Source organism: Vibrio frigidus (genome assembly GCF_042465995.1).
Lineage (GTDB): Bacteria > Pseudomonadota > Gammaproteobacteria > Enterobacterales > Vibrionaceae > Vibrio.
The window spans coordinates 1-57671 of the sequence record NZ_JBCDMC010000015.1 but is presented as its reverse complement, the minus strand read 5'-3'; the positions used below and the strand labels follow the sequence as shown (position 1 = coordinate 57671).

At 42.1% G+C, this 57671-nt stretch carries 58 protein-coding genes, 1 pseudogene and 1 riboswitch (1 of these 60 running past the window's edge); of the genes and pseudogenes, 28 read left to right on the top strand and 31 right to left on the bottom strand.

All coding sequences use genetic code 11. From position 1 onward, the window contains the following. A protein-coding gene (locus AACW90_RS20465) for an MliC family protein (protein WP_390238282.1) crosses the window boundary here: on the bottom strand, positions 1 to 89 show its 5' end (the start). The gene continues 208 nt to the left of window position 1, outside the view; the window shows 89 of its 297 coding nt (coding positions 1–89); the start codon lies at positions 87 to 89; the stop codon falls past the left edge of the window. A 10-nt stretch (positions 90 to 99) separates the two neighbouring features. Then, entirely contained in the window at positions 100 to 654 is a 555-nt protein-coding gene (gmhB, locus tag AACW90_RS20460; RefSeq protein ID WP_390238280.1) for a D-glycero-beta-D-manno-heptose 1,7-bisphosphate 7-phosphatase, read from the bottom strand. A 268-nt stretch (positions 655 to 922) separates the two neighbouring features. Here gmhB and metN point away from each other — a divergent pair, with 268 nt between their 5' ends. The 3 genes from metN to AACW90_RS20445 are packed head-to-tail and all read left to right on the top strand — an operon-like array spanning position 923 to position 3465. Next, positions 923 to 1957, top strand: coding sequence for a methionine ABC transporter ATP-binding protein MetN (metN, locus tag AACW90_RS20455; protein ID WP_390238277.1), 1035 nt, complete (start codon positions 923 to 925; stop codon positions 1955 to 1957). Continuing rightward, positions 1947 to 2624 carry a methionine ABC transporter permease gene (locus tag AACW90_RS20450; RefSeq protein ID WP_275134589.1) on the top strand — a complete coding sequence of 226 codons (678 nt, stop codon included), beginning with the start codon at positions 1947 to 1949 and terminating at the stop codon, positions 2622 to 2624. Before metN ends, AACW90_RS20450 begins: the two co-directional genes overlap by 11 nt. 31 nt (positions 2625 to 2655) lie before the next feature. Beyond that, a complete protein-coding gene (locus tag AACW90_RS20445) occupies positions 2656 to 3465 on the top strand; it encodes a MetQ/NlpA family lipoprotein (protein ID WP_390238274.1) in 810 nt (269 codons plus the stop codon). An 81-nt stretch (positions 3466 to 3546) separates the two neighbouring features. On the opposite strand, the gene AACW90_RS20440 is transcribed toward AACW90_RS20445, so the two are convergent. Continuing rightward, positions 3547 to 5334 (bottom strand): bifunctional helix-turn-helix transcriptional regulator/alpha/beta hydrolase, encoded by a 1788-nt coding sequence (locus tag AACW90_RS20440; RefSeq protein WP_390238271.1) that lies wholly within the window; start codon positions 5332 to 5334, stop codon positions 3547 to 3549. Between the two features lie 144 nt (positions 5335 to 5478). Continuing rightward, positions 5479 to 5589, top strand: a riboswitch (TPP riboswitch). Between the two features lie 81 nt (positions 5590 to 5670). On the opposite strand from AACW90_RS20440, the gene thiD reads away from it, so the two are divergent. From thiD to AACW90_RS20385, 11 genes and pseudogenes are all read left to right on the top strand, one after another. Further along, positions 5671 to 6561 (top strand): bifunctional hydroxymethylpyrimidine kinase/phosphomethylpyrimidine kinase, encoded by an 891-nt coding sequence (gene thiD / locus AACW90_RS20435; RefSeq protein WP_390238268.1) that lies wholly within the window; start codon positions 5671 to 5673, stop codon positions 6559 to 6561. Next, positions 6554 to 7312, top strand: coding sequence for an ABC transporter ATP-binding protein (locus tag AACW90_RS20430; protein ID WP_390238266.1), 759 nt, complete (start codon positions 6554 to 6556; stop codon positions 7310 to 7312). The genes thiD and AACW90_RS20430 overlap by 8 nt, the downstream gene beginning before the upstream one ends. Positions 7313 to 7403: 91 nt before the next feature. Beyond that, positions 7404 to 8099, top strand: a pseudogene (locus tag AACW90_RS20425) (ABC transporter permease); the annotation flags it as partial. A gap of 30 nt (positions 8100 to 8129) precedes the next feature. Continuing rightward, on the top strand, positions 8130 to 9095 hold the full coding sequence (locus AACW90_RS20420) for an ABC transporter substrate-binding protein (protein ID WP_390238263.1): 966 nt from the start codon (positions 8130 to 8132) through the stop codon (positions 9093 to 9095). A 15-nt stretch (positions 9096 to 9110) separates the two neighbouring features. Continuing rightward, a complete protein-coding gene (gene tenA / locus AACW90_RS20415; RefSeq protein ID WP_390238260.1) occupies positions 9111 to 9776 on the top strand; it encodes a thiaminase II in 666 nt (221 codons plus the stop codon). A 15-nt stretch (positions 9777 to 9791) separates the two neighbouring features. After that, positions 9792 to 10592: a hydroxyethylthiazole kinase gene (gene thiM, locus AACW90_RS20410; RefSeq protein ID WP_390238256.1), complete on the top strand. Its 801-nt coding sequence runs from the start codon at positions 9792 to 9794 to the stop codon at positions 10590 to 10592. A gap of 153 nt (positions 10593 to 10745) precedes the next feature. After that, positions 10746 to 11387, top strand: a complete 642-nt coding sequence (gene thiE / locus AACW90_RS20405) for a thiamine phosphate synthase (RefSeq protein ID WP_390238253.1) — start codon at positions 10746 to 10748, stop codon at positions 11385 to 11387. Positions 11388 to 11512: 125 nt separating this feature from the next. Beyond that, positions 11513 to 12211, top strand: coding sequence for a tRNA (N6-threonylcarbamoyladenosine(37)-N6)-methyltransferase TrmO (gene tsaA / locus AACW90_RS20400; protein WP_390238250.1), 699 nt, complete (start codon positions 11513 to 11515; stop codon positions 12209 to 12211). A 65-nt stretch (positions 12212 to 12276) separates the two neighbouring features. Continuing rightward, positions 12277 to 13992 (top strand): proline--tRNA ligase, encoded by a 1716-nt coding sequence (gene proS, locus AACW90_RS20395; protein WP_390238248.1) that lies wholly within the window; start codon positions 12277 to 12279, stop codon positions 13990 to 13992. 216 nt (positions 13993 to 14208) lie between these two features. Continuing rightward, the gene (locus tag AACW90_RS20390) at positions 14209 to 14412 is read left to right on the top strand and encodes a YaeP family protein (protein WP_195704103.1); all 204 of its coding nucleotides are present in this window, start codon (positions 14209 to 14211) and stop codon (positions 14410 to 14412) included. 2 nt (positions 14413 to 14414) lie between these two features. Next, a complete protein-coding gene (locus AACW90_RS20385) occupies positions 14415 to 14606 on the top strand; it encodes a DUF4250 domain-containing protein (protein ID WP_390238245.1) in 192 nt (63 codons plus the stop codon). Positions 14607 to 14945: 339 nt separating this feature from the next. Here the strand turns inward: AACW90_RS20385 and AACW90_RS20380 are convergent, their stop codons facing one another. The 3 genes from AACW90_RS20380 to dinB form a co-directional block, all read right to left on the bottom strand. Continuing rightward, positions 14946 to 15692: a DUF2884 family protein gene (locus tag AACW90_RS20380; protein ID WP_390238243.1), complete on the bottom strand. Its 747-nt coding sequence runs from the start codon at positions 15690 to 15692 to the stop codon at positions 14946 to 14948. A gap of 69 nt (positions 15693 to 15761) precedes the next feature. Next, on the bottom strand, positions 15762 to 16244 hold the full coding sequence (locus tag AACW90_RS20375) for a GreA/GreB family elongation factor (protein WP_390238241.1): 483 nt from the start codon (positions 16242 to 16244) through the stop codon (positions 15762 to 15764). Continuing rightward, entirely contained in the window at positions 16244 to 17320 is a 1077-nt protein-coding gene (gene dinB, locus AACW90_RS20370) for a DNA polymerase IV (RefSeq protein WP_390238238.1), read from the bottom strand. Before dinB ends, AACW90_RS20375 begins: the two co-directional genes overlap by 1 nt. Before the next feature lie 214 nt (positions 17321 to 17534). On the opposite strand from dinB, the gene AACW90_RS20365 reads away from it, so the two are divergent. After that, complete coding sequence (locus AACW90_RS20365; RefSeq protein ID WP_390238235.1) at positions 17535 to 18758, top strand: diguanylate cyclase; 1224 nt, start codon at positions 17535 to 17537, stop codon at positions 18756 to 18758. Between the two features lie 40 nt (positions 18759 to 18798). Here the strand turns inward: AACW90_RS20365 and nqrM are convergent, their stop codons facing one another. The 9 genes from nqrM to AACW90_RS20320 form a co-directional block, all read right to left on the bottom strand. Continuing rightward, positions 18799 to 19032 carry a (Na+)-NQR maturation NqrM gene (gene nqrM, locus AACW90_RS20360; protein WP_275134606.1) on the bottom strand — a complete coding sequence of 78 codons (234 nt, stop codon included), beginning with the start codon at positions 19030 to 19032 and terminating at the stop codon, positions 18799 to 18801. 23 nt (positions 19033 to 19055) lie between these two features. Next, a complete protein-coding gene (locus tag AACW90_RS20355) occupies positions 19056 to 20060 on the bottom strand; it encodes an FAD:protein FMN transferase (protein ID WP_390238337.1) in 1005 nt (334 codons plus the stop codon). Between the two features lie 287 nt (positions 20061 to 20347). Then, entirely contained in the window at positions 20348 to 21574 is a 1227-nt protein-coding gene (gene nqrF, locus AACW90_RS20350) for an NADH:ubiquinone reductase (Na(+)-transporting) subunit F (RefSeq protein ID WP_390238232.1), read from the bottom strand. A gap of 35 nt (positions 21575 to 21609) precedes the next feature. Continuing rightward, positions 21610 to 22206 carry an NADH:ubiquinone reductase (Na(+)-transporting) subunit E gene (gene nqrE, locus AACW90_RS20345; protein WP_195704112.1) on the bottom strand — a complete coding sequence of 199 codons (597 nt, stop codon included), beginning with the start codon at positions 22204 to 22206 and terminating at the stop codon, positions 21610 to 21612. Positions 22207 to 22213: 7 nt separating this feature from the next. Beyond that, the gene (locus AACW90_RS20340; RefSeq protein WP_390238336.1) at positions 22214 to 22828 is read right to left on the bottom strand and encodes an NADH:ubiquinone reductase (Na(+)-transporting) subunit D; all 615 of its coding nucleotides are present in this window, start codon (positions 22826 to 22828) and stop codon (positions 22214 to 22216) included. 20 nt (positions 22829 to 22848) lie between these two features. After that, positions 22849 to 23619 carry a Na(+)-translocating NADH-quinone reductase subunit C gene (locus AACW90_RS20335; protein ID WP_275134608.1) on the bottom strand — a complete coding sequence of 257 codons (771 nt, stop codon included), beginning with the start codon at positions 23617 to 23619 and terminating at the stop codon, positions 22849 to 22851. Then, positions 23609 to 24850: an NADH:ubiquinone reductase (Na(+)-transporting) subunit B gene (locus tag AACW90_RS20330; RefSeq protein WP_275134609.1), complete on the bottom strand. Its 1242-nt coding sequence runs from the start codon at positions 24848 to 24850 to the stop codon at positions 23609 to 23611. The genes AACW90_RS20335 and AACW90_RS20330 overlap by 11 nt, the downstream gene beginning before the upstream one ends. Before the next feature lie 3 nt (positions 24851 to 24853). After that, positions 24854 to 26194, bottom strand: coding sequence for a Na(+)-translocating NADH-quinone reductase subunit A (locus AACW90_RS20325; RefSeq protein ID WP_390238225.1), 1341 nt, complete (start codon positions 26192 to 26194; stop codon positions 24854 to 24856). 439 nt (positions 26195 to 26633) lie between these two features. Continuing rightward, a complete protein-coding gene (locus AACW90_RS20320; protein WP_275134611.1) occupies positions 26634 to 26945 on the bottom strand; it encodes a BolA family protein in 312 nt (103 codons plus the stop codon). Positions 26946 to 27161: 216 nt separating this feature from the next. Between AACW90_RS20320 and AACW90_RS20315 the strand changes: the two genes are divergently transcribed. From AACW90_RS20315 to csdA, 8 genes are all read left to right on the top strand, one after another. Next, positions 27162 to 28301 carry a methyltransferase gene (locus AACW90_RS20315; RefSeq protein ID WP_390238222.1) on the top strand — a complete coding sequence of 380 codons (1140 nt, stop codon included), beginning with the start codon at positions 27162 to 27164 and terminating at the stop codon, positions 28299 to 28301. Between the two features lie 67 nt (positions 28302 to 28368). Beyond that, positions 28369 to 28941, top strand: a complete 573-nt coding sequence (locus AACW90_RS20310) for a YajG family lipoprotein (protein WP_390238220.1) — start codon at positions 28369 to 28371, stop codon at positions 28939 to 28941. Next, positions 28941 to 29486, top strand: a complete 546-nt coding sequence (locus AACW90_RS20305) for a peptidylprolyl isomerase (protein ID WP_390238218.1) — start codon at positions 28941 to 28943, stop codon at positions 29484 to 29486. Before AACW90_RS20310 ends, AACW90_RS20305 begins: the two co-directional genes overlap by 1 nt. A gap of 83 nt (positions 29487 to 29569) precedes the next feature. Then, entirely contained in the window at positions 29570 to 30919 is a 1350-nt protein-coding gene (locus AACW90_RS20300; RefSeq protein ID WP_390238216.1) for an AmpG family muropeptide MFS transporter, read from the top strand. A 610-nt stretch (positions 30920 to 31529) separates the two neighbouring features. Continuing rightward, positions 31530 to 32306 carry an outer membrane protein OmpK gene (locus AACW90_RS20295; protein ID WP_390238214.1) on the top strand — a complete coding sequence of 259 codons (777 nt, stop codon included), beginning with the start codon at positions 31530 to 31532 and terminating at the stop codon, positions 32304 to 32306. Between the two features lie 104 nt (positions 32307 to 32410). Further along, entirely contained in the window at positions 32411 to 33298 is an 888-nt protein-coding gene (panE, locus tag AACW90_RS20290) for a 2-dehydropantoate 2-reductase (RefSeq protein WP_390238212.1), read from the top strand. Position 33299: 1 nt separating this feature from the next. Then, positions 33300 to 33899, top strand: coding sequence for a DJ-1 family glyoxalase III (locus tag AACW90_RS20285; RefSeq protein ID WP_390238210.1), 600 nt, complete (start codon positions 33300 to 33302; stop codon positions 33897 to 33899). Then, on the top strand, positions 33899 to 35101 hold the full coding sequence (gene csdA / locus AACW90_RS20280) for a cysteine desulfurase CsdA (protein WP_390238208.1): 1203 nt from the start codon (positions 33899 to 33901) through the stop codon (positions 35099 to 35101). Before AACW90_RS20285 ends, csdA begins: the two co-directional genes overlap by 1 nt. 166 nt (positions 35102 to 35267) lie before the next feature. On the opposite strand, the gene AACW90_RS20275 is transcribed toward csdA, so the two are convergent. From AACW90_RS20275 to AACW90_RS20260, 4 genes are all read right to left on the bottom strand, one after another. After that, positions 35268 to 35714: a SufE family protein gene (locus AACW90_RS20275; protein WP_390238206.1), complete on the bottom strand. Its 447-nt coding sequence runs from the start codon at positions 35712 to 35714 to the stop codon at positions 35268 to 35270. Positions 35715 to 35748: 34 nt separating this feature from the next. Further along, positions 35749 to 36558: a tRNA cyclic N6-threonylcarbamoyladenosine(37) synthase TcdA gene (gene tcdA / locus AACW90_RS20270; protein ID WP_390238204.1), complete on the bottom strand. Its 810-nt coding sequence runs from the start codon at positions 36556 to 36558 to the stop codon at positions 35749 to 35751. Positions 36559 to 36662: 104 nt separating this feature from the next. Beyond that, positions 36663 to 37790 carry a murein transglycosylase A gene (gene mltA, locus AACW90_RS20265; protein WP_390238333.1) on the bottom strand — a complete coding sequence of 376 codons (1128 nt, stop codon included), beginning with the start codon at positions 37788 to 37790 and terminating at the stop codon, positions 36663 to 36665. A gap of 44 nt (positions 37791 to 37834) precedes the next feature. After that, positions 37835 to 38266 (bottom strand): DUF2850 domain-containing protein, encoded by a 432-nt coding sequence (locus tag AACW90_RS20260; RefSeq protein WP_275134623.1) that lies wholly within the window; start codon positions 38264 to 38266, stop codon positions 37835 to 37837. A gap of 159 nt (positions 38267 to 38425) precedes the next feature. Between AACW90_RS20260 and argA the strand changes: the two genes are divergently transcribed. Continuing rightward, positions 38426 to 39766 (top strand): amino-acid N-acetyltransferase, encoded by a 1341-nt coding sequence (gene argA / locus AACW90_RS20255; protein WP_390238201.1) that lies wholly within the window; start codon positions 38426 to 38428, stop codon positions 39764 to 39766. 172 nt (positions 39767 to 39938) lie between these two features. Next, positions 39939 to 40127 carry a hypothetical protein gene (locus tag AACW90_RS20250; RefSeq protein ID WP_275134625.1) on the top strand — a complete coding sequence of 63 codons (189 nt, stop codon included), beginning with the start codon at positions 39939 to 39941 and terminating at the stop codon, positions 40125 to 40127. Between the two features lie 58 nt (positions 40128 to 40185). Here the strand turns inward: AACW90_RS20250 and recD are convergent, their stop codons facing one another. From recD to recC, 3 genes are all read right to left on the bottom strand, one after another. After that, entirely contained in the window at positions 40186 to 42120 is a 1935-nt protein-coding gene (recD, locus tag AACW90_RS20245) for an exodeoxyribonuclease V subunit alpha (protein ID WP_390238198.1), read from the bottom strand. Then, positions 42110 to 45739 (bottom strand): exodeoxyribonuclease V subunit beta, encoded by a 3630-nt coding sequence (recB, locus tag AACW90_RS20240; protein WP_390238196.1) that lies wholly within the window; start codon positions 45737 to 45739, stop codon positions 42110 to 42112. Before recB ends, recD begins: the two co-directional genes overlap by 11 nt. Before the next feature lie 187 nt (positions 45740 to 45926). Beyond that, on the bottom strand, positions 45927 to 49379 hold the full coding sequence (recC, locus tag AACW90_RS20235; RefSeq protein WP_390238194.1) for an exodeoxyribonuclease V subunit gamma: 3453 nt from the start codon (positions 49377 to 49379) through the stop codon (positions 45927 to 45929). A 205-nt stretch (positions 49380 to 49584) separates the two neighbouring features. On the opposite strand from recC, the gene AACW90_RS20230 reads away from it, so the two are divergent. Beyond that, positions 49585 to 50481 carry a LysR substrate-binding domain-containing protein gene (locus tag AACW90_RS20230; protein WP_390238191.1) on the top strand — a complete coding sequence of 299 codons (897 nt, stop codon included), beginning with the start codon at positions 49585 to 49587 and terminating at the stop codon, positions 50479 to 50481. Here the strand turns inward: AACW90_RS20230 and AACW90_RS20225 are convergent. Both AACW90_RS20225 and AACW90_RS20220 read right to left on the bottom strand, forming a co-directional pair. Beyond that, positions 50478 to 51791, bottom strand: a complete 1314-nt coding sequence (locus tag AACW90_RS20225; protein WP_390238188.1) for a sensor domain-containing diguanylate cyclase — start codon at positions 51789 to 51791, stop codon at positions 50478 to 50480. The genes AACW90_RS20230 and AACW90_RS20225 overlap by 4 nt on opposite strands. A gap of 102 nt (positions 51792 to 51893) precedes the next feature. Continuing rightward, positions 51894 to 52892, bottom strand: coding sequence for a helix-turn-helix domain-containing protein (locus AACW90_RS20220; RefSeq protein ID WP_390238186.1), 999 nt, complete (start codon positions 52890 to 52892; stop codon positions 51894 to 51896). 130 nt (positions 52893 to 53022) lie between these two features. Between AACW90_RS20220 and AACW90_RS20215 the strand changes: the two genes are divergently transcribed. Beyond that, on the top strand, positions 53023 to 53349 hold the full coding sequence (locus AACW90_RS20215) for a DUF3302 domain-containing protein (protein WP_390238183.1): 327 nt from the start codon (positions 53023 to 53025) through the stop codon (positions 53347 to 53349). Next, positions 53346 to 54569 carry an HlyD family secretion protein gene (locus AACW90_RS20210; RefSeq protein WP_390238181.1) on the top strand — a complete coding sequence of 408 codons (1224 nt, stop codon included), beginning with the start codon at positions 53346 to 53348 and terminating at the stop codon, positions 54567 to 54569. The genes AACW90_RS20215 and AACW90_RS20210 overlap by 4 nt, the downstream gene beginning before the upstream one ends. On the opposite strand, the gene AACW90_RS20205 is transcribed toward AACW90_RS20210, so the two are convergent. The 7 genes from AACW90_RS20205 to AACW90_RS20175 all read right to left on the bottom strand — a co-directional run. Beyond that, positions 54566 to 54781 carry a hypothetical protein gene (locus AACW90_RS20205; protein ID WP_390238178.1) on the bottom strand — a complete coding sequence of 72 codons (216 nt, stop codon included), beginning with the start codon at positions 54779 to 54781 and terminating at the stop codon, positions 54566 to 54568. The genes AACW90_RS20210 and AACW90_RS20205 overlap by 4 nt on opposite strands. Positions 54782 to 54812: 31 nt before the next feature. After that, positions 54813 to 55154, bottom strand: coding sequence for a hypothetical protein (locus AACW90_RS20200; protein ID WP_390238175.1), 342 nt, complete (start codon positions 55152 to 55154; stop codon positions 54813 to 54815). After that, entirely contained in the window at positions 55154 to 55828 is a 675-nt protein-coding gene (locus tag AACW90_RS20195; protein WP_390238172.1) for an RHS repeat-associated core domain-containing protein, read from the bottom strand. The genes AACW90_RS20200 and AACW90_RS20195 overlap by 1 nt, the downstream gene beginning before the upstream one ends. A 372-nt stretch (positions 55829 to 56200) precedes the next feature. Continuing rightward, positions 56201 to 56500: a hypothetical protein gene (locus AACW90_RS20190; protein ID WP_390238170.1), complete on the bottom strand. Its 300-nt coding sequence runs from the start codon at positions 56498 to 56500 to the stop codon at positions 56201 to 56203. Beyond that, positions 56485 to 56922, bottom strand: a complete 438-nt coding sequence (locus AACW90_RS20185; protein WP_390238167.1) for an RHS repeat-associated core domain-containing protein — start codon at positions 56920 to 56922, stop codon at positions 56485 to 56487. Before AACW90_RS20185 ends, AACW90_RS20190 begins: the two co-directional genes overlap by 16 nt. Before the next feature lie 32 nt (positions 56923 to 56954). Then, the gene (locus AACW90_RS20180; protein WP_390238165.1) at positions 56955 to 57296 is read right to left on the bottom strand and encodes a hypothetical protein; all 342 of its coding nucleotides are present in this window, start codon (positions 57294 to 57296) and stop codon (positions 56955 to 56957) included. Continuing rightward, positions 57296 to 57671, bottom strand: a 376-nt coding sequence (locus AACW90_RS20175; protein ID WP_390238162.1) for a hypothetical protein, incomplete at its 5' end; no start/stop codon positions are given. The genes AACW90_RS20180 and AACW90_RS20175, both read right to left, overlap by 1 nt.

Genomic DNA, 57671 nt, shown 5'->3' with positions numbered 1-57671 from the left:
CCGTTATTACAAACATAAAACGGTTCTACGGTAGAACTACATCCAACCAACACCATAATTATTGAAATAAAAAGCCACTTTACATTCACACTAAAACCTTTATATCTGTTCAAGGTATGCTGGTACGTCTTTAATACTATTAAGTACCGTCGAGGCAATAGACGCTCCCTTGTCTGTCACTGGTTTTCCAGTTCTGACTAATATTTTAGTACCAACACCAGCCGCTTCTGCGGCCATCATGTCTTCCGCTTTATCCCCGACCATAACCGAGTTCATCATGTCGATCTTTAAAAAATCGCGCGCAGAATGAAACATGCCAGGCTTGGGTTTACGGCAATCACAATCTTGTTTATATTCACCAATGCCATGCTCTGGATGGTGCATGCAATAATAGATCCCATCGAACTCAACGCCGTTGTCGACAAAGTTCCAATCCATCCACTCAGTTAATGAGAGAAACCTATCTTCGCTAAACAAACCGCGAGCAACACCCGATTGGTTCGTGACCAAAACCAAAAGGTACCCCATTTGTTGTAGTTTTTTGGTCGCTTCAAAGACACCGTCGATGAATTCAAAATCATGCTCATCATGTACGTACCCATGATCGACATTAATCACACCGTCTCGGTCTAAAAACACAGCAGGTTTAGCCAAAGCGTTATCCTCATTAGATATTTAGATCGAAATTATTGCACGCTTTACAGCGCTAATCACCATTTATCCTCAAATAACAAGGTTTGTTTAATGTCGTTTTATCGCGTTTAGAACGTCGTAACATCCAAATAGCACGGTTAAAATAGAGCTATAGACGTCTAGACGTAAAAATATCTATTGACATGAAAACGTGATGGCCCTAGCATAATCTACAGTTTAGAAAGTTAACCAATACTTTATTCTAATTATCCTGATTAGGTTTTATTACATGATTAAAATCAGCAACGTTAACAAGGTGTTCTATCAAGGCGAAAAAGAAATTCATGCCTTGAAAGAGATAAACCTAACCGTTCCACAAGGCAACATATTTGGTGTTATAGGTTCCTCCGGTGCAGGAAAAAGTACACTTATCCGTTGTGTAAACATGTTAGAAGCCCCTACACAGGGTAACGTTGTTGTCGACGGAGTCGATTTGACTCAGTTATCTAAATCAGAGTTAAGCGAAGCTCGTCGCAATATTGGTATGATATTTCAACACTTTAACTTGCTCTCTTCTCGCACTGTTTTTAATAATATTGCCCTTCCTCTAGAGCTTGCAGGCATAAGCAACGATAAAATAAACACCAAAGTTTCCGAGTTATTATCTTTGGTGGGGCTAGAGGATAAGCGAGACACTTATCCAGCCAATCTAAGTGGAGGTCAAAAACAACGTGTCGCCATTGCAAGAGCGTTAGCTTCTGACCCTAAAGTCTTGTTATGTGACGAAGCCACCAGCGCATTAGACCCAGCAACGACACAATCAATCCTTGAATTGCTGAAAGAGATCAACCGTAAACTGAACATAACTATCCTACTCATTACTCACGAAATGGATGTTGTTAAAGGCATATGTCATCAAGTCGCCATCATAGGAGACGGTGAACTTGTTGAAAAAGGCACGGTTGGTGAAATTTTTGCTCACCCGAAAACAGAACTCGCGCACAGTTTTATTCGCTCAACGTTAGACCTCTCGATTCCAGAAGACTACCAATCTAGGCTACAACCAGATCGTATTGACGGAACGCATCCACTTGTCAGACTTGAATTTACTGGAGAGACAGTAGATACCCCGGTAATGAGCCAGATTTCTCGTCAGTTTAATATCGATGTCAGTATCTTAAGTTCCGACTTGGATTACGCAGGTGGTGTTAAGTTCGGAATGATGGTCGCAGAATTATTTGGCTCAGAAGAAGATGACAATGCAGCCATCAAATTTTTAGAAGAACACAAAGTTAAAGTAGAGGTGCTCGGTTATGTCCTTTGATTCTATTACTCAATGGTTAAGCTTCAATAGTGGTCTATTATTGGGCGCCACAGGTGAAACACTCTATATGGTTGCCGTGTCTGGTTTGGTCGGATTTGCAGTAGGTATTCCGCTCGGTGTTATCTTACACATCACCAAAAAAGGTGGGCTGGCAGAAAACACCAAATTAAATGGTGGCTTAGGTGCCGTTGTGAACATTGGCCGCTCAGTACCATTTCTAGTCCTAATGGTCGCTATCATCCCAGTAACAAAACTTTTAGTTGGTACGTTTATCGGCACAACAGCCGCAATAGTCCCTCTGACCATAGGTGCGATCCCTTTTGTTGCTCGCTTAATTGAAGGCGCGTTGCTTGAAGTCCCGGGGGGTCTTGTAGAAGCAGCACAATCTATGGGAGCAACACCCATGCAAATCATTACCAAGGTACTACTTCCTGAGGCTCTGCCAACCATAATCAACGCAGTCACTATCACTTTAGTCACACTAGTAAGCTACTCAGCCATGGCAGGTACGGTTGGTGGTGGAGGCCTCGGTGACGTCGCCATCCGTTACGGCTTTCATCGGTATGATGTTGTTATCATGGCGGTCACCGTAGTGATGTTGATAGTACTGGTTCAAATAATTCAATCGATAGGCGATACATTCGTCCGTCGTGTAGACCACAGATAATAATAATCACAATAAACTAAGGAGAGGTAACATGAAATTTAGTCTTAAAAATTTGCTCGTAACAGCGACAGCGGCATCAGCTTTAGTATTGGTAGGCTGCGGTGACAAAGAAGTGGATAGCAACAAAATAAAAATCGGTGTAATGGCAGGTGCAGAAGCTCAAGTAGCTGAAGTAGCGGCAAAAGTAGCAAAAGAGAAGTACAACTTAGATGTTGAGCTTGTAACCTTCACTGATTATGTTACGCCAAATGCAGCTCTTGATGATGGTTCTGTAGATATCAATGCCTTCCAGCACAAGCCTTATCTTGATCAACAGATTGCTGACCGTGGCTACAAGCTTGCTATCGCTGGTAACTCGTTTGTTTACCCTATTGCCGGTTACTCTAAGCAGGTGACATCCGTTGACCAGATTGCTGATGGCTCACGCATCGCGGTCCCTAACGACCCAACTAACTTAGGGCGTTCATTGCTACTTCTTGAACAACAAGGGTTGCTTAAACTACGCGCCGATACTGGTCTTTCTGGCACCATTCGCGATATCGTAGAGAACCCTAAAAACATCACTATCGTAGAGCTAGATGCCGCACAACTTCCTCGCTCACTTGACGATGTTGCACTATCAATCATTAACACGACCTATGCGAGCAGCATCGATCTAACACCAGAGAAAGATGGCATATTCGTAGAAGACAAAAAGTCTCCATACGTTAACCTGATTGTGGCTCGTACTGACAATGTCGATTCAGAAAAAGTACAAAACTTCGTAAAAGCCTACCAAACAGATGAAGTCTATAAAGCCGCATCTGAGATCTTTAAAGGTGGTGTCGTTAAGGGTTGGTAATAACCACTTTTCATTACCGTTTTAGACTCAATTAAAAAAGCCGAATGATGTATCACATCAGTTCGGCTTTTTATTTGTTCGTTATTTAACTCGTATTCTATCGCCATATTCCTCTGCCACAGATTTTAAAATGTCACTCCAGCGATGATAGACGAGTAAATGACCAAGGTTTTCAAATTCATGAAATTTTGAATTACTAAGGCTACGGTGAAACTTTCGTGCCAATTGAACGGGAACATGTTGGTCCAGACTGCCATGCCATATCGTTACTGGTGAAACGATAGTTTCAAAATCAATGTTCCATAGACGACTAAGAATGACCAGATCTTCGCAAAAGGCATTCGGTCCTTGCCGCATCGCTTCTCTGAACGCCAATAAAAAATTATCAGTGACTTCTGTTTCCGACAATGCTGCCGCGTCGCTCTTACACAAATGTTGATAAACCTGATCAAAATACAACTCGTGATCTTTCATCAAATTATTGGTGATAATCTTTAAAAGAGGATGCAGTATCGACGGAGCTCTCATCGCGATTTGCGCCAAAAACTTATTACTGGATTTTACGCCATGGAAAAGATTGATTGGTTGGTAAGGAGTCACAGTACTAACAATCGTCGTATGCACTATCCGTTCTTTTAATAGGGACGCCGCCGCCAAGGCATAAGGCCCTCCACCACAAAACCCCATAAGAGAATATCGATCCAAATTGAGACAGTCCGCCAACGTATCTACGTCACGTGCGATACTCGCCAAAGTACGATGTGGATCAGCCGTTGATAAGCCAAACCCTGGACGATCAATGGTAATTAAACGAATATTATGGTCAAAAAGAGTCCGATTGTTTGGATGTTGCTGCAGTCGTGAACCCGTACTCGGTGGAAACAAGATAACGGGAATACCGTTTTTTCTGCCTATATCACTGAATCCTAACTGCCTCTCATCACTGACTTTACAGACTTGATGATAGCACGCAGTTTCAAAAATAAGCTTGGATTTTAGCGAACTGACCGTGTCTCGAGTTTCCGCTGTAGGATTCATCAAAATCAGCTTCATTAACTCACTTTGCCGGTGGCAATCTGTTTTTTGAAAGACAGATTTTAACTGAGTCCGAATGGTATTAATCGAAACACTGTGACTATCGCTAATCTCATTCAACGTTTTATTATGCGCCAGTTTTTCGACCAGTCTCTGCTCGGCTTTCGTTAAGTTGTAGCGCTGACAGAACCCGGTTAGATTGGGTTTTACATCTACATTTTGATTTGCGAAAAGAACCAGTATATTACTACCAAGCTGATATTGATCATCAATCCGAGACAAACTAATACTCGCTGGATTCGTTTGGAAACTGTCACGCAAACGCATTGTCGCCTCGCGTTCTTCCCCTTTAAGATCAATCAGTTCAGACAGCAGTTTATTGAACCGCTGTTGTTGGGAGTTGAGCGAGAATACAACATGACCACCCTCTATTTTCACTAAATCTGTGGTCTTTAGAAAGTCGAGTGCCAGTTGGTTCTGTTGCACCAACGACCCACTACCAGTAATAACAAAGGCAGGCAAAGGTAAGAAGTCGAATAGGCTCAATTGCAGATGTTGGTGCTCATCATTATCTTTCATTCTATTACTGATGGCGGCACTTCGCTCTAGGTGTTCAACGATAGTAGAAACCTGAGAAAGGCCTCTATACCTTTCGACCTCCCGCATTGATAACCGTTGATTTACCTGCGCAGTTGCGCTCACCACACGTTCTGCTTCCAGTGGTGGAAGCGTTGATGCTATCTGTTCCAACAAAACAGGCCACTGGGTCGGATCCAATGCAGTATCATAGATTTGCGCAACCAATTCTGGCGAAATTTGACCATTAGCATCCATTCTAGAGTTCTCTATGCAATAGTGAGCTTATCGTTCCAGCAACCATAGTATCGACCTGTTCAGTTGCAAACATTGACGAGAGTCATTGCGTAGCGCTTTTCGTTACCCAATGAATTTGCTACACTCCTGTGGCAAACATATTTTAGATATTAGTCGGGGAGCGATGGGCCACAACCCAAAGCTGAGACCATTTCGATGGGACCCGTTGAACCTGATGCAGTTAACACTGACGTAGGGAACTGATAGCCATGCCAAAATAAGGTTGTCTACATCCCGTAGCATACCTCGCTTATCTGGCTGCTGTTATTCCTTTACGATTACGTTTAGGAACCAAACATGACAGCAAAGCACACAACACCAATTGTACTTACCATTGCCGGTTCAGATAGTGGCGGTGGCGCAGGCATTCAAGCGGATATCAAAGCCATCTCGGCAACAGGCAGTTATGCTTGCTCCGTAATCACAGCTCTTACTGCACAAAATACTCAAGGCGTCACCGGCATCCTTCCCATCTCGTCTGAATTTGTAGAGCAGCAGATGGACGCCGTTTTTTCCGACCTTAATATCCAAGCCGTAAAAATCGGTATGTTGACTGACGTCAGCATTATAAAGACCGTCGCCAGAAAACTTCGCCAATATAAACCGAAACATCTTGTCATCGATCCCGTAATGGTTGCGACAAGTGGCGACCTTCTGCTAGAAAGCTCTGCCATCAGCACCTTAAAATCCGTTCTTTTGCCTTTAGCCACGATGATTACGCCCAATCTTCCAGAAGCCGCCGCCTTAACCGGTGAATCGGTTCCTAACACTGAAGCTGAAATGAATGCACTCATTGTAAAGCTGAGACAATTAGATACGCGAGCTATCTTGCTCAAAGGTGGGCACCTAGAATCTTCCGATAACAGTACCGATCTATTTGTCACCAGAGAGCATGTCGAACGCCTATCGACAGCGAGAATTAAAACGCAAAACACCCACGGTACAGGCTGTACGCTCTCCTCAGCTATAGCCAGCTATCTTGCACAAGGCTATAGGCTAAAAGAAGCCGTTCAACTCGGTAAACTCTATATTACTCAAGCAATTTCTCACGCTGACAAATTAGAGATTGGTTACGGTCATGGCCCTGTTCACCACTTTTTTCCAGGACACCAATTAATTCAAGACCATTATTTGTTTCCAACTCAGGCCGAAAACACACAATCCAATAGTGATGTTGAGTATGACTAATCCTGTACTCATTGAATTGAGAAATGCCTCTTTAGGCTACAAAGGTAGCCGGCAACCCATCCTCTCTGACTTGAACATGCAGATATCAAAAAAGCGATGGACCTCTATTTTGGGTAGAAGTGGCTGTGGAAAAACCACCTTGCTTCGCTTTCTCGCTGGCCTCTTAAATGACGACCTTGATTGGCAAGGAGACATGAAAAGCAGCCTTAACGGTGAGCTACACCAAAATGTCGCCTATATGGCACAACAAGATTTACTCATGCCATGGCTCAACGTCATGGATAACGTTTGTTTAAGCTTTAAATTTGGCAACGACATCTTGTCAGAAAAAGATAAACAAAAAGCGATTCAACTTATCGATCAGGTTGGGCTGTCGAATCAACGCCTTCAATTTCCTAATCAGCTTTCTGGTGGAATGCGTCAACGAGTCGCTCTTGCCAGAACGTTAATGCAGGATAAACCTTTGGTATTGATGGATGAACCGTTCTCTGCTCTGGATGCAGTGACTCGTTACCAGCTACAAAATCTCTCTGCCGCACTTTTACAGAACAAAACCGTGGTGTTAATCACGCACGACCCTCAAGAAGCGCTGCGATTAGCTGACCACATCTATCTCATGCTGGGCAGTCCATCTCAAACGCACTCTTTTCCTGTTCCCAATGGCGATGCACCTCGACTCTTGAACGGGGAAATAGCAGCGTTGCAACAGAAACTAATTGAGCAATTGGAACGAGACCATGTCGGAAATTAACGTATTAAATACCGCTTCTGAAGCGAATATAGCGAAGAAAAAACACACAATACACCCTCTACTTCAAGGTATTCTGACCACTTGTCTACTGTTTGGATTATGGCAGTTGATTGTTGTTGTGTTTGCATTCCCTCCTTTCATCTTGCCGTCGCCTCACGCCGTCATGATGAAACTTATACAACGAATCGACGTGTTGCTCTTCCATACATGGGTAACCACACAAGAGATATTACTTGGGTTAATTTTAGGTCTCACTATGGGGTTGTTTTTTGCATTACAGATGCTTTTATTCGAACCTTTGAAACGCTGGCTATTGCCGGTCTTAATCGCCAGTCAAGCCATACCGGTATTTGCTATTGCTCCAATATTAATGCTGTGGCTCGGTTATGGAATCGCATCTAAAGTAGTCATGGCGGCACTCATTATTTTCTTCCCTGTAACGACATGTTGTTACGACGGACTGCGCTCTACTCCTAACGGTTATCTTGACCTCGCTAAAACCATGTCGGCATCTAAATGGCAAACGTTAAGACACATCCGCCTCCCAGCGGCATTACCGGCTCTTGCCTCGGGTATTCGAGTTGCCGTCGTCGTTGCCCCAATCGGCGCGGTAGTTGGTGAATGGGTAGGTTCCAGTGCTGGGCTAGGGTATTTAATGCTGCAAGCCAACGCACGAATGATGATCGATGAGATGTTTGCCGCATTGTTTATTTTAGCCCTATTTTCTATCGCCTTATATTTCATTACAGACAGATTACTCAAACGAGCTATCCATTGGCAGCTCTAACCTAAACCCATCAATATTTAAGGAAAAATGATGCATTCCCAAACCCGAACAGGTTCTATCGTAAAAAAAGGATGGCTGGCTCTTTTACTCTCTGGCCTTTCTCTCAATGCGAGCGCAGAACAAAAGAGTGTTACGTTAATGCTGGACTGGTTCGTAAATCCGAACCATGGGCCTATCGTCATAGCGCAAGAAAAAGGGTACTTCAATGACCAAGGACTTAACGTTGTGATTCAAGAGCCCGCCGACCCAAGTATGCCGGCTAAGCTTGTAGCTGCAAATAAAATCGATTTGGCTATCTCCTATCAAACCAGCTTAACCATTGATGTAGCGGAAAACCTTCCTCTCATTCGCGCTTCTACTCTCATCGCGACACCACTCAATACCTTGATGGTTTTAGACAACGGCAAGATACATTCTCTAGCTGATTTAAAAGGAAAAAAAATAGGCATTGCCATTGCGGGTAATGAAGAAGCAACCGTCGGCACCATGCTAGAATCAGCAGGAATTACGTTCAATGATGTGGAAATAATCAACGTTGGCTGGGCACTGTCTTCTTCTTTAGCGTCGGGGAAAGTTGATGCGATTTGGGGCGGTTTACGAAATTTTGAGTCGAATCAACTCGCGATTGAAGGCTATAAAGCGAAGGCTTTTTATCCAGAAGAGCATGGCGTCCCTGCCTACGATGAACTTGTCGTTGTAGCCAACGCGAATCATTATGATGCCGATGCTATCCGTCGATTTAATAAAGCGATAGAGAAAGCCACTATATACATTATTAACCACCCGCAAGAGGCATGGATAGAGTTTGCCGCATACTCACCTGACACATTAAATAACGAACTAAACAAACGAGCGTGGCGCGATACGCTGACACGATTTGACCTTAGGCCCGCAGCCGTTGATTTGGAACGTTACGACCAGTTCACTCAATTTCTATATAAAAACAAAATCATTCGCTCAAAACCTAAAGCATCTGATTTTGTACCAACGTTGTAATACTAAGGAAATAGGATGAAGCATCAAGATCTTATCAACGCATGCATAGATGAATGGCAAGCCTATACCTGCCATTCATTCGTTAAACAACTCGCGACTGGCAAGCTCAATGAACACGCTTACTTACATTATCTTAAGCAAGACTTTCTATTCTTAAAGCATTATGCGCGAGCCTATGCGATGGCGATCTACAAAGCTCGAACATTAGCAGAAATGCGTATGGCACTGCCAAGTGTGCAAGCACTACTGAACAGCGAGATCGCCCATCATGTTAGCTACTGCCAGAAATGGGGGCTTAGTGAAGCGGATATGGAAGCAGAACCAGAAGCATTCGGTACTGTCGCGTATACACGTTACGTTTTGGATACTGGCATGTCAGGGAATCTAATCGACCTCTATGTGGCCTTAGCCCCCTGTTCTTTAGGTTATTCCGAAATCGGGAAAAACCTTTTATACAGTGGCGATACTGAAACGAAGAACAACCCCTATCTGAACTGGATAGAACTTTATGGCGGCGATGAGTTTCAATCCGGAGTGAACACCAGCGCTGGTCAATTGGATGAATTACTCGCTGAAATAGCGATTGAGAGTGAGCGGGGCCAGCAGTTGTGTGAGGTATTTAGAACAGCAACTCGGATGGAAATTGCATTTTGGCAGCAAGGATTAGACGCTGCGATTTAAACAAAGGATATAGAGATGACAAATATGAACCAGAAAAAAGAATACATAATTAATCATTTAAAGTCTGTTCGGGAACAGAAGCCATTGGTCGTCAATATTACCAACTACGTGGTAATGAACAATACCGCCAATGCGCTTCTCGCCATAGGCGCCTCCCCTATCATGGCGCACAGCCAGCAAGAAATGGCAGAAATGATGAGCTTTTCCGGTGCATTGGTTATTAACATCGGCACACTAGACAGTGTGTGGACTCCCCGTATGGAATATGCCGTTGAGCAAGCCAATATTAATAGTAAAATAGTGGTCCTTGACCCTGTAGGGTGCGGAGCAAGTCAACTAAGAACAGAGACCGCGCGGCGCATTGTTCAAGCGGCTGACAAGCTTATTGTGCGAGGTAATGCATCAGAGATCATTGCGTTAGCCGGCGAACAAGCTCAAAGCAAAGGCGTTGATGCCCTAGATTCTAGTGATGCTGCACTAGATAGCGCCCAATTTTTGGCTAAAGAGTATAAATGCAGTGTTGTTATATCGGGTGCAACCGACTATGTGGTCTCTGAAACGGAGGTTGTGCAACTGAATAATGGTGACGCGATGATGCCTTATGTCACCGGAATGGGTTGTACCCATACTGCACTTATTGGTGCATTTGCCGCCGTAGGCGACACGAGCGGTTTAGCCGCAACAGCAATATTAGGTGTTGCGGGAGAAATCGCGGCAGAGAAATCAGCAGGGCCGGGTTCATTGCAATTACATCTTTTGGATGCGCTTTATCAGCTGGATGATGAAATGCTTCTAAATCGTTTGAAGGTAAGCTAGTTCAGCCGTTTGGCAAAATTGGACTCGCGAAGGCCGTTAACCTAGAACATTAATGGGTCAGCAATATGGAGATAGTCTCGCAATTGCGGAACGATCTCCATATTGGTCACAATCTTACTTAGCTTGGTAATTGGTATTAAAGGGAAACGACAAGTGGAATTAACAACGAATAACAAATCTACTCTATATCGACTTTATCTGGTTACGGATGATCAGCAAGATATTGGCACCCTAAAAAAAGTAGTACAACAAGCGATCCTAGGAGGTGTCACGGCGGTTCAAATACGTGAAAAACATGGCGATGTCCAAGCGTTTATTGAAAGAGCCATGGCAGTAAAAGCGATCCTAAAGGGGACTGGTGTCCCTTTGATCATCAACGACAGGGTTGATGTCGCGCTTGCGGTTAAGGCTGATGGAATCCATTTGGGTCAAAGCGATATGCCCGTAGTTATCGCTCGTCGTCTGGTGGGTGATAAAATGATTATTGGCCTATCGGTAGAAAATGAAGAACAGCTCGAAGCATCTACACACCTGCCGATTGACTATATTGGTCTCAGTGCCATTTTTTCGACACCAACAAAAACCAACATCGTAAAACAGTGGGGATTAGAAGGCCTAGAACGCACTGTACGAATGAGCCCGTTACCGGTTGTCGCTATTGGTGGGATTAATCAGTCAAATATCCATCGGGTATCAAAAACTGGCGTGGATGGCATTGCGATAGTCTCTGCTATCTGTCACGCAGATGACCCACAATTAGCCAGTAGGTACCTGCTGGAATTAATGAAGCAATAATCGAAGCCGCTGACGTGAATGTCATCATCGTTGATCTATCACTCAGCGAACCCAGTTCTCTAAAAATAAATTCTGGCCGATTTTTATGCTATTTTATCGGTACCAACCACTTACCTAGTAGACAGATGGATTACACTTTAGAGCCAATTGGTATCATTCATACGCCTTATAAAGAAAAATTTGCCGTCCCTAGGCAGCCTAGATTGGCACCTAGCGCTACCGCAAGAATTCAATTAAGCGGCCAATCTAATTCACCTGAAGCTGTTCGAGGAATCGAACAGTTTAGTCATATTTGGCTGCTATTTATGTTTGACCAGAACCTTCATGCAGGTTGGACACCAACCGTCAGACCACCCCGATTAGGGGGAAACGAACGTGTCGGTGTATTTTCCTCCCGCTCTCCATTTCGCCCTAACGGCATAGGTATGTCTGCAGTCGAATTAAAGGGAGTCAAACAGGAGGAAGGGCAAATCTGGATTGAACTAGGTAGTGTCGATCTAGTTGATGGAACCCCTATTATTGACATCAAACCCTATATACCTTATTCAGATTCGGTATTTGATGCCAATGGTGGATTTGCTCAAACAGAACCAAAGTTACTCAAGGTTGTGTTTTCTTCTCTCGCCGATCAACAGATTGGCTTTCATGCAAATAAAGAACAGGTTAGAGCGGTAATTAATGAGGTATTAAGTCAAGACCCTCGACCCGCCTATAAAAAGAACCAGATTGACAGTAAAGAATATGCAGCAAATCTGTTTGATCTAAACGTCAAATTTAAGGTAAACGACGAATTAGTTATCGTCACTGCTATTGAACGCTTTTGACTAAAGCAAATGGCTGATATCATATTCAGCTAATTTTTAATAACCATGATGAACGGATACCATAAATGCGTACCAGTAAATATCTTCTTTCAACCCTGAAAGAGACGCCAAACGACGCAGAGATCATTAGCCACCAACTAATGCTACGTGCAGGTATGATCCGCAGACTTGCTTCAGGTCTTTATACTTGGCTACCTACCGGATTACGTGTACTGCGTAAAGTCGAAAATATTGTTCGAGAAGAAATGAATAATGCCGGTTCTGTAGAAATGATAATGCCCGTGGTTCAACCTTCTGAACTATGGCAAGAAACAGGCCGTTGGGACAAGTTTGGTCCTGAGCTGCTAAGAATTGCAGACCGACATGACCGATCGTTTGTGCTGGGCCCAACGCACGAAGAAGTGATCACGGACATGGTTCGTAATGAAGTGAAGTCATACAAACAACTTCCATTGAACCTTTTTCAGATTCAAACAAAATTTCGTGATGAAGTTCGCCCTCGCTTTGGTGTAATGCGCTCGCGTGAGTTCATCATGAAGGATGCATACTCGTTCCACCTAGACAAAGAGAGTCTAGAAGAAACGTACAAGGAAATGTATCAGGCATACTGCAATGTATTCAACCGTATGGGTTTGGATTTCCGTCCAGTATTAGCCGATACCGGCTCTATTGGTGGTAGTGCTTCTCATGAGTTTCATGTACTTGCAGAAAGCGGTGAAGATCTGATCGCCTTCTCTGATGGTTCCGATTACGCAGCTAACATAGAGAAAGCTGAGGCATTAGCACCGACAGAAACTCTAGCAGAAGCAACGAAAGAGCTTGAGTTAGTTGATACACCAAACGCAAAAACAATTGCCGAGCTCGTCGAACAGTTTGATCTTCCGATTGAAAAAACAGTGAAAACTTTGTTTGTCAAAGCATCTGAAGAAATCGATGCCGACTTGGTTGCTCTGCTTATACGTGGCGATCATGACCTAAACGAAGTCAAAGCAGAAAACTTAACTGAAGTTGCCTCACCTCTCGAGTTCGCTGAAGAAGCGGAGATACGTACATTGATCGGTGCTGGCCCCGGTTCACTTGGCCCGGTAGGTCTTACTCTACCTGTCATTGTTGACCGTGCGGTTGCGGTAATGAGCGACTTTGGTGCTGGTGCAAATGTTGATGACAAGCACTATTTTGGTATTAACTGGGGGCGTGACGTTGAACTAGGAAAGGTTGAAGACCTGCGCAACGTTGTTATGGGTGATCCTAGCCCTTGTGGTAAAGGTTCTCTACAGTTCAAACGCGGTATCGAAGTTGGTCATATCTTCCAACTTGGTAACAATTACTCAAAATCGATGAACGCTGGTGTTCTTGGTCCTGATGGACGAAACCAGATAATGGAAATGGGTTGTTACGGTATTGGTTGTACTCGTGTCGTCGCGGCGGCCATTGAGCAAAACCACGATAAATTCGGCATCATCTGGCCTGAAGCCATTGCTCCTTTCCACGTTGTTATTGTTCCTATGAATATGCACAAGTCTGGTCGAGTTAAAGAAGCGGCAGAGAAACTCTATACTGATCTTACCTCTCAAGGTATTGAAGTACTGTTCGATGACCGTAAAGAGCGCCCAGGTGTCATGTTTAAAGATATGGAACTGATTGGAGTTCCGCACACTATCGTTATTGGCGATCGTAGTATGGACGAAGGTAACTTCGAATATAAGAATCGTCGCAACGGAGAAAAAGTCGCTATTGCTATGGATTCGGTTGTTGAGCATATTAAAGCTCAACTGAGTTAAGTTACGCTCAAACCATTAGGAACAAGGGTTGCATTTTTGCAGCCCTTTTTTTATTTCTCTACTTTTTTGTAAAACAGAGTAGATGTAATTAGTACCAGCACATTGATTCATCATCTCATTGCTCACGTGGGGGATAACAAATCAAACTTTGTCATCCCCTCTGTCGCTGTGTATATTATTGCAAATAAATATTGATATGAAAATCTGGATAATGAAATGAAAATATATGATTGCTGCAATCTCGTTCGCGAACTTTATGCTCAAATTGGAAGTGGCGACCAAGGCTATATACCACAAGCAATTACTTGTGCCGTTAAAACCCTAAATGATATCGCAGCCGATGAAACATTGATTAAAGATGTAAGAGATAGAGCCGCATTTGCTGCTGCTAACTTGCTTATTTCTGATTTTGAGGACTAGAGATGGATCTATCCAAATTCGAAAGCATGGATACCATTATGCTGATGAGCATCGTTAACCTAAAACTTAGGGACGACTTTAACGGTGACTTAGGCGAGTTAGTAAAGTTCTTTGATATTGACCGTGTTGCTTTGGAAGCAAAGCTTGCCACAGCAGGCTTCGAGTTTTTAACCGAAGCGAAACAGTTTAGATAATAACCACCTGCAAAGCAGGTGGTTCCAGTTGCCTCTGCATAAGAGCCCTATTCTCGCGGTGTCCATAAGCCCACGGCTATTTTCGTAACAACGAGAGTCTGCATGATACTAGATCCCCACTTTCGTGAGGATGACAAGATTTTATAGCTTTGTAACTCGTATTTCTACTCAACAAGAATAAGCCGTCATTCCCGTGAAAAACGGAATGCTGTTCGGTTAGTTCTAAATACTTCGTCATTCCTGTGAAAACGGGAATCTGAATGGTATTAGATCCTCACTTTTATTAAGGTGATGGAGAATTTTCAACCGCTCATTCTAGGCTACATTACTTCATGTACGCTAAATCAAAAACACCTGATAATCTTTAAGTTCTGGAATCTTCTCGTGCAGCATTTTCTCTTCTTCCGCTACTTTTTCCAAGTCACCGCAGTACTGTTTCGCGTCTTTTTCTAATCCTTTTGAATCCGCCTTTAATTTAGTATTTAGGCTCGCTTGCAGCTCAATCAGTTTGTCCTTCAGTTCAGTCAGGTTTAACCCACCTTCTGCCTTCATTTCATCTGAAATTGCATTAAATGCACTGGAAAAAAATTCAGCATTAAATGTCTCTCTTGCCGCGGCGAGATCTTCTTTCCACGTCGAGACAGCATCGCTAAAAGCCGCCTCTTGAAGCACAAATTGCTCATCATTCTTGTAGCGTTGCTCCACCCCGTTAAAAAATTCTTCAAGTGCTTCTTTAACGCTATTGAATGCTTCTGAATTATTAAAACTAATCGCTATCTCATCTAAGGCGCTTTGCGCCAATACCAAACCATCTCGAGCGATATCTAACATCTTCGGAACGTACTTATTCATATGTTCACGATAGCTTTTCACCGCGTCTTCTTGCGCCTGACTCAAATCGAGCTTTTCGCCATTAATGAAAACGTTGTTATTTTCATCAATGAGTACTCTAGAAGTATCCTTCTGAATTATCTCTACTTGTTGCCCATCGAGATGAACCTCATTTTTGATATCAACGTTACACTGATTCGCCGCATGGGCACTGACACTAAAGCAGAGCATCAATCCAATTGTTAATTTATTCATCACGTCCTCGAATTCTCGTCATATCAACCCAATCATAGCAAGTCATAACCTTAGTTCGTCAATATTGGGTTAGATTATATGAATGATCTCATACCAAATCTGTTTTCCGGCTATATCTAAGTTAATCTCATCCCCCATCTGTTTACCTAGCATGGCGTTACCTAAAGGGGCTTTAGCGGTAATGAGCGCTACGTTTTTACTCTGACAATGAACCGTCACACCACCAGTACACGGTCCCATAAAAAAAAGAGAATGATTATCCTCTGCATCCACCAATTCAATCAATGCACCAATATTCACCTTTTCATCTTGATTAAACACCCTGACGGGCAAGCGCTTATATTGCTGAATATCCGATTCACACTCTTGTACCCTACGAGCTTGTCCATGCGCGAGATAAGCGGCCTCTAACGCCAATGTGTCGTATTTATTCTCGGGTACTGTCTCTTCATCCGTTGCGGCATCTATTGCCGTCTGGGTCGCACTCAAAGCGATTTGGTGTATTTTTTCTAACTGTTCAACAACGGTATTAATTAGTAAGTTTTTATCCACTATAGTTCCAAACTCAGTTGTTTCGTTTGCTCTTCTGGCTTTAGCATCACATTCAATCCGAGAAGCCGGATCTCTCTACCATTTTGACGTTGCAGAATATCATGCAGTAGTTCTTTAAAATATGCCAATTCTAGCTGATTATGGACGTGCTCAATGGTGGTTTGCTGAAAGTCAGCAAATTTCATTTTTATCCCTTGTTTTAAAATTTCGCCATTTGGTGTAGCTTTTAGTAAACGGGCCTCTAACTCAGGATAGAGTTTTTCTTCAATGATCTGCCAACACTGATCGTAACTTGAGATATTCTTAGAGAAGGTTCGTTCCACTCCTACCGATTTTCTTTCACGTTCAGTTTCAACTTGTCGTGTATCAATACCGTGGCTTTTTTTCCATAGTGAAGCCCCTAATCGACCAAATTTAAGCAACAAATCTCGGTAATCACTATTTTTTATATCTTCACATATATAAAAACCAGCTTGTTGTAGTTTTTCTAAACTCACCTTTCCGACACCGGGAATCTTCTCTAATGGCAGTTTATCGATCACATTTTGTACCTCCTCAGGAGGTATAACAAATTGACCGTTAGGTTTATTCATATCGGATGCTACTTTGGCTAAAAATTTGATAGGTGCAATGCCTGCGGATGCAGTGAGTTGCAACTCATCCCGAATGTCTTTACGTATTGCCTCCGCAATTAATGTCGCTGAACCATGAAGCATCTTACAATCGGTCACATCCAAAAAGGCTTCATCCAACGAAAGAGGTTCGATTTTTAATGTATATCTTTCAAGAATACGTCTTATCTGCTTAGATACGTCGCTGTAGACCTTCATTCTACCAGGCACCAATTGCAAATGAGGGCACAGCTTTAATGCCTGCCCGGTCGGCATAGCCGAACGTACCCCAAACTTCCTTGCCTCGTAATTACACGTACTAATAACGCCCCGTTGCTTTTCGTTTCCGCCAACCGCTAATGCAACATCTTTATATTCGGGAAAATCTCTCATTTCTACAGCTGCATAAAAGCAATCCATATCAACATGAATGATTTTTCTTAGTTTGTCAGGCGTTTCTAGCATCGTCGTTAGGATATAATTGGCTGTATAAAAAAACAGTATAACTTATAATTTCGCTGAAATTCGAGATAATGCCTATTAATATTGAGGGTTGTTACTCCCTTGGAGTTGTGGGTTATCCAATTCATCAACATATTTTGCCTAAACATATACATAGCACGGACTATTTATTCTATATTTAGACTAAGTAGATCAAAATACAAGGTTGGTACACTCATTGAATAACCGAATTCTCGTGGTTGAAGATAGTCGAAGTTTTAGAAACTATCTAAATAACCAAATAAGCCAAATCAATATGGAAGTGGTGTCGACCGAATCGCTAAAAGAAGCAAAAGCCATATTAGAAAATGACACTGATTTTTTGTGTGCTGTATTAGATTTCTGTTTACCAGATGGACCAGATGGTGAGGTAATCGATTTAGCCCTCTCCTATGATATGAAGGTAATTGTTGTCACAGGGCAATTTGATGAACAGTTGCGGGACGCCATGCTCGAAAAAGGGGTTATCGACTATATATTGAAGGATAGTTTCGCGTCTATTTCCTACCTACTACCCTTATTGACTCGACTAAACAGAAATAAATGCCACAAAGCATTGGTTGTTGACGATTCATTGACTGTGCGAAGGCATCTGGTTCAATTACTTGACCACCATTATATCCGTTCTGTACAGGCAGAGGACGGTGTAGAAGCACTAGAAATACTTAAAGGTGATCCAGAAATAACGTTAATCATCACCGACAATATCATGCCGGAAAAAGATGGTATTTCTATGACGAGAGAGATACGTCTAACTTATGATCGCAGCCAACTCGCGATACTTGGTATTTCCACTGCTGAGTCAAAAACTGTCACGGCACAGTTTCTAAAAGCGGGTGCCAATGATTATCTAAAAAAGCCGTTTAATCAGGAAGAATTCTATTGTCGAATACAGAACCTGTTAAACATGAAAGATATCAGCGACGATATGTTCAAAATGGCGAATCAAGATGCATTAACAGGTCTTTGGAACCGACGCTACTTATTCTCAAATGCTGATAACAACAAAGAGCAGCGTAATGTCGCGATGTTAGACATCGACTTTTTCAAAAGGATTAACGACAATTACGGGCATGAAGGGGGAGATCAAGCACTAGTGACTATCAGTCATATTATCGCGATTTATTTTAAAGAGGATCTAGCCGCACGATTTGGTGGCGAAGAATTCTGTATCGTTAATTACGGTGATTACGATGCTTTCGTTCAACGCTTGGACAGCATGCGACAGCGTATAGAAAAAACAGCGATAGCTTATAATGGAGAAGACATTAAGCTCACCATGAGTATCGGAGTCACAAGAGCAAAGAGAGACATTGATACCATGATTCGTATCGCAGATGAGAGATTATACACCGCAAAAGAATCCGGTAGAAACCGAGTTATCTCTGAGGACCTTAATTAGGAACAAAACCTCAAGAGGTGACTCTTGAGGTTTTAAACTATTAAAGCAGTCTGTTCTGTTCCCATTCCGCCATTTTGACTGCACGTGCAGCCTCTTTGGCTTCACGACGCTTACGTGCATCGCAAGGCTCCGGGCAGTTACACACTTTGTCTATCCCTACAGAATCTAAACCACCACAGCTTCCTGCTACCGCTTTCTTTTGGAATATGTAACCGACAGCCATAGAGGCTATAACGGCTAAGAAAACACCAAACGTTACTAGAAAAGTTCCCATAGAATCACCCTATTGTTCGTTCTTTATTTCTTTAAATATTGAGCAAAAGCATCAGAGTAAACTTCTTTAAAGCCATCATCTGTCTTTACTACCATAAATACCGCGAGACCATTCTTATTCGCGACGTCAATTCCTACGTCTTCACCCAACACCATCAGACCAGTGGCTAGGCCATCAGCCGTCATGCTTGAAGCATGCAGAGCGGTGACAGAAACGACTTTGTGGTCAATTGGTTTACCCGTTTCTGGGTTGATAATATGAGAGTAGCGTATACCATCACGTTCAAAATAATTCCGATAGTCACCCGACGTTGCAACCGCCATGTCTCCTGGTGAGATAATCTCTTGTACGGCTCTTTCGTCGACATCCGGTTTTTCTATCGCAATTCTCCAAGCCACATTCTCACGATTTTTACCTTTAAGACGCATCTCTCCACCGATTTCCACCATGTAGTTTTGAACGCCTTGCTGCTCGATGTAATTGGCAACAACATCGACCCCCCAACCTTTTGCAATCGTTGATAAATCGACATAAAGGTCAGGGATATCTTTCGTGAGGCTGTTCCCTTCTAATGTTAAATGTTCAATACCAACATTTGCTCTACGTTCGGCCAACTCTTCATTTGTTGGTACCACTTCAGGCCTCGCTTCTGGGCCAAAACCCCAAAGGTTAACTAGAGGGCCGACCGTGACATCTAATGCACCTAATGTAAGGCGATTCAGCCTGATTGCTTCTCTTGTTACTTGCGCTGTATCCGGTGAAACAGTAAAGGGCTCAGACCCTTTATACTGATTAAATTGACTCAACTCCGAAGTTTTACGATAGGTCGACATCTGGTCGTTTACCTGTTCGAGTAGCCTATCGACTTCAGACTGTAATTTTTCTGACGATGGAATACCATCACCATTGATAAACTTAACATTGTAAGTCGTACCCATAGTTGGACCAGTAAGATGAGTTTGCTCTCGCGTCTCACTACAACCAACTAATAGAGATATAGAACAGATGAACAATAGAAAAACTTTCATCTGACTAACCATTATTGAAGAACTAAGCGTCATTACGCTTTCCTATTCTACTGTTTAATTAAGATATCTACTTCACCGAATTGTTGTTCAGATGAAATAGGGTCGATTTCGACAGAGCGAATACAAAAATAAAAATTGGCATATGTCTAAGTAAAAATAGAGGCCGCGCGCAGATTGTGGAATCGTACGTTTTTTATTTACTCTGTATTGTGTATCTAATCACCACAGAAAAACAAATGGCCGACTCATTAGAGTCAGCCATCAATTTATCGCTAAGTTACTAAAACTTAACCACCGAAGTCATCGAGTAAGATATTTTCATCTTCTACACCGAGGTCTTTCAGCATACCGATAACGGCTGCGTTCATCATTGGTGGACCACACATGTAGTATTCACAATCTTCTGGTGCGTCATGATCTTTCAAGTAGTTTTCATAAATCACGTTGTGAATAAAACCAGTGTAACCATCCCAATTATCTTCTGCCAACGGATCAGAAAGGGCTACATGCCACTCAAAGTTCTCATTATCAGCAGCCAGCTTATCGAAATCTTCAATATAGAACATTTCACGCTTAGAACGTGCACCATACCAGTAAGTCATCTTACGCTTAGATTGCAGGCGTAATAGCTGATCAAAAATATGAGAACGCATTGGAGCCATACCAGCACCACCACCGATAAAGACCATTTCATTGTCCGTTTCTTTAGCGAAGAACTCACCAAATGGACCAGAAATAGTACATGTATCACCGGCTTTCAAAGACCAAATATACGAAGACATAATGCCCGGTGGTACATTCGGATTATTCGGCGGCGGAGTAGCGATACGTACGTTAAGCTTAATCAAGCCTTCCTCTTCTGGGTATGATGCCATAGAGTATGCACGGATCGAATGCTCTTTTACGATAGACTCATAACGGAACAAATTGAACTTGTCCCAGTCTCCACGATATTCATCAGGAACATCGAAATCAGAGTATTTGATGTGATGAGCTTCAGCTTCAATTTGAATGTACCCACCAGCTCGGAACGGTACTTCTTCACCCTCAGGGATCCTAAGTACAAGTTCTTTAATAAAGGTCGCTTCGTTGTCATTAGAAAGAACTTCACATTCCCACTTCTTGACGCCAAAGATCTCTTCAGGCAGTTCGATATCCATGTCATTCTTAATCGCAACCTGACAAGCCAAACGCTCACCTTCACGCGCTTCGCCCTTAGTGATGTGGTCAAGTTCTGTAGGTAGAATATCACCACCACCAGATTTCACCTTCACACGACACTGGCCGCATGAACCACCACCGCCACAAGCGGAAGATACAAATATACCACTACCAGCCATAGCGCTGAGAAGTTTATCACCTGGAGAAGTAATGAAACTTTTTTCAGGATCGCCATTGACAGTAATTGTAACGTCACCTGATGGTACGAGCTTCGATTTAGCCATTAAAATGATTAAAACGAGTGCCAGTACGATCACGGTAAACATCACTACACCAAGAATAATGCTTTGCATTTACTATTCCTTATTTATTGTGTCGTTTACCCGACTTACAGTTGAACACCAGAGAAAGACATAAAGCCTAACGCCATCAATCCAGTAGTGATAAAAGTGATACCCAGTCCACGAAGGCCTGGAGGCACGTCTGAATATTTCATTTTCTCACGAATACCTGCTAATGCCACAATGGCCAACATCCAACCAACACCAGCACCGAAGCCATACACGACCGATTCTGCAAAGTTGTAATCACGTTGAACCATGAATGACACACCACCAAATATTGCACAGTTCACTGTGATAAGTGGAAGGAAGATACCCAGAGCGTTGTACAAAGGAGGGAAGAAACGGTCTAACACCATCTCTAGAATCTGTACTAACGCTGCAATAACACCGATAAAAGTAATGAAATTAAGGAAACTTAAATCCACACCCGAAACCAGCGCGCTATCTTTTAGAACGAGGTTGTACAACAAGTTGTTCGCCGGTACCGCAATGGTAAGAACAACGATAACTGCTACACCTAAACCAAAAGATGTTTTAACTTTCTTAGATACCGCCAAGAAGGTACACATACCTAAGAAGAACGAAAGTGCTAAGTTCTCGATAAAGATCGAACGAACAAGCAAACTAATATAATGTTCCATTACGACCTTACTCCTTCGCTTCTATTTGTTCTGGTTTAATAATTCGGATAATCCAAATCATAAAGCCAATCAAGAAGAATGCCGATGGTGCTAGTAGCATCATGCCGTTTGGCTGATACCAACCACCTTCAGAAACCAGAGGAAGAACCTCCATTCCGAACAGTTTTCCTGAACCAAATAGTTCACGGAAGAAACCGACAGTGATAAGTACAAAACCATAACCCAAACCGTTACCAATACCATCTAAAAAAGAAGGAATCGGTTCTGATTTCATCGCATAAGCTTCAGCGCGTCCCATTACAATACAGTTCGTAATGATCAGACCAACAAATACCGAAAGCTGTTTAGATATATCATATAAATACGCTTTCAAGAATTGGTCTACCACGATTACCAATGATGCGATAATCGCCATCTGTACGATGATTCGTACACTGTTTGGAATGTGGTGACGGATAAGAGAAACGAAAAAGTTCGAGAATGCCGTAACAAAAATTACCGCTATTGTCATAACAAATGCTGTTTCAAGTTTGGTGGTTACTGCTAGTGCAGAACACACACCCAAAACCTGAAGGGCAATCGGGTTGTTATCTATGACCGGAGCGAAAAGATTTGATTTCATCTCTTTAACATCAATAGACATTAGTTCAGACCTCCATCACGTACTTTAGTTAGGAAAGGACCAAAGCCCATATCACCCAACCAGAAATCAAACGTATTTTGTACGCCATTCGCCGTCAATGTTGCACCTGAAAGACCATCAACACCGTGCTCACTGCCTGCTGGAGCGCCACCTTTAACAATCTTTATGGCTGGCTTATGGTTCTCATCAAACAGTTTCTTACCAACGAACTGGCTACGCCAGCGTGGATTTTCAATTTCACCACCAAGCCCAGGCGTTTCACCTTGCTCATAGTAAGTGAGACCAGAAACCGTGTTACCGTCTGTCTCGACAGCAATGAATGCATACATCATTGACCAAAGGCCGTTGCCGTGGATAGGTAAAATGACTTTAGATACGTCGTTTCCATCTTTAACAAGATAAACAAGGCCAGTGTTGGCACGACGAATGATCTTCGCCTCATCTTGCTCACCCGTTAATTTCACTGACTGCTTCGAGTTTTTAGCCGCTTGACGTTGGTCGTATGCATACGCATCACCTTCGACAAAGTTACCAGAATCAAAATCAACTAAGCGTGGCTCAATATACTGAGTAAATAGCTCTGTAATTGAACCTTCTTTATTTTCAAGTCCAGCTACCGCTACGATGTTTTTCTGTTTATCAAGAACAGCATTTGCTTGTTGTTTGTCGCGTAAGAATACCGCAGCAGAAGAAACAACTACTGAGCACACCAAACTTATTGCGATGACAACAAACAGCGTTTTCTTAATGCTATCGTTTTTACTTGCCATAGCGTGCTTGCCTCCGCTTAACGTTTTTCTCGATGACAAAATAATCGAAAAGTGGTGCAAACAAGTTAGCAAATAGAATCGCCAGCATCATACCTTCTGGGTACGCTGGGTTGACTACTCGAACAAGCACACACATCAAACCGATAAGAATGCCGTAAGCCCATTTACCTTTATCGGTAAACGAAGCTGAAACTGGGTCTGTCGCCATGAAGAACATACCAAATGCAAAGCCACCAAGTACTAGGTGCCAGTGCCAAGGCATTGCAAACATTGCGTTTGTATCAGATCCAATTACGTTAAATAGGAATGAAGTCGCTATCATACCGATCATTACACCGGCAATGATACGCCATGAGGCAATACCCATATACACAATCAATGCAGCGCCTAGCATTAATGCTAGCGTTGAAACCTCACCGATAGAACCTGGAATATTCCCTAAGAATGCGTTCATCCAAGAGATAGGTTCGCCAGTTACATTATGTATAAGTGCACCAGAACCACCATGAGCCCATTGGCTTAGCGCCGTCGCACCAGAAAAACCATCCGCAGCAGTCCAAACCGCATCACCTGAAATTTGAGCAGGGTAAGCGAAGAATAGGAAAGCACGACCAGCCAGTGCAGGGTTAAGGAAGTTACGACCCGTACCACCAAAAATCTCTTTAGCAACAACAACACCAAAAGTAATACCTAGTGCCGCTTGCCAAAGTGGAAGCGTCGGCGGAACAATCAGAGCAAACAAAATAGAAGTGACAAAGAACCCTTCATTTACTTCATGTTTACGAACGATACAGAAAAGTACTTCCCAAAAACCACCTACGGCGAAGACTATGCCATAAATAGGTAAGAAGTATGACGCACCAAGAAGCATCTTAGTACCCCACCCCGCATCAGCTCCAAGGCTGCCGGCGATGGCTTCTGTCAACCAGTAGTGCCAGTTTCCAGATATTACTTCTGCAAGTTGAGCACCTTCGTACATATGGTTTAGGGCAACAATCGCTTGATGACCAGAGTTATACATTCCCCAGAACATAGCGGGGAATACAGCAAACCACACCATGATCATGATACGTTTCAAATCAACGCTATCACGGACGTGAGAACTACGTTGAGTTACCGTACCTGGAGTATAGAAAAGTGTAGCGGTCGCTTCGTAAAGCGGATACCACTTTTCGTATTTACCGCCCGCTTCAAAATACGGTTCGATATCCTCAATTATCTTTTTAAGCATGGATTACCCTTCCTTCACTATTGTATCTAGGCAATCGCGAAGCATTTCGCCAAACTCATATTTGCCAGGACATACATAGGTGCACAATGCCAAATCTTCTTCATCTAACTCTAGACAACCTAGACGTTGTGCACTGTCTGTGTCTCCAGCACATAGATCACGAAGCAGCAAAGTTGGTTCCATATCAAGAGGCATCACTTTTTCGTAATTACCAATCGGGACCATTGCACGTTCACCACCATTCAGAGACGTAGTCATATTAAATAACTGGCCCGTGAATAGATGACTTAAGAAAGATCGGGTTACCGAGAATTTATTTTTGCCAGGCATTGCCCAACCAAAAAATTCTTTATCACGGCCTTCACGTAATACTGATATCTGTGTGTGATAGCGACCAAGGTAGGCATGAGGGCCAGCAGCTTGAACACCAGTCAAAACAGAACCAGAAATAACACGCACTTCTCCAGGCATTAACTCGTTGTCAACAATATCGTCTATACATGCACCCATATGAGTGCGTACAAGACGAGGGTTAGTAACAACAGGACCACCTAAAGAGACCACGCGGTCAGTGTAGATTTCACCAGTTAGGAACAGTTTACCGAAAGCGATAACATCTTGATAATTGATACTCCAAGCCACATTTTCTGCATTTACAGGATACAGATAATGCATATGTGTACCGACTAAGCCAGCTGGGTGAGGCCCATCAAACACATGCTCTTCAACGTTAGGCTGCTCACTGCGAGGAAGGCTAGTGCCTTTCTTACAAACAAACACCTTACCATCAGATAAATTTGCTAACAGATCAAGACCTGCAACAAATGCTTCGGATTGCTCTTTGATAATCACTTCAGGCTCGGCAGCCAGTGGATTGGAATCCATTGCTGTAACGAAAATTGCCTTGGTGTTTGAATCAACAGCAGGGACCTTGCTGAACGGACGAGTACGCAATGCAGTCCACATTCCAGAGTCAATTAGCTGCTTCTTAACTATTTCACGGTCAAGGGTTGCCAATGCTTTGGAATCAAAGCTATCAAATGTAATTTGCTCATCACCTGCAACTTCAATCACAACAGATTGAAGCACACGTTTTGCGCCACGGTTTACTTCGATAACTTTACCACTTGCAGGAGAGGTAAATAGAACGCCTAGATTCTTTTTATCTTCAAAAAGAACTTGGCCTTTCTTTACTTCATCTCCAACGCGAGTATACATCGTAGGACGCATACCAACGTACTCTTCGCCTAGCAAGGCGACTTTTTTGATGGATTTACCATCATTAATCACCTGGGCAGGAGCTCCCGAGATCGGAAGGTCTAGACCCTTTTTTATTGTAATCATACGCACTTGCACTATTTTATCGGGAAAAAGATTCTGTTTTGCGTGACATCTACACACGACATGTTTGTGTCATTTCCCGACCGCTCACATGGGTCGAGATTGCAATATTCTATTAATTAACCCTTCATAATACTTACAGAGAGGGTTATTAGGCTCGACAGTTTAGCATTTTTTCAAGACATGGCGCCATGGTCTAAGGCACCAATGACTGTGATTTTTTTTCACCTTACGGCTCAGACATCGATCAAATATCAATAAGTTTGAACTTAAGCACGGTTGTTAAAATTTTCAGCAACAGATCATAGCGTCAATGTTTGATTCTGATCCATTTACTTAACATTTGGCATGAGTAAGCATTCTGCGCTTGATTAAAGCTCTAATTTGTCTGTCTAAATTCTAGGTCGTTTATCTCAATAACGTGCACTGTCTTAGCACTAAGTTATTTTTTGTTTCCGCCTAAACAATCTGGCGTTTTTGGAACCAATCCACTTTCTATCAGCCATTCAGATTCTGTATAGGTGTGAATAGATAACGCATGTAATCCATCTTGCAGCTCTTCGGCAAGGAGTTGGTTTATCTTGCGATGCCTTGCTATCAGACGCAGCCCATCAAATTCATCACTAACCACAATGACTTTAAAATGACTTTCGGACCCTGCGGGAACATTATGCATATAACTTTCATTGACGACTTGCAGATGTTTTGGGGAAAAGGCGTTATGCAATTTTTTTTCGATAATTTCTTGACGCATAATCTGGTCTCTAATTTTTATTGGATTAACCGCCCTGCAAGGGCGAATATGATACTTGTCTCCAGGATAGACATTAATACCTAATAGGGGTTATATCATGGCGTTAACATCACAAAAAAACGAATAACCTTGATGGTGTACGCTAACAATAGCAACTTACTCTACCATCTGCGATAATCTTCACTCTTTTCATTTAACCAGACAGCCTGCAACACTATGAGCGAAGCGAATACTCACCTTTCTATATTACAAAGAGATCTGTCTCTTTTCCGTTTTCCCAAACGATCAAACGAACCATTACAAGCTTGGGATGCGGGGGACGAATACTTAATCAATCATGTTGAAGGGTTAAATTTAACAGATGGTCTCAACGTTCTCATTTTAAATGATAATTTTGGTGCTCTTTCTTGCTGGTTTTCAGAAAAACACAATGTCACGATGATGAGCGACTCTTATATTGCTCATCAAGGTGCTTTACGAAATATTGACGTCAATAAAAACCCGCCTATTCAATGTATTGATGCTCTAAGTAATATTCCAAAAAACATTGACTTAGTGTTATTACAGATACCTAAGAACAACCGCTTACTCACGTGGCAGTTATACCAACTTAGGACTCAGTTAACGAAAAATTGTCCCGTAATTGCTGTAAATAAAGCGAAGGATATTCATTCCTCAACGCTTAAGTTGTTTGAGAAGTATCTTGGTACAACGACAACTTCACTTGCAAAGAAAAAACATAGGTTGGTATTTAGTCAACCAAACAGTCAACAAACTCAACTCGTCGAGTCAATTACCGAGTGGCCCGTTGACGATGAATCATTTTCACTTAAGAACTACCCAAACACCTATTCTGGTGAAAGTCTAGATCTCGGTGCTCGACTGATGCTTAAGCATCTGCCAAGTGACCTAACGTTGAAGCATATTATTGACCTTGGTTGCGGTAATGGTGTGCTGTCGGTTAAAGCCGCTCAGTTAAACCCACAGGCCAAAATAACCTGTGTGGATGAAAGCTATATGGCTTTAGCGTCGGCAAAACTCAATTTAGAGTGCGCCATTGATCAACCAGACCAGTTTCAATTTATTGCTAATAATTGTCTAGATGGATTTCGTCCAGAAAGTGCCGATTTAGTTATCTGTAATCCTCCATTCCATCAAAACAACGCAATAACCGATCACATTGCTTGGCAGATGTTCTGTGATGCAAAGCAAGTTCTAGGTAGCAATGGAAAACTAATAGTTATTGGTAACCGCCACCTAGGCTACGATGATAAACTAGTGAGACTGTTTACTCGGTCACAAGTCAAACAAATAGCAAGCAATAATAAATTTGTTATTTTACAAGCGACTAAGTAATTACTTATGATTGTAAAATTCAAATTTTTGCAATATTTATTGCATAGACATTAAAAGGACATTATTCATGAAAAAACTGTTAATTGCAGCATCCATATTATTATTGGCTGCTTGTTCTTCTTCCCCAAAGGAGCCTCAGGTTAATTTTATTCCGCAAACAACAACAAGCCAAAATAAATCCGTTGATAATCTGATGTTTTCGCTAGATAGCAAAGATGTGCGTTCAGCGCAATATGTTGCGCTTATCGATAGTGGCCGCAATAACATCCAACCTGTTCACGCAAAACAGAACATCAGAATCACATTAGAGTCTGCCCTTCAGGATCAACTTCAATCTCAGGGCTTCAGAACGTCAGTTAACAGTGAAAACAACGTTACACTTGAAATTCAGCAGCTGTTAGTAAATGTACAACACAGTATTATGTCCAATGAAATGGATGCCAAAATCACGCTGCAAATAACCGCAGAAACACCGGCTGGAAAGTTAGTAAAAATATTTAATGGTTCTGCAAGCAAAACGGGAACTTTTAGCGCCTCTGATTCTCAAATTGAACAGATTGTAAATGATGTCACGAGCTTGGTGTTGGCCGAAATAGCAAATGATGCTGAACTTAATAACTATATGAAGGAGCGCTTTTAATGCGTAATCTGTTTATCTCTCTACTCTGTCTTTTTAGTGCCTCTGTAATGGCGGCTCCAAATGTTAACGTTGAAACGTCTATCGGTAACTTTACCATCGAACTCGACTCGAAAAACGCACCTATTACAACTGAAAACTTCCTCAAGTATGTCGAAGATGGCAGTTATGAAGGCACGGTATTCCATCGTATTATTCGTGGATTTATGGCTCAAGGTGGGGGTTTTGATACCGATATGAACCAAATCACAGCCTATGCTCCAATTAAGAATGAAGCGAATAACGGCCTAAAAAACAAGAAAACAACGATTGCTATGGCTAGAACCTCAGATCCTGATTCTGCTACTCGCCAATTCTTTATCAACTATGCTGACAACGATTTTCTAGATGCTTCAGAGAAGGGTGCTGGTTATGCCGTATTTGGCAAGGTAACGAAAGGTTTTGATACCATTGAGAAAATGGCAACGCAACAAACCGCGTCTATCGGTAGCTATCATGATGTTCCTGTTAAGGCTATCGTCATCACGAAAGTAACCATACAAAAGTAACCTCATCTAATAAAGAGTCGAACACTGTCGACTCTTTTTAGATCCTCCCCTTTTCCATTCTATTCATTTACAAGGAATGTTGGATGACAAATCAAATGACTTGGACTGAGACACTTAAAAGCTACCTCGATAAACGGCTCTTATGGGTGATGATGTTAGGTTGCTCTAGTGGTTTTCCGTGGGTGTTGATTGGTTCCAACATGTCTGGTTGGCTCAAAGATGCAGGCTTAACTCGTGCCGCTATCGGCTATTTTGGCTCTGTGTTTGCGGTCTATGCTATTAACTTCTTGTGGGCACCGATTGTAGACAGAGTCAAACTCCCCGTATTGCATTCACTCTTGGGACAACGAAAAAGCTGGGTCTTTTTCTGCCAGTGCATCATTTTAATCTGCACACTCTTTATTGCTGGTGTAAACCCTGCCAATGACTTAATGCTGACCTCTATGCTCGCTCTAGGTATCGCTACGGCTTCCGCTACTCAAGATATTGCGATCGACGCATTTCGTATCGACACGTTCCCTAAATCTGAAGAGAATAAGCTGCCACAGGCTTCCGCAATGGCAGTCATCGGTTGGTGGACGGGATACTCATTACCTGGTTATCTCGCCTTCATCAACGCAGATAGCATTGGATGGAATGGCGTGTATTACGGTATGGCTTTCGTTATCGTCATTCTAATGGTCTTCACTTTGCTCGTCGGAGAACCTAAAACGAAACGTGAAGAGCTTCAGAACATTGCTCTTGAACGACACAACAAAATTGTCAAATCCCGTGTCGCAGCGTGGATCAGTGTAACTGTCGTAGAACCATTCCTAGATTTTTTCAAACGAAATGGAGTGCAAGTCGCATTGACTCTCCTCTTGTTTGTTTTTCTCTTTAAAATTGGTGAAGCATTCTTGGGAAGAATGTCGATAACCTTTTACAAAGAGGTTGGCTTTAGTAATGAGCAGATTGGGCAATACTCCAAACTTATCGGTTGGTGGGTAACCATATTCTTTACACTGGTCGGCAGTATGTTCAATGTTAAATTTGGCATTGTTCGAGGATTAATGATTGGTGGTATCGCCATGGCTTCAAGCAACTTAATGTTTGCTTGGATGGCCAGCGTAGGTCCAAATGAACACCTATTCTTGGCGACGATTATTGTAGACAACTTTACAACGGCTTTCTCTACTGTTGCGTTTGTCTCCTTCTTAACCATGTTAACCGGACAGGCCTTCTCAGCAACTCAATACGCACTTTTAGCGTCACTAGGTAACTTAGGTAGGACAACACTAGCCTCATTCAGCGGGGAGCTTGCAGACTACCTTAATGATTGGTCACTCTTCTTTATTATTACCGCTCTTATGGTCATTCCTAGCCTGATAATGCTTTACTCATTACGACATTATTTTAATGAATTACTGGAAAAAGCAAGATACCGTAAAGAGTAATCTATTCACTTAGTATTTGAAGGGCAACTGATAAGCAGTTGCCCTTTTTTATTGGCATCTGCTTTCTCATACCAATCTAAAAAATCGACGGCTCAGTAATATGAGTCTACTCACCATAGGTGCGAATAGCATCTATAGGAATTAAAAATCTATTTTTATTAACAACTTAACACCATCTAACTCAAAAATTACGTTTCATGTCAAAAAAGTGAACTTATTTGTTGTCACAATAAAAAATATAAGAACAATAAAAAATAGTAATAATCACATCAAATACGAATATCAAATACTCATTAGGCCAGTATATGCAAGGCTTAAGGAAAACTAATTAACTTTTACTGTTGATAGAGTGAAGGCAATCGAATAACTTTCGATACTATCAATAATGTGATTTATAGCTCATTTCAATGCAATAATAATGCAATAAAATATATACAGATAAAAGTTCCCCTATTTAGATCATTTATCAGACATTGATCACGAATAAAATTGTAATTTCTACATTACTTCACTTTTAATTGTGAAATATATCGCTATGATTCGCAACACTACGGAATTGAGCGGCCACGGATGCGGCTTATACAAACAATTAACTAAAGAGAGTTCCCCTATGCGCAAATCACTTATTGCTCTTGGTCTATTAGCTGCAACAGCAGCCGTACCTGCGCAAGCAGAGTACCTATACGGTTTTGGTAGCATGTACGCTGACTACCAAGTTTGGGACCAAGGTATTGGTAACGACGATGATAACTTTGGAAATGATATTGGTGATCGCAATCAAGCGGTTATCGGTATCGAAGGTGGAGCTGGATTTGATTGGGGTCAAATCTACGGTTTCTACGATTACGAAGGTGTGGATCGTTCAGGCGACGATCGCGGTGCCTCAACAAAAGGTACAATCCACTATAATCTAACTGACTCAGGCGTTAGTTTGTATGCGCAAGTATATAATACTGATACCGATGCAGGCTTCCATGAGCAAAACCGCGTAGTAGGTCTTGGATATACAGGACTGAATGGCGATGGATGGGGGGTAACATCTTTTGTTGGTGTACATCAACTAAATACTACAGGTAACTCTGGTAGCAATGGTGGTATGGCTGGTTGGGTTGGCTATTATAACACTGATATTGGTGGCCAAAACTTTACCTTCTCAACTTGGGGTGAATTCGAATTTGCTCGCAACGACGACTATTCAGACGTACAAAGTACAGATTTCGCTTCAGGCGTTGGCTCTGAAAGTTGGGGTCTAAATGGCTCGGTAAATGCGTTGTGGAACTTCCATGAAAACTGGTCTACTGGTGTACTTTATCGTTACACTGTAAACAAGCTAGCTCGTAAAGATTATCAAGATTTAATTATTTATCGTTTACAATATAACTTCTAATCTTAGATTTTATATATAAAAAGGCGCATTCAGCGCCTTTTTTATTTGGAATAATTTCCTACAATCGCTATCCTTAGATAACACTTCTTTTGGATTAAAACGCTTTGAATATCACTATACTAGGCGCAGGAGCGATAGGTTCTCTTTGGGCATGTCATCTAGCCAACGCTGGTCACAGCGTTTCAATATGGTCGCATAAGCCAGAAAAATCTGATGTCTCTATTACATTGGATGATAAAAATCCAAATCGATTCATCACCAACAGTGTATTACAACTCAAAAGTGCAGACGTTATTCTTGTCACCGTGAAAGCGTGGCAGGTAAAGGGATCCATATCTCCCTTACTTAGCCATTTGACGCAGGAAACAATTATTGTATTTATGCATAATGGCATGGGGGTGATAGAAGAGCTATCAACAACCATTGATAGACACCCTGTCGTACTTGCAACAACGACACACGGTGCTTTTAAACCAGACAGGCATAATGTCCATCATACAGGGTTAGGAAGCACAACCCTTGGTGGCTACAACCATTTAGGACACCAGTGTCAGTTCTTATCCGATGTGTTTGATCACGCCCTACCTAGTGCTCATTGGAGTGATTCAATCAATACCGCATTATGGAATAAGCTTGCTATTAGCTGTGTAATCAATCCATTAACCGCTACACATCAGTGTCTTAATGGCGATCTATTGCAAGAAAAGTTCTCTACTAATGTAGTGCAATTGGTCGGTGAAGTAAGCACAGTGATGAGGGCTGAAAATATAGAAGTATGCTCAGAAGCGCTGCTCAATACCGTGCATCAAGTTATCTCAGCGACCGCAAAAAATCACTCCTCGATGCAACAAGATATTCAATACAAAAGAGCAACAGAGATTGGCTACATTACTGGTTATCTATGTAAGGTCGCACAACGTCATGGGATTAATGTCCCCACCAATCAAGATTTGTATAGTAGAATTAGAACCATCGAACAGTCATGGAGTTAGTATGACTTATAAAATTTTAGTTCCTATCGCTCCTGGTACAGAAGAGATGGAAGCCATCACTATTATTGACATAATGAACCGTGCTGGATATCAAGTTACTGTTGCCAGTGCGGATTTTGAAGGTTCACTTTCAATGGAAGCTTCTCGTGGCGTGACGTTAACGGCCGATTGTAAACTCGTCGATATCGCCGATGAGGAATTTGACTTAATAGCGCTTCCCGGTGGCGTAGATGGCAGTGAGATATTTAGAGACAGCACTTTGCTCGTCGAAATGGTTAAGCAGCAAAAGTATGATGGACGATGGATGGCGGCAATCTGTGCTGCACCTGCACTTGTCTTACAAAGCCACCAGATATACCCAGAGGCGATCATGACTTGCCATCCTTCATTTCAAGATCATATTCCGAAAGAAAAGTGGCGGAATAAACGCGTAACAATTGACATTACAGACAAGCTTATAACCAGCCAAGGGCCTGGTTCTGCGCTGGAATTTGCAATGGAAATCATTATTCAATTATCAGGTAAAGCTCACGCTTGGTCCGTCGCTGAACCTATGGTGACCTTGCCAAACCTTCATTACAATATATTAGGTAAGCAATAATGTTTGATGCTTATCAGGTTCGTGAACAATTTCCCGCATTAACAAACCAAGATTCACTTGTTTACTTAGATAGTGCGGCAACGACACAAAAACCGACGATTGTCATCGACGCCATTAGGCACTATTACCAAAAGCAAAATGCGAATGTACATAGAGGTAGTCACCGTTTAACGGCAAATGCGACGTCAGAATTTGAAGCGGCGAGAAAAACGATCCAGACATTTATTCAAGCCGACTCGGAGAAAGAGATAATTTGGACTAGGGGGGCAACGGAAGCAATAAACCTCATTGCTCAAACCTACGCAAGAACCATTCTTCTTCCAGGCGATGAGATACTGGTCAGCGAAATGGAACATCACGCCAATATTGTTCCATGGCAGATCGTTGCACAACAGACCGGTGCAATAGTCGTAAAGGTTCCGATTAAAAAAGATTGTACATTCGACATGGAAGCCTTCAATCAATTGCTTTCTTCAAGAACAAAAATAGTCACTGTTGCACATATAAGTAACGTTACCTCGACTCGAAATCCAATCGAAGAAATCATCTCATTGACCCATGATGTAGGCGCTATTGCTGTTATTGATGGTGCTCAGGGCATAGTTCATGAAGACGTGGATGTGGCTCAGTTAAACGCCGATTTTTATCTGTTCTCAGGCCACAAACTTTACGCACCAACTGGCATCGGCGTACTATACGGAAAATTAGATTTGCTCACCATGATGCCGCCTTGGCATGGTGGTGGAAAGATGGTCGATAAGGTTTCATTTTCGGGTACGACTTACTCAGCATTACCGGGGAAATTTGAGGCTGGAACACCAAACATTGCCGGCGCTATTGCGCTAGCCGCCGCGATACGTTGGTTAGAAGGTTTTTCACGAAGCGAGGTAGAACATCATATTCATCAACTTCAAGAAAAAACATACAACGCGTTATGTGAAATAGAAGATATTCGCGTGATCGGTTTTCAACCACAAAGCTCGCTCATTAGCTTCATTATGGAAGGCGTTCACCACCAAGACATCGCAACGTTACTCGACCAACAAGGCATCGCTGTTCGTGCGGGTCATCATTGCGCTCATCCATTGATGGACGCGCTCGATGTAAAAGGAACGGTGCGTATTTCATTTGGTATCTACAACACGTTAGAGGATGTAGATAAACTGATTAAAGCGGTGAGAAAAGCCGTTGATATGCTTTAAAGAATCAGTGACTGATTAGTAATCCTGTTCGGTTAAGGTTATTTAAACCTATCATCCCGACGAAAATTGATCTATTTCCACGAAAACCAACGTCATCCCCATGAAAATGGGGATCTAAAATCACCAAGATTCCCGTTTTCACGGGAATGACGATGACTAGTTTTACTTAAATGATCGGTATTAGTGACTGGTTAACCTGTTCTTGTATGCTATCCACGATCGCTTTTAGGCCATTGCCTCTTGAGGGGCTCAAGTGTTGAATAAGACCCAGATCTTGGAAGTACCCTTCAACATCGAATGCCAAAACCTCATCCGTCGTGCTGCCATCAAATGCAGCCATCACTAAGGCAATCAAACCACGAACGATACGTGCATCGGAATCAGCACAGAAAAACCATTTTTCATCTCGTTGTTCTCCGAGTAGCCAAACAAGACTTTCGCAACCCGCAACCGTAATTTTCTCAGATTTCAGGTCGTCTGGCATTTTGGGCAAAATCTTACCCCATTGAATAACCTGACGATATTTTTCTTCCCAGCCTTTACAGCCTTGCATGGTGGCAATAATTTCACGTGGTGTTATGTCATTTGTAAATGGAGACGAAGGGAAGTTCATACAGTTCTCTATCCAGATTCTTTATAAAAATACGCTACTTCATGTGTTTCGCTAACAACTTTTCTACAATCTTTGACACCGCAACAAATCCAAACGTTGCCGTAACTACGGTGGCGGCACCGAACCCGGTCGCGCAGTCCATTCGTTTTGGCCCTTCAGCCGTCGATTTAGTAGAGCAGACGGTACCATCAACTTGAGGGTATTTTAGCTGCTCAGTCGAAAATACGCAGTCAATGCCAAACTTTCGCTGTGGATTTTTGCTGTAATTGTAGAATCTACGTAGATTTTCTTTTATCTTTTTAGCCAATGGATCTTGAATCGTTCTGGCGAGATCCGCTACTTGGATTTGAGTTGGATCGGTTTGTCCACCAGCGCCACCTATCGTGATAATCTTGATCTTATTACTTTTACAATATGCCAGCAGAGCCGTTTTGGGTTTTACACTATCGATAGCATCAAGAACATAATCATAGTCTTTCGAGATATGCTGTGACACATTATCAACGGTAATAAAGTCATCGATAAGATTCACTTTACAGTCAGGGTTGATCAACTCAACACGTTGCCCCATAACTTCTATCTTGCTTTGACCAACAGTAGAGGATACCGCATGAATCTGTCGATTAATGTTTGTCACGCAAACATCGTCCATATCAATCAGAGTCAATTCACCGACCCCTGTTCTTGCGAGAGCTTCTACCGCCCAAGAACCCACGCCACCAATTCCAACGACACAGACATGTGCTGCCCTTAAAATCTCTACTTCTTGGTTTCCGTATAAACGGCGAGTGCCACCAAATCGTTGGTCATAACGGTCAGAAGCAGGCGTATTGAGGTCACGCATAATTTGTATTCCAGAGCGAGATTGAAAAAGAAAGAGTGCGTTTTATACGCACTCTTATTAGAAATGTCTAGATCGAAGTTTACTGAAAAAATCTGACTGTTTCACTATTCTTTCGGGAAGCTTAATTCCAGATCGCTTGATGTTACCCAAGGTGACGATGTAGAGGTCTCTGTCAGTCCTAATTTCCATACCCGCCCAAAGTGTTTGTATTGACCTGCATCGGTTCCTGCTCTCGGTCCCATACCATGGTAAAGGTCGAGATGGTTTTGTTTAACCGCTCCACCTGTATCAAGGACAATAAGTAGCCGCAACGCATGCGCCCCGCTCCAGGTTCCATCAGCATTCAATAAAGGGACCTCAGCTAAAATAGGTGTCCCCATAGGAAACAGCTTTCTATCGCCGGCAACCGATGCCATAGGTAACAAAGGAATGCCTGCAGACCCTCTTACCTCAGAATCATTACGTGGTGAAAAGAAAACAAAGGATGGGTTCTGTTCAAGCAATTGTTGAACAGCTTGCTCATCATTACTCAACACCCAATCCTTTATTGCTTTCAAAGACATATCTTCTCGAGCTACATCACCAGATTCAATCAAAAGGCGGCCAATACTCACATACTCTTTATTATTTTTCCCCGCATAGCCGAAGTACTGTAGGCTGCCATCATCTTCATAATGAACAAAACCACTACCTTGCACCTCCATTATAAATGGATCAATCATATTGGCGGCATACCCCAACTCTAATCCGAGGCCTTCTAGCGCGCCGTTGTATATCTGAGTTCGTGTCGGACAATCTTCACTGCAATCAGGTAGGCCATAGACAGGGTATTTATAGGTTTCATCGATTTGATGTCGGAGCTCCATTACGGGAGAAAAATACCCCGTAAACAACACATTTCCTTTTTTATCACCACCACCTAACTGCGCAGTTTGAATGCCAAAATTGGCTAGTTCAGTCGGTTCACCGCTTTGTACTACCCATGTATTCAATTGCTCATAAAGTGCTTGATAGCGTTTCGCCATCGATGGTGAGTTATCGATAACTTGTTCAGCTTGCATCGAAAACTTGGAAAAATCTCTCGGCTTGTTCGAATCAATGGTGGTCACCTGATTCAAGTTCGCATCAAAAATATCACCGTTATATTGCTGTGCCAAACTCGTGGACTGACTGCAGCCAGCCAAAACTGAAAGGCAAGTAAGAGGGACAAATATCCTCTTATTTTTTAAAATTTTATAGCTTGATAACACTGGTAATATCCATATTGTAAGAAGACCTAGTCATAGCTGGACTCTTCTTCGTTTGGTTTGTATTTCCCACGCACGTGAAAAACGGACTCATAATGGAGAGGGGCGATTCTTTGAAGTTCGGTGACATTGTCGTCTAGCACTATATATTCAAATTTCTTGCCTTCAAACTCATAAATAAGCGTTGAACCATCAAAGGTAAAATGCGTATCCACAATGCGCTCTTCAATATAAATCGCTTCCTCACGAACTTCGAACCTATCTTGAGCAAATGAAGGCACATTCTGTTCTTCCCATACCCCATAAATTAATGTTTTTGAACGCGAATCATCCAGATAACGCGCAACTAAAACACTTGATAACCCAATGATAAAAATCAATAAAAGCGAAACAACGATGATAACGGCTCGTTTCACTCTGATCTGTTTTTTGATCAATTTACTGCTTGCTGAATTTGCCATACTTTTCGTTTCATACTCTTTCCGATACCAAATACTAAACTATAAGAGCGGCTAAAGGGAGAACAGATAAATCCAATTTCACTTTAGTCAGAAAAAACATTTGCTCACACATGAATTTTAATTCATTATAATCATATAATAATTCAACAGTGTCCCACTATGAAGATTCGCAACACCGCGTTAGTTAAAGGATTTAGACAATCAACTCCTTATGTGAATGCCCACAGAGGCAAAACAATGGTCATTATGCTCGGTGGAGAGGCCGTTGACGCACCCAATTTCACTAATATTATCAGCGATATTGCTCTACTTCATAGCCTTGGAGTGAAGATTGTTCTCGTCCATGGAGCAAGGCCTCAAATAAATAGAATACTTGAGTCGCAAAAAGGGATGACGCCTTACCATAAAGGAGTTCGGGTTACTGATTCTTCGACGCTAAATCTTGTTATGCAGGCCTCGGGACAATTACAACTTACGATCACCGCCAGATTATCAATGAGCCTAAATAATACACCAATGGCCGGTACACAACTCAATGTTGTGAGCGGAAATTTCGTCATCGCCCAACCACTCGGTATCGATGACGGGGTTGACTATAGCCATAGTGGTAAGGTACGTCGTGTCGATACTGAAGCGATCAACCAAGTACTAGACCAAGGGTCGATTGTATTAGTTGGTCCCGTCGCGAGTTCCGTCACGGGAGAGTGTTTTAATTTACTTTCCGAAGAGGTCGCAACTCAGGTCGCGATACGACTCAGAGCGGATAAACTTATCGGTTTTTGTTCTGAACAAGGCATTGTCGATAATAATGGCGACGTCATTGCAGAGCTCTTTCCAAACCACGCTGAAAATATTCTGCATACATTAGAATCAGATAGCGATCTTACGATCGATAATAGCTCAGGGACACTTCGTTTTCTTAGGGGCTCAATTTCTGCATGCCGAGCTGGCGTTAGAAGAAGCCACTTAATTAGCTACAACGTAGATGGAGCACTTATTCAGGAACTATTCTCGCTCGATGGTATCGGTACACAGGTTGTTATGGCCAGTGCAGAACAGGTGAGAAGAGCGAATATCGACGATATCGGTGGTATTCTTGGGCTAATCAGACCATTAGAAGAACAAGGTATCCTTGTTCGTCGTTCTAGAGAGCAATTGGAACAGGAGATACATCAATTTACATTGATTGAAAAAGATGGATTGGTCATCGGTTGCGCTGCTCTTTACCCATATATAGAAGAAAAAATGGCCGAAATGGCTTGTGTTGCAATACATCCAGACTATAGAGATGGTAACCGAGGACTTGATCTACTAAACCAGATGAAACAATACTCGCGTAACGTTGGTATAGAAAAAATATTCGTACTCACTACGCACAGCCTTCATTGGTTTAGAGAGCAAGGCTTTCAAGAGGTAGAAGTATCGGAACTTCCAATGGGTAAGCAGAATCTTTATAACTTCCAAAGAAAATCGAAAATATTGATCTTGGACGTTTATTGAATCTATTTACAAATCAATAGTTTATTAATTAGCTCAAATTAGACCATTGATAACCGCTTGCAATTGATTATTTGACTGCTACTATGCGCGGGTCCAGTTGGCTCAAGGATTCAGTTTTCTAGACTAATATAATTAATTGAAAATTGAAGGATCATTCTGATGAGCACTTTTTATGAAAACTATCATTTGTAATTCGGTTCAAAGTTTTTTAGACATGGCCGAAAATAATTTTCTTAACGGATTAAATGTACACTGCGTTTTCCCTGCAAACGATAGTGTTAAGACAATGATTATGCATTGTCAGAGACGACACAGCATACAACATGTCTCCTTTTCGGAAACCGTTTCTGAGAGAATGTAGACAAAAAACATTGAATCTATCTAAAAATAAAGGCTAAGTTGATACTTAGCCTTTATTTTTACTTAACCTCAGATATTTTCAGTCTTTGCTGCAACCCGCTTAACCTCTGTGTTTTTCTCCTTATCCCTTTTAATAACACTGTATTATCCGCCACAATAAATAACTTATTTTTTGCCCGCGTCACACCAGTATAGATAAGCTCTTTCGTTAATATTGGTGAATAAGTTCTGGGTAAGACCATCACGGTCGTAGGGAACTCACTCCCTTGCGATTTATGAATTGTCATTGCATAAGCGGTATCGTGTTCTGGGATCCTGCTCGGTAACACCGCTTTTACGCTCCCATCAGGCAGCTCAAAGTAAACCTTTAAATAGCGGTGCAATTCTCCAGATTCATCTTTTTCAGAAACCAGCATTGTGATACCTATATCACCGTTGAACAATCCCAAGGCATGGTCATTTCGAGTAATCATCACAGGGCGTCCCACATACCAAAGATCATGACGACTTTGAATAATTCGAGCGCTATTCAGCGCTTTCTCTACGTGTTGATTTAATCCTGACAGCCCAAAATCCCCTTCTCGAATAGCGCAGAGCAGTCGACAGTTTGAGAACAGAGAAAGCGCCTCTAGGGCGTGTGATTCTATTAAATCAGACTCAATTCCCGCCGCGTGTTGAACACAATTAAGATAGCCTGAATATTCCGCTACGAGAAAGGCGATCATTTCCTGATAGTTTTCTGTCGTTAACGGGTCATATTTTATATCTTGATATCCGTGCTGTAATGCCGCCTTCACCTTAGGTATATCCGCCGCATTTATCGCTTTGGCCAAAACACCGATACCCGAGCTTTCATCAAACCGATAGCTTTTTCTGAGCATACATAAACTATCTGATAGACGTGTTGATTCTGTTCTTTGTTTATGTGGTGACAGTTCGCTTTTCTCGATGCCAGTTAATCTCGACAGTAACTTAGTTTGCACCTCGCTATAACCATCATCTAAAAATGAGCAGATATCCCCAAGTACCGCACCTGCCTCTACAGAAGCAAGCTGGTCTTTATCACCCAGCAATACGAGCCGTGCATGCTCTGGCAATGCTTCGAGAAGCTTCGCCATCAATGGAAGGTCGACCATCGATGCTTCATCCACAACGAGAAGATCGAGATGCAATGGATTACTCTTATTGTGTCTGAACTCAGCTCGATTCGGTATCGCACCCAATAGTCGATGAATGGTACTCGCGTTGCTCGGTATTAGTAATTTGGTCTCACTATTAATTGCTAACGTTTTAACGGCACCACTTATCGATTCAGTTAAGCGTGCGGCCGCTTTACCCGTCGGAGCCACTAGTTTTATCTTCGGGATATTGTCTTTCTGAATACCGTGTTCAATCAAAGCCGAAAGTAATTTCACTACTGTGGTCGTTTTTCCTGTTCCCGGGCCCCCAGAAATAACGGACAGTCGACGGCTTAAAGCAACCGCAACCGCCACTTTTTGCCAGTTAATTTCATTGGACTGCAATCCCACGTCAGGGAAAAGATCAGTGAGTCTTTTAGATAGGGTATCGCTCTCCTGATCTGAAAATGATATTGGTTCTGCCAACATATTTAGCTTGGTCGCGATAAACTGTTCATAATACCAATATCGCTGTAAGTAAAGTCTCTGCCCATCAAATATAAGAGGTTGATTTTGGTTATCAATATCATCACCGACACAAGACGCCTCGGTTAATACCGCTTGCCAGTCGACCCCGTCGAGATTTGACAAAAGTGACTCAGAAGCGTGACCATAAAGCCCTAACATCTCTATAAAATTGAGTTCACTGATCTTGATACATATATGGCCTTTAGACAGTTCATTGCTAACAATACCGGATATAAAAGCCACTTCATCAGCGTATTGCGTCTCTATAGAATGAATAAACCGTGCAAACTGAACATCCAACTGTCTGATGCTATTTTTTGCGCTTAAGGTTTCCAGATTACTTAGCATTTTCAACCTCTACTCGCTTGCCATCGATCAAGCTATCAAACCGATCTAGAAATTCAGCGTCTGGTTTGCTAAAGAAAATACCATTTCCGCTGTCATCAATGCCTCTCAGAAATAGGTAGTAAACCCCACCAAAATGTTTGTCATACTGGTAGTCGGCAATTCGATTACGCAAAAACCGATGAAGGGCAAGTGCATAGATTTGATATTGGAAATCATATCGATGATCGATCATCGCTTGCTGTAGTGCGCCTTCTTGATAAGCCGCGTTTTCATCCCCAAGATGGTTCGACTTCCAATCTAAAATATAGTATTTCCCTTCGTGAACAAACACGAGATCGATAAATCCTTTCAGCATCCCCTGCACATCACTAAACCCTAATTCGTCCGTTTTCTGGGATAGTTGATCGTATTGTTTACTTAAGTCATTAAATAACACTGACGAGAGGTGTTTAATTGGCAGCAAAAATTCCATTTCAACGAGCTTTCTTGAGCTATCTTTATCGCAAAGTTGTAACGCCATGCCGTCTAACCGGGCCGACAATACCGTATCTATCATGCCTTGTAAGATAGGTAACCATTTCTCTTCATACTGCTCTACTTGCAACAATTCAGATACTATCTTACTGGTTTCATCACTGGTCGCTGGCAGTGTAAAATCAATTTCTTCAAAAATGGTGTGTAAGAATGTCCCAGGTCTAGCACCTCGCGGAAAGTTAAAAATAGTGGCTTCTGGCTCATCTATCGGCAATTCATCTTTATCTTCAGCTGAATCAATATCGAGACCCGTCGATTGAGTCTCTATCTCAAATTGAGCACTGGTATCGATTTTACTGTGCCCTTGTTTAACGAGCCCAGAGTAACTAGTGACTCGCCAACTTTTGTCGATATCTCTATGCATAATACGAGCATTTAGATCACTATGTTCTTTTAGATCACTATGATCAAAAAGCTCTATCTGTTCTACTACGTCGGCCTGTGTTCTATTATCAATCATTTCAGGTATGTGGCTGATAACCATGAGCTCTTGATGCTTTGCTACTTGGCTGTAAGCGGTACTTTCAAACTCAGCAGTGGAACTCTCCTCTCCATTCTGAAGAAGGTAACCAACGGCACTTAAGTGTGCACCGGTTGGATCTTTTCTAGAACGACCTTTCCTCAACGGAGCAATACCAACAAAACAACCATATACTGCGCGAGTAATCGCCACATATAAAAGGCGTAAATCTTCCGCTAAACGTTCTTTATCTGATAAGGCAACTGACGTGGGTTGCAAGGTGATATCTAGAAAAGTGGTTTCAAGCTGTTGATCATAATATTGACCGTTTTTCGATTCTCTATACGCTGAAGCAAACGGCAAAAAGACCAGATCATATTCCAACCCCTTCGATTTATGGATAGTAACAATTTGTACTAGGTTTCTTTCCGACTCTAACCTTTGAATCTGTTCATCACCCGCTGAACCACCCTGCTGAATGTCTTGAATTGACTCAGTAAACCAACGAACCAACGCATGATCACTATCTAACGTTAAACTTGCTTGTTGCAATAATTCCGCTAGATGCAAAAAATCGGTTATTAATCGCTCTCCAAATTCCTGCGCTAATAGATTTTCACCAATCCCTTCTGCCGACATTATCGCTCGAAGCATAGGCATAACACCTCTTTGCTGCCAAACGACTCGAAATGCCTTGAACGCGTTAATCTTCGCTTCTAACTCGATCTCATTTTCATTCAGATTATCAAGCGCTCTGCTACTTTTCATGAGAACATCAGAGGCCAATGCCGCTCGTAAAATCCGCTCATCTTCTGGGTAAAGCACCGCTTGTAGTAAACGCAGTATGGCACTCGCCATCGCACTCTTAAATACGCTATCCCTATTAGAGAGATAGACACTCGCCACCCCTTTTTTCGCTAATTCTTGTCGAACGAGTTGACCTTCACTTCCCGTTCTTACCAAAACTGCAATATTACCGGCTTGTATCGACTTTCTCTGTCCTTTTGAATCCAAAAAATAGGCCTCATCACTGCTTTGCAATATCTGGCTAATTTTTTCTGCGGTCCCCACAGCCATGCTGTTTGTGTAGTCGGTCTTTGCAACTGGTTCGTCTGTTTCTTGTAGCCAGTAGGTCAATGCTTTTTGTTTAACCCCGTCTAACCACCAACTGCGATTTTCTGCATCTGGGCTCGGGTTAACAGGGTAGAAAGGGATGTCGTTATCATACACAAAGGGAGAATTGGCTTGAGTAAAAATACCATTAGTCGCATTAACCATATCTGCACTAGACCGCCAATTGATATCCAACGTGTAGTGATCCGCCACCTCATTCCTTGCTCGAATATAGGTAAAAATATCTGCGCCCCGAAAGCCATAAATCGCTTGTTTGGGGTCCCCTATCATTAATAAGCCAGATTCTGGATTAGAAAGGTAGATACGGCTGAAAATACTGTACTGTAGTGGGTCGGTATCTTGGAACTCATCGATCATCGCGACGGGAAAAAGGTGACGTATCCTTGCGGTAAGATTTCCTTGTTCATCCGTGTCAATGGCAGCAGAAAGGTTGGTTAAGAGGTCATCAAATGAGAGCCAGTGCCTCTCTTGCTTTATCTGTTGCAAGTTATCTCTACACACCTGAATTGCGTGCGCCAAAAGTGGCTCTTTGATACTGGGTTTATTCGCAATAAACCTACTCACATAAGCAAAAAGAGGGTGATCTGGAATGACTTTATTTTCCGGTGTTTTTTCTATCAAAAATTCTTGAGTGAATTTCTCTAGCTTATCTGGGCACTGGTACCCTTCTGTTGGGTTTTCTGCCCATTGAGAAATCTCGTTAATCCAGGCTGGTAAATTCTTTTTTGTAAATGAGCGCTTACTTACATCGGAGTCGTTTATTATTTGAGGAATATCTTCAACACTTTCTTTCCAGAACGCTTTGAGCGACTCTATCAGAGCAAGATTTTTAAGGTGAAGCGCTTCCAACGTATCTTCCATCGCTTCCACAGTAAGAGTAACCGGAACGCCGGTTAATTGGGTAGAAATATCCTTAAGAAGTAACTCCGGTTCGCGCCAAATGGTGCGCACTTCATTAGCGAGATTAAGCGAAAGAGAATAAAAATTTCGGCGCCAATAATCGGCGACCACTTGGGCTTTTAGTTTACTTTCATCCGTGATGAATTCATTGTTGAAACGACTACCAGATTCAAATGCATTTTGCGTTAACATTCGTTGACAAAATCCATGAATAGTGAAGATTGCCGCTTCGTCCATTTGACGTTCGGCATTTAGTAATACCGATATCACCTGTTTAGTATCAGGGAGTTGCTCGAGCAATAACTTTATAACCGGATCGTTGCTCTCGCCTCTTAGAAATGCAATTCTTGCGTCATGAATCTTACTTCGAATGCGTTCTCTCAACTCTGCCGTCGCCGCTTCCGTAAAAGTAACCACTAATATTTGGTCCACGGTTAATGGCGAAGTATGACGGCTCTCCTGATCACCATGCCCTAAAAGCAATCGCAGGTACAAACCAGAGATGGTAAAGGTTTTCCCTGTACCTGCAGAGGCTTCAATTAACCTTGCTCCATGTAGTGGAAAGCTCATCGTGTTTAAGGTTTGCGGCATAGTTCAATTTCTCGGTTATCAGTTACAATTAGCGCGATCACAATCACGGTTAAGCGTATGGTTTACGGTTAATATCTGTTCAAAGAATTTATGGTCCCTCTGGCCATTGTGGCCGTACTGTAAACGCCCTACAAATAATAATGATTTGCGGACGGCCACCCTACATTCTTTTCCCTTTCATTGACTTTTATACCTCTACATTTTCACTATCTTGTGTCTGATTCAGTACACTTAATAACACATCACTGGCAAGTACAGAAACCTGTTGGTACAGTGATTCATTCCATTCTGGCCATACTCGATGAATATATCGGTTACTCCCTTCACCACTAAACTGATAACCATCGTTAAACGTGTTCGCCATTTTGACATCACCGTCTTCTTTCCCTAAAACCAGCCTCTCCATACCGATTAACGCTGTTTTAGGAAAATACGCTAACGGTTGATTTAGGCCATTAAAATAATACTGCACCAATTCAACTAGCCATAATTTAGCTTGCGGTTTGTCGACAGGAAGAATGACTTTATGTTCTAGCCCAGATTTGTCATTAAAACCGATTAGGTGTGTTTTTTTATGCTCTCCTACTACTGCCAAACAGAGGTGATCTATCCAAGCTAGAAGTAGATCCTGACTACGAATTCTACCGCTGCGATAACGAACTAACCCGGATTGATAGTGACCCGATATCCAACCATTAAGGTTGATAGCTTCCTTCCAGTCATCCAGCTCTATCCGCAGGTCGACTTCTATATCGCCTAGTGGTGTTTGGCAAAGAAACAATAATTCATCCACCAATTTATCTGTTTTTTCTCGATTAACACTCAGTTCCAATTCGCCAAATGCACCAACTGGCAAGCCACCTTTCGCCCGTTGCTGTTGAACAAAGTTTTGGTAAACCGTATTTTCATCTTGATTGTCTAGTTTGGCTTTAAGCAATGAATGTAAGAGTTCATCTCTCAGGTTGTAGCTCTGCAAATTATTAAGCAGAAAAGGTTCGTCATCCTCTGTCGCTCGACCAAACTCTTCAAAGAACACCTTGAGTCGACGATTAAAAAAGTACTGAACAGGTAGTCGCCAAAAACGTTGCAACTCAGCTAATGGAAGGTGCTCTGGTTGCTCGGCAATATCACGATAATCGGGTAAAGGTTGTATAAATTGTTCTGCCTTATGCCCGTCTCTTTTGGCCGAAGGAAGCCATTCGCTAACATAGCTTTGATATTCAATACCAAATGCTTTCTCACTAAACGGAACCATAGGGTAATGTGTCGTTAAGTTACTTATTAACGAGCAGGCAGAGTCATCGTTGTTTGTATTTTCTTCTCCGACTAAACAGAAGTTTTGTCCGCAATAATCTAGAAGTTCAGAAACAAGGATTGAAGGAGAACGCTCACTATTATCTTGAATTGAACGTCCAACATAGCTTATATAGAGCTTACTTTGAGCCGACAGCAATGCTTCCAAAAACAGATACCTATCATCATCACGTCGAGAGCGGTCACCCACCTTCGCCCGTTTATTCATCAAATCTAACCCGTCTTGTGGCATCGCACGAGGATAAACACCATCATTCATACCTAGAAGGCAAACGACTTCAAATGGAATGGAGCGCATAGGCATCAATGTGCAAAAATTGACTTGGCCAGCAAGAAAACGCTGGCTAACACGTGAAGCCGAGAGTTTGGATTGTAAATAATCCACCAATATAGTGGGTGAAAGGGGTTGCAAATAGTTGGCGTCGGAGAGTTGCGTCGCCAATTGTTGCAACGCATCACGAATAGATTTTAGTGCCACCTCACCTTCTAATTCTACTAGAAAAAAATCATCGATTAGACGGTAGAGCAGTGCTTGCCAATCCCCTATTGATCGAGTCTGAGCAAGTTCACGGCGGTAGGAGGTAATACGATCAATAAAATGGGCGAATTTTCCGGCTATTTCCGCGTCCATTCCTTGTACTTCATTATATGGCGCAATAGATTGATTAGAGGTTTCATAAACACTGATGCTTTGATGCATCGCATACCCCAGTAGCATGCGTTGAATACCAAACAACCAGGTGTTTTGCTTGGTCTCTGGAAGATCAAACTCGGCTCCAGTCGTACTATCAAGCCCCCAACGAATACCCGTTTCCTCTACCCAACGTTTGCCCTTCTCAAATTCATTATCACTTAAAGAGAATCGGCAAAGAATTTCTGGTGTCTCAAGTAATTCAAGAACCTCAGACGCACTACAGCGGCTATCTGGTAGTGTAAGCAAACGGATAAAAGCATTCAGGATTGGGCTCTCTTGAGAGGCACTCCTATCAGAAATTGAAAATGGGATATAGCGTTTGCCCGGTGCATTACCAAAAACAGCCTGAATTGCCGCGCTATAAGTATTAATATCCGCCACCATCACGATAATATCACGTGGCTTGAGTTCCGGATTATCTTCAAACATCTTGAGCAATCGGTCGTGCAGTACTTCCACTTCTCGCATTGGGCTATGACAAGCATGCAGTGTTACAGAGCTATCCGTGTTGTTTATCTGATTTTTATGGTGACTAGAGTGGAGCTTTTGATCATCTTGTCTCTCTTCAAGGTTTAGAATATCCGCCTGAATTTGATGCAGTAGATTATCTCGATTCACCTCAACAAAGGCTTCTATTTCATTGGACGAAAGTTGGGACAGCAGAAACATATTGTCTCGGCCCAGTTTACCCAATGATGCCAGTAAACCGTTTCCGATAACCTCGGTGTGAAGAGTATTGAGTTCATCGTCATCAATCGGTTGCTTGAGCTGTTCTGATTCCCCTAAAAGCTCATAAGAATTTGGCGATTCGGGACTTTCTTTCCACTCGATATGCTGGCGATTTTTCATCGCTAACCTTGTTAGATATTTACGGTCCCTTACCTCTCCCCAATAATAACGACTCGGGTTAGTAAACATCAGGTGTACATCCATATGTTGACCCAATGCGGCCAATGCATCCATATAACGCGGTGGAATAGAAGAGATACCAAAGACAAATAAACGCTTGGGCATAGATTTCAAGCGACCCGTATACTGCTCTAATGTCTCTATAAAATGCTCATAAAGGTTGGCTCTGTGGTAGGGAGATTGATCCAAATCGACGGTATGATCATACAGCGCTTGCCACAAAACTTTCTGCCATGGCTGTTCGTCATTCAGTTCCAACACCTCTTTATCTTGTTCCCACATCGCTATCCATTCGGGCCGATAAACTAAATAACCGTCAAAGATATCGGCGATTTTTTCCGATAACTGGTAGAGTTTGGACTGATCATCATCGTTAACCAAATAACTTCTCAATTGAATGAAGTCAGGGCTGTCCAATAACTTGGGTAATATATGCATCAACTTCCAAGTCATCGACTCTTTATTAAACGCACTCTTGACCGGGACCTCATCTAACACCTGAACAAACATATTCCAGATAAATGTTGCAGGCAATGGGAACTCAATATTTGCTGCGACTCCGAGCTCTTTTGCTAATTCGATCTTGAGCCACTGAGACATCCCCGGGCTCTGCACCAAGATCTGCTCCGTATCGAACGGATTGTCCAACGGGTTCGCTCGTATTAACTCCGCAAGGAGAGACTTAAGCACATCGATTTGATTAGAGTGATAAACGGTAAACAAGGAAGGTCCTCTATCCATTAGGGCAGTTAGATAACGCTTGAATCAGATTAGCATAACTACCATTACCAAGTAAGCTCAAGATAACACTTCAAGTCAAAGCCTTGTCATTGGCAATCAATAAGATAGATTAATAGATAGCGAATTATCCACTCGCATATTATAGTTTAAAAATTCTTAACCTTTTATCCTTTCTATTTAAAAAATTATGAACATATCTCTAAAGCAACTCAATGTGTTTATTGCCATAACCCAGCATAGGACCCTCTCTGCTGCCTCGGGATCGCTTTGTTTATCGAAAGCGGCCGTAAGTCTCTCTTTAGGCGAATTAGAAAAACAACTAGGCCATACTCTGTTTGATAGAGTTAATAACCGTTTGGTCCTCAACCAACAAGGCCAGTTGTTGCTACCATTAGCTGACGAGCTTATCAGTCGTGCCAACAATATAGAGCAACTTTTTGTCTCGGGTAATACGTTAATCGGTCACTTACACATTGGCGCAAGTAACACCGTCGGGAACCAAGTGGTTCCTTTGTTGCTCAGTCGTTTTAGAGAAAAGTACAATCACTTTAATCAGACACTCGTCATTGCCAATACGGAACAGGTCGGTCAGAAACTTATCGATTTCGAATTGGACGTCGGATTAATTGAAGGCGAGTTGAAGCAGAGTAATATTAAGGCTACCCCGTGGTTTTTTGACAATATGGTGATTGTTGCGTCCCCCACACACCCTTTGGCAAGACATCGAGGCATTACACTGCAAGAACTGGAGAAACAGGCGTGGTTACTTCGCGAACCGGGGTCTGGCACCAGAGAGTATTTCATCAAACATTTAGCCGCTAATTTAACACATTGGAAGGAATCTTTTGAACTCAACACTACCGAAGCGATAATCAATGCCGCATCTGCCAATCTAGGTTTAGCATGTCTTTCTCAGCTTTCCATTCAGTCCGCTATTAAAGATGGTCGAGTCGTCTGTTTAGACTTTCCTTTAACCACGAAGCGAGACTATTGGCTAATCGTTCACAACGATAAATACCAAAGCCCTTTGGTTCAGAAGTTTATAGAGTTTTGCCTACACTATCAGGGAATAAAAATAGACTAATTAGACCCATCCTTCGTTGATATTTCTATTCGATTCCGTCCTTTTGCCTTTGCCGTATACATTGCAATGTCGGCACTTTGTATTAATTTCCCTAGCGTAGTCCCATGATGGGGATAGCTTGCGATACCGACACTGACCGTCAACTCATTGTCTACGCTAAGTGGTAGAACACCGGTAGATTTCGCAATTTCTTCTCGCAAGAGTTCAAGATTTTTTAGTGCTTCATGGCTATCGAGCGATGGGAAAAACAATACAAACTCCTCCCCTCCCCAACGGTATAGAATACCTTTTTTACCTAAAAATCGATCTATTCGCTCCACCAATGCTTTCAGCACCATATCGCCCGCTGAGTGGCCAAATTCATCATTAATCAATTTAAAGTGATCTATATCTACTAAAGCTATAGAGAATTCGCTGTTCTCTTTTTTTGATTCAATAATTCTATTTTCAATATTTTCTTTGCAGACTCGGCGATTAAAAGCGCCGGTTAATTCATCTGTAGAGGCTTGATTTTCCAAACGTTGTTGCAGTTTAACTTGTTCTGTTATGTTCTGAACCATACCAACAGCAACCAAGGGGGCACCGTTCTGTCCATACTCACTCACTTTCCCTTTATCCTGCACCCAAATATAGTGTCCAGCTCGGGTTTTCAGACGATACCTAGCCTCAAACTTATCCAAGTTTCCTTTAAGGTGCTCATTCAATAAAGCAAATACCTGTTCAAGATCGTCGGGGTGTATCCCCTCTTTCCAGAAATTTACATCGGAAATAGGTTCTTGAGGGCCATACCCTCTCATCTGTTTTAGCTTAGGACTGACATATATCTCATCGGTTTGTATATTCCATTCCCATATCCCATCAGTCGCGTCATTCAATGCGTACCATAAACTGTGTTGATGACCTTTAAGCTCTTCATCTATCATTGCTCGAGTCGTGATATCACGCGCGATAGAAAGAAAAAGATGTTTACCATCACGGTGAATATTGCTCGTTCTTACTTCGACAGGAAAGACACTACCATCTTTGCGTTTATGACGACCAAGAAACAAATAGGGTTCTTCAGACTGAGAAATGGTCTCCGCGATTTCTGTCCATTGTGGTTGACTAATGACATCTTCTTGCAAGCTCATTACGGATTGATAAAGCACTTCGTCACGAGTCATGCCATGTGAATCACAGCCCGTTTGATTCACATACAATACATTGGAGGTTTCAGGTTCGATAAGGTAGATAGCATCCGCCAGGTCGTCAAGTAGACAATGACTTACAACGTTTTGATTTTTGTTCCCATGGCACTTTTTTAGCTTCATGTATTCTCCCTCCATCGACCTCTTATCAAAGGTTATATGCTTACCCCTGTTTTAATCAAGATTCGTCGCCATTTTTAAGCCTAAAAGCGTGGTAAGGTCTAACTAATGCTGCCTATCCAAAAACTGAATGGGGGTAAGGCCTCTGTTGTTTTTAAACATACGGCTAAAACTCGCGACATGGGTATAGCCGAGGCTCGCCGAGACCTGCTCGATCGAATACCCTCGAATAAATAAGTTAACCGCTAAATTACTCAGCACATAACTGGATATTGTGGTGAAATTAATACCTAAAGAATGCAGGCGCCGACTGAACTGCTGATTTGACAAGCCCAATAATCTAGACACATTATCGACACTAGGTACTCCTAAATGACGAGAATAATTAATCGTCTCGTAGATAACCTTTATTTCATCGGCTGGGTCAGGCATGTTCAGAAGGTCGTCCAAATCTGTAAAGCTCATAGCTAACGGCCCCTTAGTCGATACATTAACGTGAGAAAGCGTAAACCTTTCATGAGCATTAAACCAAACTTCCGCCTTGTTATGATTCCAACCAATATCGCATTGAAAGTAATCTTGATATATACCAAGGTTTCGACCGGATCCCGGAAGCATAACTCGTATAGGGTTAAAACCTGTCCCCAAATAACGGCGCAGAACCTTTGTCATAAAAACGGCAATCCGCACACTATCATGGGTTTTTGCCTTCGCGTCTACCGAGGGATTTTCATAAACCCACTTTAGCAACGGGCCAACCTTTTCTCCTGCCAAAAAGGCACCAGATTGCAAACAGCTTATGCCTGTATTTATTCTACGAATGGTTGTAGCCAAATCGCTGCCAGAAAAGATCCAATGGCTGATCGCCCCCATTCTGTCGAGCGTCTCATCCTTAATCATTTTAATAACGAAATCAGGATCACTGGTTAGTTTTTCTAACTCTAAATACCATGTACTCACCTCTGCCACTGGAATCAAATTCATTGGTTCAGCAAATACTTTTTTTGGTAAATTCAGTTCATTGACAGCCTGCCCATAGGTCTCTATTGCTTTACGGTACAAACCTGATTGCATCATAGCCCGCGAAAAATATCGATTTTGCATTTATATCACCCTAAAACAATAAACAGATCTAATCAATAATAGCTCAATATTGAACAAATCTGTTATTTTCCAAACTAATAACTCTAACGTCATTCATTATGGAACCATCAGTTTTTAATGAGGAATCGAGATGAGTTTATTGAGTGTCCCCTTTGTGGGTACAGGAGCCGATACTGCACTACATGTTGTTGCGGGGGTAGTACTAATCGCTAGCGTAGCTGCAGCTATATATGGTTTTTGGCGCTTTCACGAGATGCCTATAAATAAAGCTCATAGTCGAAACCACCAACAAATTGGATTGATTACCGCACTCACCTGGATTGGATTTATTTGGCATTGGGTATGGGTAATTGCCGTAATCATCGCCTTCGTTGATATCGAAAAAGCGGTCATAAATTTAAGGGATACATGGAAACACTCTCCCGCCCCCGCAAATAAAGAGGAAATTGAATCATGATTGAAGGTTTAGCCATTTGGGCACTCTTTATTTACCTACTCAGATTGGTAGGTATGCCGTGGAATAGTTATTCAAAAGTATTCTCCTACCTTGGTGGTGTGATGTGGCTAATGTTTGTTTGGGTTGGGCTTATTAATTATGCCCCGATGGACCTATCCGGTGGCTCTGTGGTGCAGGCACCCCATATTCAACTACGCCCTGATTCGCTTAATGTGAAGGGCAAGACCACCAAGATTCACATTAGTCCTAATCAGAAGATTGAAAAAGATCAGCTGATTTATGAGATCGACAATACGTCTTTTATCATTGCGCTGAACCAAGCGAAGGTTCAACAGATCACGACAGAGTCAGCATTGAATACCGCGCTACAAGAGGTCGTCATTGCCGAAGCAAATCACACCGCGAGCCTACAAGAAATTGAAACGGCGCAGTCTCAGATTGCAGCGGCACAGGCCGACCAGAAACTTCAAGAGAAAACGCTTAAGCGGTATGTAGAACAAAACAAAGCGGTGAATCACACCATTACAGAAAGTGACATTGATAAACAGGCAACAGCTTTAGAGCTATCAAAACAGAAGGTTTCAACTCAGAAGTCACAACTCGTTTCTATAAGACTTGATGTCGAGAAAGCAAAACTCAACATTGACAAAGCCGAGCTCAACGTGACAAGTCGTCAAAATGATATCTCTTCAGCAAAACAAGCAGTGGCTAAGGCTCAATGGGATCTAGATAGTACGATTGTAAAGGCACCAACAGACGGCTTTGTAACAAACTTTATTCTACGTGAAGGGCAACGCGTCTCAACCATGCCTCGCTTGCAAATGTATACCGATGAAAAATATGTACTTATGCGAGTTAACCACCAAGCTATTCGCAATGTAAAAGCAGGGCAAACTGCAGAGTTCGCGTCTGCCGTCTATCCGGGTAAAGTATTTTCAGCTGAGGTAGAAGGCATAGTAGAAGCGACCGGAGAATCGCAGGGTTCACTGACCGGTTTTGACGACTCAGTTCGCGCAACAACGGGTAAAAACCTACAAAATAAGCATCACTTTGTAAGGCTAAAGATTGAAGAACCAGAAGGCTACGATATTCCCGTTGGTTCGGTAGGATTGGCATGGGTAAGTGCTGAAAAGCCAATTACATTCCTCTCTTTCCTCGATATTATTCGTGGAATAATCATTAGAATGAAATCACAGGTTTATTACTTCTACTCTATCTAGAAAAGAGACTCGTTTAAAATTATAATGCCAGCCAGTTTAATCAACTGGCTGGCATTATAATTATTGAGTATTTCATTGATGGTTTTAAACGCCATTCGTTGGCTTAGGTCGTTAAGCAGTTGCAGAGTATTAACACCAGTAAATTGTATTAGCTCATGTTGCACCAAGCCTGTGCTGTATTCAGTAAACTTACCTGTATAGCGATACGGCATTAGCTGCGCAAATCCCCCTCACAGTTTTTACCTATAACTCTTCAAGACTTTTTATCGCAAGGTCACCAATGTAGATATATAACGGAACCACCAAAATAAAAGCGTAAGGTGCAGGTACTAACAAAGATGGCATCGTCACCACTAAATGAGATATAAGAAAATGCTTTTTAAATTTCTTATGTCTCTTCCATAAAATAACCAGAAAATCATTGGAGAGATTTATTGCTAGAAGAATAAAAATCACTAGCAACACCACAAATATGCCTTCATTACTTACAGGCGCATTATTCTGCACCAAAGCACCAATAAAAGGTCCAACTAATAGGCTCATCCCAGCAATTCCAAATTTCAGGTCTTTCCCACGTACTTCCATTATTTTGGACAACTTGAATTCATAGATGCTTCTTTAAACATAAACCCTGTCACTACTCCATATCCGGTTATCACTGATCTCACTGGCACCTCATATTTATTTGGTAATGCATCTACCATCCTATCTTGTAATTCTTTGACAACTACTGCATTTGTTAAACTTACTGACTTAATTTCATCGACCTTTCCACCTTCAAAATATTCATTTGTTACACTCAACGCTCCCGCTACCACAGAAACACCACCAGCCACTCCTCCAAAACCCAATAATCCAGCACCAACAGGGTTCGTTGGACCACCTGCTGCCAAGCCACCTGTTACGGCTAAATTGGAGATGGTACTTAGATCATTTGAGATGCTCGATAACGTCATATCTGGTGTTGTATCTCTATTAAATGGATTGAGGTACAACCCATACGGATCCACATACTTCAACGGATTCCCGCGTACATAACCATAGGCCATCTGTTGGCTTGGGTCGTTGAGCAGTTGCTGTGTATTCACTCCCGTAAATTGCATTAACTCATGTTGTACCGCTTTCGGTAGATGCGTGTTACGCAGGTTCCAGTTGTCTGGTTGGATAAACCGCCCGTTGTGGCCGTTGTACCAACGACTGTCCAATTGCACCAAGCCTGTATTGTAGTCGGTGAACTTGCCGGTGTAACGATACGGCATCAGCTGCGCAAACTCCCCTCACAGTTTTTTACCTATAATTCTTCAAGGCTTTTTATCGCAAGGTTCCCAATATACAAATACAATGGAATCACAATTATAAATATATATGATGTTGGAGCAACAAATGATAAGAAACAAACAATCAAGTGCGACCGAATATAATTTTTTTAAAAATATCATGTCTTTTCCATAAAATATGTAAAAAATTATTAGAAATATTTATCAGTAATATAATTGTTGACACTAAAATTGTGGTGATTATTGTACTTATAGATAAATCCATAAATTTCTGAAATATCCCTCCAATCACAGGAGCATAGAGCAACGAGAGCCCAGCGAGTTGAAATGTAATATCTTTCCCTTTAATCTCCATTATTCTTTAGTACACCCTCTATTCGATTCAAGCTCGACTTGATGTTGCTCTTTGGGCCACCCTGAATTGCGGTTGGCCTCATTAAACATCATACCTGTCACCGAGCTATATACAGTGGTTACAGCTCTTACTGGTACCTCATATTTGCTTGGTAGAGCTTCTAATAATTGTTTCTCCCCTTCCTTAATTAACACAGAATTTAAAGTACCAGCAGTAGATGTCTCATTAATATTACCCCTATCAAGAACATCACCAATAGTATTTGCTATCCCAGTCCCTATACTTACACCACCAGCCACCCCCCAAAACCCAGTAATCCAGCACCAACAGGGTTCGTTGGACCACCTGCTGCCAAGCCACTTGTTACGGCTAAATTGGAAATAGTACTTAGATCATTTGAGATGCTCGATAACGTAATATCTGGTGTCGTATCTCTGTTAAATGGATTGAGATACAACCCATACGGATCCACATACTTCAACGGATTGCCACGCACATAACCATAAGCCATCTGTTGGCTTGGGTCGTTGAGCAGTTGCTGAGTATTCACTCCCGTAAATTGCATTAGCTCATGTTGCACCGCTTTCGGTAGATGCGTGTTGCGCAGGTTCCAGTTGTCTGGTTGGATAAACCGACCGTTGTGGCCGTTGTACCAACGACTGTCCATTTGCACCAAGCCTGTGCTGTAATCGGTAAACTTACCTGTATAGCGATACGGCATCAGCTGCGCAAATAGCCCACACAGTTTTTTATCTATAACTCTTCAAGGCTTTTGATAAAAAGGTCTCCAATATAAAAAATCAAAGGTCCAGCAATAATGTATGCGTAAGGTGGCGGTAAAATAAAAGAAGACACCAATACAACCGCATGTGATATGAAAAAATGTTTTTTAAATTTTTTGTGTTTCTTCCACAGAAGAATTAAAAAACTATTAGACAAATTTATAACAAGCAGAATACAAGTGACAATTACTCCTACCACAATCCCCTCGCTGGTTAAATTTTCATGTTTTTGCGCCATCCCACCAATAAAGGGACTCGCTAGCAAGCTCATTCCGGCAATTCTAAATTTCAGGTCTTTCCCACGTACTTCCATTATTTTGCACTACAGCTAGAATTCATAGACGCTTCTTTAAACATAAATCCTGTCACTACTCCATATCCGGTTATCACTGTTCTTACTGGTACCTCATACTTATCTGGCAACGCATCTACGATTTTATCTTGTGCTTCATTAATAAGCCCTGTGTTTAATGCAGCAGCAGCCTCAGTTTCATTAATATCTCCGCTTTCTAAATACGCTTTAGTGACACTTAATGTTCCAGTTAGTACGCTTCCTATGCTAGCCACTCCTCCAAAACCCAGTAATCCAGCACCAACAGGGTTCGTTGGACCACCTGCTGCCAAGCCACCTGTTACGGCTAAATTGGAAATAGTACTTAGATCATTTGAGATACTCGATAACGTAATA

Excerpts from the sequence above, each read along its gene's own strand:
- AACW90_RS20385 (WP_390238245.1), top strand. The coding sequence starts at position 14,415 with ATGGATCTATCCAAATTCGAAAGCATGGATACCATTATGCTGATGAGC.
- recB (WP_390238196.1), bottom strand. The coding sequence starts at position 45,739 with ATGCCGCAAACCTTAAACACGATGAGCTTTCCACTACATGGAGCAAGG.
- AACW90_RS20210 (WP_390238181.1), top strand. The coding sequence starts at position 53,346 with ATGATTGAAGGTTTAGCCATTTGGGCACTCTTTATTTACCTACTCAGA.
- tcdA (WP_390238204.1), bottom strand. The coding sequence starts at position 36,558 with ATGCGTGACCTCAATACGCCTGCTTCTGACCGTTATGACCAACGATTT.
- thiM (WP_390238256.1), top strand. The coding sequence starts at position 9,792 with ATGACAAATATGAACCAGAAAAAAGAATACATAATTAATCATTTAAAG.
- AACW90_RS20185 (WP_390238167.1), bottom strand. The coding sequence starts at position 56,922 with ATGCCGTATCGCTATACAGGTAAGTTTACCGATTACAGCACAGGCTTG.
- AACW90_RS20420 (WP_390238263.1), top strand. The coding sequence starts at position 8,130 with ATGCATTCCCAAACCCGAACAGGTTCTATCGTAAAAAAAGGATGGCTG.
- AACW90_RS20260 (WP_275134623.1), bottom strand. The coding sequence starts at position 38,266 with ATGGCAAATTCAGCAAGCAGTAAATTGATCAAAAAACAGATCAGAGTG.
- AACW90_RS20285 (WP_390238210.1), top strand. The coding sequence starts at position 33,300 with ATGACTTATAAAATTTTAGTTCCTATCGCTCCTGGTACAGAAGAGATG.
- AACW90_RS20205 (WP_390238178.1), bottom strand. The coding sequence starts at position 54,781 with ATGCCGTATCGCTATACAGGTAAGTTTACTGAATACAGCACAGGCTTG.
- AACW90_RS20340 (WP_390238336.1), bottom strand. The coding sequence starts at position 22,828 with ATGAAATCAAATCTTTTCGCTCCGGTCATAGATAACAACCCGATTGCC.
- AACW90_RS20310 (WP_390238220.1), top strand. The coding sequence starts at position 28,369 with ATGAAAAAACTGTTAATTGCAGCATCCATATTATTATTGGCTGCTTGT.
- AACW90_RS20315 (WP_390238222.1), top strand. The coding sequence starts at position 27,162 with ATGAGCGAAGCGAATACTCACCTTTCTATATTACAAAGAGATCTGTCT.
- AACW90_RS20220 (WP_390238186.1), bottom strand. The coding sequence starts at position 52,892 with ATGCAAAATCGATATTTTTCGCGGGCTATGATGCAATCAGGTTTGTAC.
- AACW90_RS20335 (WP_275134608.1), bottom strand. The coding sequence starts at position 23,619 with ATGGCAAGTAAAAACGATAGCATTAAGAAAACGCTGTTTGTTGTCATC.
- AACW90_RS20390 (WP_195704103.1), top strand. The coding sequence starts at position 14,209 with ATGAAAATATATGATTGCTGCAATCTCGTTCGCGAACTTTATGCTCAA.
- AACW90_RS20305 (WP_390238218.1), top strand. The coding sequence starts at position 28,941 with ATGCGTAATCTGTTTATCTCTCTACTCTGTCTTTTTAGTGCCTCTGTA.
- dinB (WP_390238238.1), bottom strand. The coding sequence starts at position 17,320 with ATGCTAGAAACGCCTGACAAACTAAGAAAAATCATTCATGTTGATATG.
- nqrF (WP_390238232.1), bottom strand. The coding sequence starts at position 21,574 with ATGCAAAGCATTATTCTTGGTGTAGTGATGTTTACCGTGATCGTACTG.
- recD (WP_390238198.1), bottom strand. The coding sequence starts at position 42,120 with ATGCTAAGTAATCTGGAAACCTTAAGCGCAAAAAATAGCATCAGACAG.
- AACW90_RS20445 (WP_390238274.1), top strand. The coding sequence starts at position 2,656 with ATGAAATTTAGTCTTAAAAATTTGCTCGTAACAGCGACAGCGGCATCA.
- tenA (WP_390238260.1), top strand. The coding sequence starts at position 9,111 with ATGAAGCATCAAGATCTTATCAACGCATGCATAGATGAATGGCAAGCC.
- AACW90_RS20295 (WP_390238214.1), top strand. The coding sequence starts at position 31,530 with ATGCGCAAATCACTTATTGCTCTTGGTCTATTAGCTGCAACAGCAGCC.
- metN (WP_390238277.1), top strand. The coding sequence starts at position 923 with ATGATTAAAATCAGCAACGTTAACAAGGTGTTCTATCAAGGCGAAAAA.
- nqrE (WP_195704112.1), bottom strand. The coding sequence starts at position 22,206 with ATGGAACATTATATTAGTTTGCTTGTTCGTTCGATCTTTATCGAGAAC.
- AACW90_RS20330 (WP_275134609.1), bottom strand. The coding sequence starts at position 24,850 with ATGCTTAAAAAGATAATTGAGGATATCGAACCGTATTTTGAAGCGGGC.
- argA (WP_390238201.1), top strand. The coding sequence starts at position 38,426 with ATGAAGATTCGCAACACCGCGTTAGTTAAAGGATTTAGACAATCAACT.
- AACW90_RS20225 (WP_390238188.1), bottom strand. The coding sequence starts at position 51,791 with ATGAAGCTAAAAAAGTGCCATGGGAACAAAAATCAAAACGTTGTAAGT.
- AACW90_RS20380 (WP_390238243.1), bottom strand. The coding sequence starts at position 15,692 with ATGAATAAATTAACAATTGGATTGATGCTCTGCTTTAGTGTCAGTGCC.
- AACW90_RS20180 (WP_390238165.1), bottom strand. The coding sequence starts at position 57,296 with ATGGAAGTACGTGGGAAAGACCTGAAATTTAGAATTGCCGGAATGAGC.
- AACW90_RS20200 (WP_390238175.1), bottom strand. The coding sequence starts at position 55,154 with ATGGAAGTACGTGGGAAAGACCTGAAATTTGGAATTGCTGGGATGAGC.
- AACW90_RS20450 (WP_275134589.1), top strand. The coding sequence starts at position 1,947 with ATGTCCTTTGATTCTATTACTCAATGGTTAAGCTTCAATAGTGGTCTA.
- proS (WP_390238248.1), top strand. The coding sequence starts at position 12,277 with ATGCGTACCAGTAAATATCTTCTTTCAACCCTGAAAGAGACGCCAAAC.
- AACW90_RS20275 (WP_390238206.1), bottom strand. The coding sequence starts at position 35,714 with ATGAACTTCCCTTCGTCTCCATTTACAAATGACATAACACCACGTGAA.
- AACW90_RS20440 (WP_390238271.1), bottom strand. The coding sequence starts at position 5,334 with ATGGATGCTAATGGTCAAATTTCGCCAGAATTGGTTGCGCAAATCTAT.
- nqrM (WP_275134606.1), bottom strand. The coding sequence starts at position 19,032 with ATGGGAACTTTTCTAGTAACGTTTGGTGTTTTCTTAGCCGTTATAGCC.
- tsaA (WP_390238250.1), top strand. The coding sequence starts at position 11,513 with ATGGATTACACTTTAGAGCCAATTGGTATCATTCATACGCCTTATAAA.
- AACW90_RS20230 (WP_390238191.1), top strand. The coding sequence starts at position 49,585 with ATGAACATATCTCTAAAGCAACTCAATGTGTTTATTGCCATAACCCAG.
- thiD (WP_390238268.1), top strand. The coding sequence starts at position 5,671 with ATGACAGCAAAGCACACAACACCAATTGTACTTACCATTGCCGGTTCA.
- AACW90_RS20320 (WP_275134611.1), bottom strand. The coding sequence starts at position 26,945 with ATGCGTCAAGAAATTATCGAAAAAAAATTGCATAACGCCTTTTCCCCA.
- AACW90_RS20430 (WP_390238266.1), top strand. The coding sequence starts at position 6,554 with ATGACTAATCCTGTACTCATTGAATTGAGAAATGCCTCTTTAGGCTAC.
- AACW90_RS20300 (WP_390238216.1), top strand. The coding sequence starts at position 29,570 with ATGACAAATCAAATGACTTGGACTGAGACACTTAAAAGCTACCTCGAT.
- AACW90_RS20250 (WP_275134625.1), top strand. The coding sequence starts at position 39,939 with ATGAAAACTATCATTTGTAATTCGGTTCAAAGTTTTTTAGACATGGCC.
- AACW90_RS20355 (WP_390238337.1), bottom strand. The coding sequence starts at position 20,060 with ATGAAAGTTTTTCTATTGTTCATCTGTTCTATATCTCTATTAGTTGGT.
- AACW90_RS20325 (WP_390238225.1), bottom strand. The coding sequence starts at position 26,194 with ATGATTACAATAAAAAAGGGTCTAGACCTTCCGATCTCGGGAGCTCCT.
- csdA (WP_390238208.1), top strand. The coding sequence starts at position 33,899 with ATGTTTGATGCTTATCAGGTTCGTGAACAATTTCCCGCATTAACAAAC.
- AACW90_RS20195 (WP_390238172.1), bottom strand. The coding sequence starts at position 55,828 with ATGCCGTATCGTTACACCGGCAAGTTCACCGACTACAATACAGGCTTG.
- AACW90_RS20215 (WP_390238183.1), top strand. The coding sequence starts at position 53,023 with ATGAGTTTATTGAGTGTCCCCTTTGTGGGTACAGGAGCCGATACTGCA.